This window comes from Bacillus sp. FSL R7-0672 (genome assembly GCF_038601465.1).
In the GTDB taxonomy this organism is placed as follows: domain Bacteria; phylum Bacillota; class Bacilli; order Bacillales; family Bacillaceae; genus Bacillus; species Bacillus pumilus.
The window spans coordinates 3,050,149-3,107,819 of record NZ_CP152010.1 but is presented as its reverse complement, the minus strand read 5'-3'; the positions used below and the strand labels follow the sequence as shown (position 1 = coordinate 3,107,819).

Genomic DNA, 57,671 nt, shown 5'->3' with positions numbered 1-57,671 from the left:
GATGCTGGTGATCCGGTAGAATTAGCGCAGATATATGATGAGGAAGGGGCGGATGAACTCGTCTTTCTTGATATTTCTGCCTCTCATGAAGGCCGGAAAACGATGGTAGATGTGGTCAAACAAGTGGCGTCCACTCTTGCCATCCCTTTTACGGTAGGCGGGGGAATTAACCACCTTGAAGACATGAAGCGCATATTAAGAGCGGGTGCAGACAAAGTATCTGTGAATACAGCGGCAGTTTTAAGGCCAGAACTCATTTCAGAAGGTGCCGATTTTTTTGGTTCCCAGTGCATCGTCGTCGCAATAGATGCAAAGTACGATGAAGAGAAAAAAGCGTACATGGTTTATACACACGGAGGGCGCCGTCAAACGGATATAGAGGTTAGCGATTGGGCAAAAGAAGCCGTGCTGAGGGGGGCAGGAGAGATCTTGCTGACAAGTATGGATGCCGACGGTGAGAAAAAGGGCTTTGATCATCGATTAACAAAGCTTGTGTCAGAAGCTGTCACCGTACCTGTCATTGCCTCGGGAGGTGCTGGCAATGCTCAGCATATGCTGGAGGCATTTACAAAAGGAGAAGCGGATGCAGCTTTAGCAGCTTCCATTTTTCATTATAAAGAGACTTCAATTCAAGAGGTAAAGACATACTTGAGAGAACACGGGGTGAAGGTCAGATGAAACAGGCAAACGAATTATCCTTTCATGAGGCAGGCCTGATACCTGCGATTGTACAGGATGCTCAAAGCAAGGAAGTATTGACATTGGCGTATATGAATCAAGAATCCTATGAAAAAACACTAGAGACAGGGGAAACATGGTTTTACAGCCGATCAAGAAACGAGCTTTGGCACAAAGGCGCCACATCTGGACATACTCAGCGAGTCACATCCATTCGATATGACTGTGACAAGGATGCTCTGCTTATTCTTGTCTCACCAAGTGGACCAGCGTGCCACACTGGCAGCTATAGCTGCTTTTCGGAAGAAGGCGTGAAGCGTCAAACGGAAGAGCAGGATCGTTTTGCCATTTTAAATGAACTTGAACAGGTGATTGCGAAACGTCAGGCAGAAATGCCAAAAGGCGCTTATACAACCTATCTATTTGAAAAAGGGGTCGATAAAATCCTGAAAAAGGTAGGGGAAGAAGCGTCAGAGGTCATCATTGCCGCAAAAAACCGGGATCAAGAAGAATTGAAATGGGAAACAGCCGATCTTCTGTATCACCTGCTTGTGTTATTACGTGAACAGCAATTGCCGCTTGATGATGTATTAAAAGTATTAAAAAAACGTCATCAAGGCGAGTAAAAAGCCGGGGGCACCTCTGGCTTTTTACTTTTGAGTGAAAAACAAATCCTTCCTTTTCTTTTGTTCTATGTGACGACTCTTGAAGTATGTTATACTACACACGGTACACTGTTCGAAATGGAGGGTATCAGTGAGTAAATACACTTCTCAAAATAATCACACACAAGTCGTCCAGCTATTCCAAGATGGGCATTACTTTTTTCATAAAGGTCTAAAAGCTTATAGAGAAAGAAATCTATCTAAAGCGAGTAAGCTAATACAGCGGGCTATCGTACTTGAGCCTGAAAATGTAGAAATGCTGTCACAGCTTGCTATTATTTATACTGAAATGGGTCATTTCCAACAATCAAATGAACTGCTTGATTTCATCCTTGAACATATTGATGAAAATATGTCTGAGTGTCACTATTTTAAAGCCAATAATTATGCGAATCTAGGACTCTTTCAAGAGGCATATAAGTCAGCGACTGCCTATGCTTCATTAGAAGAGAACGGGGAATTTGCAGATGAAAATGATGACCTTCTCGACTTGCTCGATATGAGTGACGAAGAGGACGAAGATTTTCCTTACGATCAGGATGACCTGATTGTGAAGCAGGATCAAGCAAATCACTTGCTGGAAAGCGGCAGGCTTGATGAAGCCATTGAGATGCTGGAACAGATGATTGTTGAGTATCCAGAATTTTGGTCAGCGTACAATAATCTCGCATTGGCCTATTTTTATTCTGGTCGAATCCATCAGGCGAAAGAAATGCTGAACCGGGTTTTAGATGAAAATCCGGGTAATCTGCATGCCCTTTGCAACCAGCTTGTCTTCTATCATTATGAAAAAGAAGAAGAAAAGGTCAATACGTTAGCAAAGCAATTAACGCACGTGTATCCAATATTAAGTGAACAGCGTTATAAGCTTGGCGCAACATTTGCCCTAGTTGGAGAATTTGAATGGGCCTTTAAATGGCTTTATTCTTTGTACAAAACAGGCTTTCAGGGAGATAGTACATTTTTATACTGGCTCGCAAGCGCAGCTTATTATACAGGTCACAAAACGCTTGCACAGACGGTTTGGGATAAGATGGTCGAAGAAGATATCGATGCAGATGAAATTAAGCCGTGGCAGGATAAACCTGAGGAGACTGAGCCAATGGTCTCCATTGAGGAGCGGCTGACGGCGTACTATGTAAGCAAACAAAAAGGGGAACGTGACGTTCTTCAATCTGTCCTTGATGCACGCGCAGCGAAAACCGCTTTTGAACAGCAATTCATTGAACTGCTCTTATACGAAGATGAAATGGAAGAACGGTCTTTTTCAGAAGATGCGGTTTTTGCAAAACAGGCGGCATCCAGCTTGGAAGAAGCTGTTCAGCCTGACAGCCATATGCCTTATTTTTGGTTATTCCATATTATTCAGCAGGCACGTGCTTCTGGCGTAGATAAGAAAAATGCGCCTGCGTGGGCAGCAGCATCTTATTATTTATGGATGCAGGAGCAAGAAGAATCTATTAGCAAAAAAGAGATTGCAGCCTCTTTTCAAATCAGTGTTCAAACACTGTCTAAATATGAACAAGTCATTTGTACATTAATTGATTGAATAGGTAAATAGATTTAGAAGATTGCAGCATGGCCGAAAAGGTCATGCTTTTTTCTTGGATAAAAAGGTGGGATTTGCAAGGATTTGGCGAAGTATGACAATCACGACATGTTTTTGAAACATAAATGTAATAAAAATATTAGCTCATTTTGTCGATGTCTCATGTATAATGAAAATCGTGGATTAAAACAAAGACATATATTTAGATATTTTACTATACATAATGAAACACCTAGTGATAGAAACAATCTGGTCAACATCTGACTGATCAATCAGGAAGAAAGACATAGATAGCACAGATTGGTCGCAGAGAATTTGCTGCTTTCTCATGTCGCTTGGAAATTGTCAAAGGAGGAACTATTCGTGAAAAAGTTTATTACTTTCGGTTTAGCTTCGGTCATCGGAGCGAGCAGTTTATTTATCCCATTTACTCATGAAGCAAACGCACAGAACTTTGAACAAAAGAAACAAGAGCTGGACAGCAAGCAATCTGAGGTCAACAAAAACCTTCAAAAGAAAAAAGATGAGCTTTCAAAGCTTGAAGCAAAACAAGAGGCACTTGCACTAAAGCTAAAAGAAATTGACGAGAAAGCTTTAAAAACAAGTGATCAAATCGAAGAAAAACAAAAAGAAAATGAACAAACGAAAAAAGAAATCAATGCACTCAAAAAAGACATTGCTGATACTGAAAAACGTATTGAAGATCGAAACAAATTCTTGAAAAAGCGTGTACGTGCGCTTCAAGAAAGCGGCGGTTCTACGAAATACATAGATGTATTACTAGGAGCGAAAAGCTTTAGCGATTTCATCAGCCGTGCAGGTGCAGTATCTACACTCATCAACGCAGACAGCGAAATCATTAAAGAGCAAGAAAAAGACAAAGCTGAGCTTCAAAAGTCTGAAAACGAATTAAACACAAAGCTTGAAGATGTTCAAAAGACACTTACAAAGCTTGAAACACTTCAAACAGACTTGAATAAACAGCTTGATGAAAAAGACAAGCTATTCAAGCAAGTGAAAAAGCAAAAGGGAAGTGCTTCTTCTCAAATCAGCGAGTTAAACAGTGAGGCTAACAGCATTGCATCTGAAAAAGACGCAACAATCGCTGCTCAAAAACAAGCTGAAAAAGAAGCAAGAGAAGCAGCTCAAAAAGCTAAAGAAGAAAAAGTACAAAGACAACAGCAGCGTCAAGCTAGTGTTCAAGCAGAAGACAACAGCTCAACGAACGACAGCAGCCCGTCTTCAAATAACAGTAACAGTGGATCTTCAAATAACAACGATAATAACAACAACAGCAGTTCACCAAGCAAGAAGCCATCTACTGGCGGTGGATCACCTGTCAGCAGTAACGTAGGCGGAATCGAAGGTGCGATCAGCACAGGTTCTACCATTGTTGGACAATCTCCATATAAATGGGCTGGCGGCAGATCTCAAGCTGATATTGACGCACGTCGTTTTGACTGTTCTTCATTCGTTCGCTGGGCATTTGCATCAGCAGGCATCAACCTTGGACCAGTTGGCGGTACAACAACAGATACGCTTGTAGGTAAAGGAAGAGCTGTAAGTGCATCTGACATGAAACGCGGAGACCTTGTGTTCTTTGATACGTATAAAGTAAATGGACACGTTGGTATTTACTTAGGAAATGGTACATTCTTGAACGATAACAGCTCTCGCGGTGTTTCAGTCGACTCTATGAGCAATGTTTACTGGAAAAAAGCATTCAATGGTGTTGTAAGAAGAGTCGTTGAATAAATCATTACTTACTATATAACCGTAAACAGGCTTCCTTAAACAGCAGTTTAAGGAAGCTTTTTCTTTTTTTGAAGATATGAGCAAATGATTCGCTTATTATCCACAGATTTAATAGGATATGGGTAAGGAATAAAACTAAGAGTGGGATGGATGCTTTCTGTCATGAATGGAAGCATCACCCAAGGGCATTCTAATAAGAAATGCTAGCAGTAATTGAAGAGGGAGTGACAGTTGTGTCAGAAGAAAAAATCTACGATACGATCATCATTGGAGCGGGACCTGCCGGAATGACAGCCGCTGTTTATACATCACGTGGAAATCTTTCAACATTGATGATTGAAAGAGGGATTCCAGGCGGTCAAATGGCTAATACGGAAGATGTCGAGAACTATCCTGGCTTTGAAAGCATTTTAGGGCCAGAACTTTCAAATAAAATGTTTGACCATGCGAAGAAATTCGGTGCTGAGTATGCATATGGCGATATCAAAGAAATCGTAGACGGTGAAGAGTACAAAATCGTCAAAGCCGGTTCGAAAGAATACAAAGGACGCTCTGTCATTATTGCAGCAGGTGCGGAATACAAAAAAATCGGTGCACCAGGTGAAAAAGAACTTGGCGGCCGAGGCGTCTCTTACTGTGCAGTATGTGACGGTGCTTTCTTTAAAAACAAAGAGCTCGTCGTCATTGGTGGAGGAGACTCTGCGGTAGAAGAGGGTGTGTACCTCACACGCTTTGCGTCAAAAGTAACGATCGTTCATAGACGCGATAAGCTTCGTGCACAAAGCATTTTACAAGCACGTGCTTTTGATAATGAAAAAATCGACTTCATGTGGAACAAAACCGTTAAACAAATTAATGAAGAAAACGGTAAAGTCGGCAGTGTGACTTTGATTGATACGGTGACTGGTGAAGAAGAAGACTTTAAAACAGATGGCGCCTTTATCTATATCGGAATGCTGCCACTGTCTAAACCATTTGAAAATCTCGGCATTACAAATAAAGAAGGCTACATCGAAACAAACGAAAGAATGGAAACGAGAGTGGAAGGCATTTTCGCCGCTGGTGACATTCGTGAAAAAACACTCCGTCAAATTGTGACAGCAACAGGTGACGGAAGTATTGCCGCACAAAGCGCACAGCATTATGTAGAAGAGCTTGCTGAAAAGCTCAAAGCAACGAAATAAAAGGCTGTCGTAAATCCTTAATATAGCGTCATGGGCTTTTAACTGGAATGTAACACGGGTGAAACAATTTTCCGTTATGATAAAACTAGTAATTGACCCCCTTTTATAAGGAATACATGTTTGGCACGGATGAGAATCCGTGTCCTTTTTTTTGCTTAAAATCAGAAATTCATGAGATGTTCACAAATGACGCATGGAGAACCATTAGTTGCTGTAAAATAAAGAGTAGAAAAATTGCCCGCCACTTCTTTCAGACGAAATTCGGTCTGATTTCGGTGAAGAAGGGGCATGTTCATTGTGGGAGTCAGGATGAACCTGTATAATAAGTTAAAGACATAAAAGAGTAGGTGACAGCTGATGCAACGAGTAACCAATTGTGTGCTGCATCACGAAGATCAAGTTCTCTTGCTGCAAAAGCCAAGACGGGGCTGGTGGGTAGCGCCGGGCGGAAAAATGGAAAGCGGAGAATCGGTCAAGGATTCAGTCGTTCGAGAGTATAGAGAAGAAACAGGAATTTATATTTTAAATCCACAGTTAAAAGGTGTTTTTACCTTTATCATAAAAGAAGGCGATCAAATCGTTCAAGAGTGGATGATGTTCACCTTTATGGCAGATTCATTTACTGGAAAAAACGTGACAGAGTCAGAGGAAGGCATTTTAAAGTGGCATGAAGTAAAGGATGTGCCGCATTTACCGATGGCACCAGGAGATTCCCATATTCTTGATTTCATGCTAAAGGGAAAAGGACTTCTTCACGGTACTTTTACGTATACACCTGATTTTGAATTGATTGCTTATCGGTTAGACCCTCAAGGAGACTAATACATGAACCGTTTTTATAAAGAAGGAGAGGAAGCAGGCATGAATACGCACAAACAAGGAGATATTCAGCTTGTGATTATTACAGGAATGTCAGGTGCGGGGAAAACCGTTGCCATTCAAAGCTTTGAAGATTTAGGTTACTTCTGTGTAGATAACTTGCCGCCATCACTTTTACCAAAGTTCCTAGAACTCATGAAGGATTCGAATTCGAAGATGAGCAAGGTCGCCCTTGTGATGGATTTACGCGGACGAGAATTCTTTGACAGCTTAGTTGCAGCCTTAGATGAAATGAGTGATCTTGGCTGGATCACACCAAGAATATTATTTCTAGATGCAAACGATAAGGTGCTTGTCTCAAGATACAAAGAAACGAGACGTTCGCATCCTCTTGCGACAACAGGTTTGCCGCTCGAAGGAATCGCAATGGAACGCGATCTGTTAGAAGAGTTAAAAGGCCGGGCTCAAATGATTTTTGATACATCGGATTTAAAACCAAAACAGCTTCGAGAAAAAATTGTCGCGCACTTTGCCACGACCCAAGGGCAGGTGTTTACAGTGAATGTGATGTCCTTCGGTTTTAAATACGGTCTGCCGATTGATGCTGATCTTGTATTTGATGTGAGATTTCTGCCGAATCCTTACTATATTGAGAGCATGCGTCCACAGACTGGAAACGATGAAGAAGTGCGTTCCTATGTAATGAAATGGAGCGAGACACAAAAATTCACAGAGAAATTAATTGACCTTCTCAGCTTTATGCTTCCGTCCTATAAACGAGAAGGAAAAAGCCAGCTTGTGATCGCTATTGGCTGTACAGGCGGACAGCACCGATCAGTGACGCTAGCGAACTACTTATCGGAGTATTTTAAAAATGACTACTACACTCATGTCACTCACCGGGACATTGAAAAGAGAAGCAGAAAATAGATGACGACACTTCCAAAGGTGGTCATTCTTGGCGGGGGCACTGGCTTATCTGTTTTGCTCAGAGGGCTAAAAACAAAGCCAGTGGATATTACCGCTATTGTAACGGTTGCTGATGACGGAGGCAGCTCAGGCAGACTGCGGCATGATTTGAATATTCCGCCTCCAGGCGATATTCGAAATGTCCTTGCAGCTCTCTCTGATGTTGAACCACTTGTAGAAGACTTATTTCAGCACCGTTTTAACAAAGGGAATGACTTAACAGGCCACTCACTTGGCAACCTCATTCTTGCGGCCATGACAAATATAACCGGTGATTTTTTTCATGCCGTCACAGAAATGAGCAAGGTCTTAAATGTAAGAGGAAAAGTCTTACCAGCAGCGAATTCAAGTGTTGTTCTACATGCTGAATTAGAAAATGGGCAAGTGGTAACAGGAGAATCAAAAATCCCAACCTACGGTGAGCGAATTAAACGCGTGTTCCTCACACCCAATACGATTGAGCCGCTCCCAGAATCGATTCAAGTCATTCGTGAAGCCGATTTGATCGTCATTGGACCTGGCAGCTTATATACAAGTATCTTGCCAAACTTACTTGTACCGCATATTGGTGAAGAAGTGATTCGTTCGAAGGCGAAAAAAGTGTATATTTGCAATGTCATGACGCAGCCAGGGGAAACGCTTTCCTACAGTGCAGCTGATCATGTGCAGGCATTAAACGATCATATGGATCGTCCATTTATTGATACCATTTTTGTGAACAATAAAGAAATTCCAGAAGAGATCAAAGCAAAATATGCAGAAGAACAGGCACAGCCTGTACAGTTCGACACAGATGTACTCAAGGCAATGGGACTGGAAGTCATCCCTGGGGAAATCATTACATACGACCAGCATGTGATTCGTCACGACACGCTGAAAGTAGCCGCGCTGCTTGTCGACCTGTTGCATAAGAAAAAATAGGAATGGGGGTGGCAAGGATGTCATTTGCATCCGAAACAAAAAAAGAGCTGACTAATCTGGACGTGAAGGACTGCTGCACAAAAGCAGAGCTTTCTGCCCTCATCCGTATGAACGGTTCATTATCTTTCTCTAATCGAAAATTAATTCTAGATATACAGACAGAGAACGCAGCCATCGCAAGACGGATTTATACGCTGCTAAAAAAGAAATATGATGTCACAGTCGAGCTGCTCGTTCGTAAGAAAATGAGATTAAAAAAGAATAATGTGTATATTGTCAGACTGGTAGAACGAGCGAAAACCATTTTAGAGGATTTGAAAATATTAGGTGAGCATTTTGTATTTGAGCGCAATATTTCAGAAGAGCTTGTAAAGAAAAGGTGCTGTAAGCGCTCCTATATGAGAGGTGCTTTTTTAGCAGGCGGTTCTGTGAATAATCCAGAAACGTCTTCCTATCACCTTGAGATTTTTTCACTATATAAAGAACACAATGATGCCCTTTGTGAGCTGATGAACCAATTTCATCTCAACAGTAAAACACTTGAGCGTAAAAAAGGCTACATCACATATATGAAAGAAGCCGAAAAAATTACCGAATTTTTAAGTGTTGTAGGTGCGCATAATTCACTTCTTCGCTTCGAAGACGTTCGGATCGTCCGTGATATGCGGAATTCCGTGAACCGGCTCGTCAATTGTGAAACAGCAAACTTGAATAAAACGATTGGTGCATCGCTGCGTCAGGTCGAGAACATCCAATTCATTGATGAAAAAATTGGACTTGATGCTCTGCCAGATAAGCTGCGTGAAATTGCAAAACTGCGAGTCGACTATCAAGAGGTCACGCTAAAGGAACTGGGAGAAATGGTGGAAAGTGGCAAGATTAGCAAATCAGGCATTAATCACCGCTTAAGAAAGCTAGATCAAATTGCAGAACAATTACGAAACGGACAAGCTGTTACACTCAAATAGGAGAATGAAAAAGGGAGGCAGATCATATGGTGGAAAAAACGGTCACCATCCAGTTGAAAACAGGCTTGCAGGCACGTCCCGCTGCTTTGTTCGTACAGGAAGCGAATCGCTTTGGAGCTGAAATTTTTCTAGAGAAGGACGGAAAAAGAGTCAATGCGAAGAGCATTATGGGTCTCATGAGCCTTGCGATCAGCTCTGGGGTCACTGTTAAACTGATAGCAGATGGTGCGGATGAACAAGAAGCCATTGATGCGTTAACGGATTTTATCAATCAAGAAAACTGAGTCTCTTCACAGACTCAGTTTTTTTAGAAGGGAATGAACATGATGCAATCAGCATTTTTACAGAAGATCGGATACGAAGGCCAGTCCATCACCTTTGATGACCTGCCTGTATTATTAAAAAAGATGGCCTACACCTTTCCATTTGAAAATAGATCTGTGCTGAACAAACAATCCTATGCCTTGAATCAAGAAGGATTGAAAGAGCATCTTCTTGAAGGAGGCAGAGGAGGTCTTTGTTACGATCTCAATCCTCTTTTATATTATGTGTTAAAAGAGGCAGGATTCGCTGTACAGCTCGTTCAAGGGACCGTGTATAACAAGGAAGCGGGCATATGGGCAATTGATGGTACGCACGTAGCCATGACGTTGAATCATCACAACGAACGGTATCTTATTGATGCGGGTTTTGGTGTGAATTTACCTCTCCAGCCTGTACCCATTACTGAAGAATGGGTGGAAGGAGCGTCTATTCGGTTTCGAGTCAAAGAAGAAGAAACTGAAAAAGGTACGCATCTTCTTCAATTAGATAGAGGAGAAGGCGCTGAAATAGGCTATGCATTTACATTGGAAGAGGTGAGTGAGCCTACATTGGTCCAAATGAGAGAGGAGATTTATGAAAATGAAGCCTCTCCTTTTAACAAAAGACCGCTTGCTTCAAAGCTCACACCAACAGGACGTGTAATCGTCACCGAGGATCATGTCACTATACATGAACATGAAGAAGTGTCGAAAAAAACGCTGTCTCTGCCTTTTGAGGAATACGTGAAAACCCTGCTGCCATAAGTGGCATCAAAAAAACAGCCCTGCGTCAAATGGGGCTGTTTTTTGATTGATTATCGAATCCGTGTGAATGTCGCGTAATGGTCTGTTGTTTTGTAAATGAGCCAGTCACTTGAATACACGAGGCGGTCAGCATTGCGGAAGCCTGAGACGTAGTTGATATCTGCTTCACGCCATGTGCGGCCGCTTGCTGAAGGGAGACGTCCCTCCCGGTTAGAGAAAACATCTCCACCGATGCTTTTGCCTGGGGCAACCTCTGCTAGATTTCCCTTCGATGCCACCCATCCAAGAGCACTTGCTTGTGATTTTGTGATGTAGTTATCAGGCAGTCGTTTGTAGCGAATCAAATAATCTGCTACACCATCAAACGTATTAATGACGGCAAGGGTATGAACATCTGATGTCAGTTGAATAGAAGCTGTTTTATTTGTGGCGGTCGGTGTAAGTGGTGTTTCGGCATAGGCTTGCTGCGGAATAAAACCAGAAAACAGAATAGCAGCGATCAGAGCAAACATAGTAAAAACCGAACTGATTTTTTTCATCTTCATCCTCCTATTAAGGAAATCGGAAGCTGTCCTCTTGATGCTTGTCTACCTCATATTATAGCACCCGAATATGAAGGAAATGTAAAGAAACAGGATCTTTGCTAAAATGAGGCTTTTCTCCTGATATTCTTCTGATGAAATAAATAAAAAGACGCAGCTCTGAATCCTGCGTCTTTTCCGATTAAGATGAAGCAAGCTCCTTCACAATATCTACAGGGGCTTTGCCATCAATTCCATGAATCACATTATGAATGGCTCGTTTCAGCATAAGATCCCGTGTTGTTTCAGTAGCGGAACCGATGTGGGGAACAAGGGTGACATTGTTCATTTCTTTGAAAGGATGATTCTCCTGAAGCGGTTCCTGTTCAAACACATCAAGACCTGCGCCTTTGATCCATCCCTCTTGAAGCGCTTGAATGAGGCTTTTTTCGTCCACTGTTTTCCCGCGGGAGATGTTTACAAATAAAGCCGTTTGCTTCATTAACTTCAATTCTCGTTCGCCAATCATATGATACGTTTCATCGGTCAGCGGTGTAATCAACACAATGATATCAGCTTGCTTTAGTAGGTCATCAAGTGTGCAATATAAAGCGCCATATGCTGATTCAGCCTTTTCATTCCGGCTGCGGTTATGATACAGGACATTCATATCAAAACCATGTGCAGCTCGTTTGGTGACTTGCTCTCCGATTCGTCCCATGCCAATAATGCCAAGCGTTTGATGATGGACATCGATGCCAAAGATATCTTCTTCCTGTACAAATTTCGTCCATTTCCCCTCACGGATAAAACGATCAAGCTCGGCAATTCTTCGCGCAGAGGAAAGAATGAGTGAAAATGCAAGGTCAGCCACAGTATGATCGAGTGTATGAGGCGTGTGCGTTCCGATTATGCCTCTTTGCCTCATCACTTCTATATCGAAGTTGTCATAGCCAACAGAGTTATTGCTCACGACCTTGAGTTTTGGTGCGTGATCTAATAGCTCTTGATCGATTTTCGTCCCAGACGTTAAAAGACCATCAGCATGCTGCAATTTTTGAAACAAAATATCTTTTGGAATGGGGTCTTTGGATTGCCACACCTCGTATGTACAATGTTCCTTTAGTATTTCCTCAAATGAGGCAGGTAATGGTTTGGCGACAAAAATATGTGGTGTCACAGTCAACTCGCTCCTTTCACATGGTCATCTTGCTCCTTTTATTATAAAGCAACCATTTCGTCTGAACACGTTTGAAGGTTATCTGCTCAATATTTAATATACTAAAATAACGGAAAAGAGAGACATTTTCTTAGTGAAAAAGGTTATTTATATGCCATCTGATGCATTTATTACTTAGGTGGAAATCAGCTAATGGGAGATGTGACATATGAAGAAGCCGGTTTTTCTGAGAGATTATCTGACAAACTGGAAAATAGATCGAGATTTTTTGATAGAAAAATGATTATATTTGAAACATATTAAACGGGAAGGTCGTTTTCTACTAAACCATTTCATCGTCTTTTGGAGAGCAGAGAACGATAGATTGAAAGGAAGACCGCGTCCCCCTTGCGATGAAGCGTAAATGAGAGAAAATGATCACATTTCTTCTCATCGTTTTCTCATTTTTTTCTTTTTTTTCTATCATTTTTCATCTTTAAGCTTGAGAACACACGAAAGAAAAGGAGGACAGGCAGGAGCTTACGTGACTTATAAAAAGATTGGGAGTTGGCAAAATGGGATCAAAATTAGAACAGATTCTTCAGCACAATTCAAAATTCGTACAAGAGAGACATTATGAGCCTTACAAAGTGGGGAAATTTCCTGAAAAGAAACTCGTCATATTAACTTGTATGGATACACGTCTTTTGGAATTATTGCCGCAATCCATGGGGCTGCGCAACGGTGATGCGAAGATCATTAAAAATGCGGGCGCCATCGTAACACATCCTTTTGGCAGTGTGATGCGGAGTATTCTGCTAGCAATCTATGAACTAAAGGCAGAAGAGGTATGCATTGTAGGACATCATGAATGCGGAATGGCAGGTCTTGCGGCAGATCCTTTACTTGAAAAGGCGAAAGCGCGTGGCATTGAAGAGAAATGTTTGAGCATTGTGAAAAACTCAGGAGTTGATTTAAAGGGATGGCTGACAGGCTTTGATTCGGTTGAAGAGAGCGTGTCCCAAAGTGTGAAATTGGTCAAAGAGCATCCACTTATGCCAAGTGATGTGGCTGTTCATGGACTTGTCATTCATCCAGCAACGGGAAAGCTGGATGTCGTTGTGAAAGATAATCAGATTGACGCACAGTATATCTAAATCATCTACACATACTTGAAGGAGGCCAACACATACCATGCGTTTTTATGGAAGATTTGAAGGATATGATTCATCAAAATTTAGACGTGATTTAATCGCTGGGCTTGTCGTGGGCGTTGTGGCAATTCCTTTAGGCATGGCTTTTGCCATTGCATCTGGTGTCGGACCAGAATATGGATTATACACAGTCATCGTTGCCGGCATTTTGATTTCATTGTTTGGTGGTTCAAAGTATCAGATCGGTGGGCCGACTGGGGCGTTTGTTCCAATTTTATTTGGTATCGTCAGCCAATACGGTATCGAAAACTTACTCATTGCCGGTTTTATGGCAGGGTGTATGCTTGTATTATTCGGGATATTCAAACTAGGGAAGCTCATGAAATTTATTCCTCGTCCGGTTATCATCGGCTTTACTGCTGGCATTGCTGTCATTATTTTTTCAGGGCAAATTGCCAACTTCCTCGGATTAAAGGGTGTTGAAAAGCATGAAAGCTTTTTCCTCAATATGAGAGAAATTGTGGTCCATCTCGGTACCGCAAACAGTCTTGCCATCATCACAGCTATGATTGGGCTTATTGTGATTTTGGCGGCACAAAAATACATTCCCAAAATACCTGGTGCTCTATTAGGTCTATTGGCTTCAACGTTTCTAGCTGTTCTCTTTTTCCAAGGACAAGTTGAAACGATCGGCTCGGCATATGGGGAAATTCCTCGTCAGCTGCCAAGCTTTGCTTTTCCTGAATTAACGATTGAAAAAATGATCTACCTCCTCCCTCCAGCGATTGTCATTGCGCTTTTAGGCGGCGTGGAATCAATTTTATCGGCAATGGTCGCAGACAATATGAAAGGCTCAAAGCATGACAGCAATAAGGAGCTTGTTGGGCAAGGAATTGCCAATATGGCGGCACCGCTGTTCGGAGGAATTCCGGCGACTGGGGCGATTGCCCGTACGGCAACAAACATCAAAAATGGCGGAGCAAGCCCGATTTCTGGTGTTGTGCATGGCGTCGTCGTGCTGCTCATCTTAATGCTATTTGCGCCATATGCGTCGATGATTCCACTTGCTGCGATGGCACCGATTTTAATGTTTGTTGCTTGGAATATGAGTGAGAGAAAAGAGTTTATCAATATTGTAAAAGTGAAAAATGCGGATTCCCTTGTACTTGTTGTGACCTTCCTGCTGACGGTCATCGGTGATTTGATTATTGGAGTCACCGCAGGGCTCATTTTAGCCTTTATTGCTTTCATCAAAAAAATGAGCCAGACGACCAGCATTCATCCAAACGTTGCGGTTCCCCAGATGGAAACAGCAGCAGCTTTAGAAAAACAGACAGACCAGCAAGGCATTAGTATGTACGCCATTGAAGGGCCGCTGTTTTTCGGAACAACAGATTCACTCGAAAATTCGATTCTGGACCATGTTCAGACAAAGCCAAAAACGCTCATTCTGCTCATGAATAAAGTCAATTATATGGACACATCAGCAGAAGCGGTGCTGATGAATATCTCCAACCGGTTAAAGCATCATAATGGTAAGCTGATGATTGTCGGACTTCAATCACAGCCGAAAGAGCTTTTGCGTCGAACAGGTCTTTTCCATCATATTGGAAAACAGCATTTTTTTGAACGAACAGATGATATCTCACCACAGCAGCTATAAAGGTGGAAAAAAGCACGTGACGATGTGGTCACGTGCTTTTCAGTTCTGAAAAACGCTTTGTGAGTTTCTGTTGATGAGAGGAGAAGATCTCTTCTACTGTGACATCATAGAGATCGGCTAAAATAAGTAGATTCGCTAACACATCTCCCATTTCTTCAACGAGTTCTTTCTTCAACTCAGATGATTTTTGTTTTTGCTCGTCAGGCCGGTCACGTCCGATCTCGATGGCTCTAACAGCGCGAGCGAGTTCTCCTGTTTCTTCCATCAGGAACCCTAACCGGATAAACGGTCCGTATTCTGTCCAATTTCTCTTTTTGTAAAAATCCTTGATCCATTTCTCCATCTCATTTGTTTGCATTCTCTTTATACAGCTCCTTATATGGTGTGCACCTTTTGATTTTACACTATATATAGACGAAGCGGTTGTTTTTAAAAAAACAATTATAGTAGAATGAGTGGGTGAAGAAATCATAGAGAGAGATGGAGCTGTTTTGATGAAAACGATTTGTGTGTTTGCTGGTTCGAATCTAGGCGTGAAGGACGTCTACAAAGAAAAGGCTGTAGAGCTGGGGACTTATATGGCAGAGCATGACATCCGTCTTGTATACGGCGGTTCACGAATTGGATTGATGGGTGCCATTGCAGATGAGGTTTTAAGAAATGGCGGGCAAGTCATTGGAGTTATGCCTAAGGGGCTTTTTAGAGGAGAAGTTGTGCATCAAGAGCTGACAGAATTAATCGAGGTAACAGGAATGCATGAACGAAAAGCGAAAATGAGTGAGCTGGCTGATGGATTTATTGCGATGCCAGGCGGCTTTGGTACATATGAAGAATTATTTGAGGTGCTATGCTGGGCACAAATCGGCATTCACCAAAAGCCAATCGGCTTGTATCAAGTGAATGACTATTTCAATCCGCTCATTGACATGGTGAAGTTTAGTGTACAGGAAGGTTTCTCGAATGAATCACACCTCCAATTGTTACATGCCTCCAGCGAACCGGAGGAATTAATCACGCAGATGGCTTCTTATCAAACACCATCTCTTCAGCAGAAATGGACGGAGCTGTCTTAAAGCGTATTTCAACCACAAAAAACCGTCTGTTCGAGGAGCAGACGGTTTGTTTTGTCATATTATTTTTGTTCTTCTGCATTACGGGTCAAGACTTTGTCAATGAGTCCGTATTGAAGTGCTTCTTCCGCTGTTTTGAAGTTGTCACGATCTGTATCGCGCTCAATCACTTCGATTGGCTGACCAGTACGTTCAGCAAGTACTTGGTTCAGTTTATCGCGTAAAGAAAGGATTCGTTTTGCCGCAATTTCAATTTCTGTTGCTTGACCTTGGGCACCACCTAGTGGTTGGTGAATCATGACTTCACTGTTTGGAAGAGCATAACGCTTACCTTTTTCACCAGCAGCAAGCAGGAACGCACCCATAGATGCAGCCATACCAATACAAATGGTTGATACCTTTGGTTTAATAAATTGCATCGTATCGTAAATGGCCATACCAGCTGTGATTGAACCGCCAGGGCTGTTAATGTAGATAGAAATATCTTTTTCTGGATCTTCAGCTTCTAAGAAAAGCAGCTGTGACACGATGGAGTTGGCAACATTGTCATCGATCGCAGAACCAAGCATGATAATACGGTCTTTTAAAAGACGAGAATAAATGTCGTAAGCTCTTTCCCCACGATTTGTTTGCTCAATGACTGTAGGTATTAAATTCATAATGTTCCTCCTTCACCTTTTAGGTAAGTATGTAATTCAATGATACATTTTTGGTCAATAAAGGTCAAACAAAACGCAATCAAAAAATTCGACAGCCACATGTTATTTTTCCCAAAAATTATTTTTCTTAAACCATGGAAAAGGTTTAAAAAAATATGGTAAAACTTTGGCTATGCAGTGACCATGCTTCTCCTAGGATGGTTGACATTGTTCATTTGGCCATTTATTGATGGGATCATTTGTCTTGTCAAAACAGTGGATGAAGTAAATGAAAATATGGAACGAAAAATTATTGCATCTGTTAAAAGTGCATAAATCGACATGGCTGCATCTTTTCGGTGCAGGCTTCTTCTTTGAAGTCATCAGAATATCATTGCTTTCTTGCAGCATTTCCCTTATAATTTGATATGCTGACGTTCAAAAACATATCGTGCGCTCGTAGCTCAGTTGGATAGAGCGGTGGTTTCCGGTACCACGTCTGCCGGGGGTTCGAATCCCTCCGAGCGCGTACTTGGCCTTGTTCACGATTGATAAAGGTCCAATTTAAACCCTCTCCTTTGGAGAGGGTTTTTTCGTTTTACTATATGTATCATTCACTTTTAAAACTGTTCATTTAATGGTTGTCTAATTATGCTATAATTAATAATTATTCTCAATTAAAGGTGGTTTCGCAAGTGGAAAAAATGATATGGTTGATCAGTTTGATGGCATTATTGTTAGTGGCATGCGGGCAGAAAGAGAATAAAGAGCAAGCAGCAAGTACACGTACATATACAACTGAAACGGGTGAAAAGATCACCATTCCTGCCAAGCCAAAGCGAGTTGTTGTTTTAACGGCGCAGCTTGGAAGTTTCCAAAAGCTTGGTGTGACACCAGTTGGGATGACGGATGTTTATCCTAAATCATCCTTTTTAGATGAAACAGGTGTGAAGCGGGTGCCTATCGAAAATGTGGAGGCGATTGCAAAGCTGAAGCCTGATTTGATTATTGCTTATTCTCAAAATGCACAGGTTGAAAAATATAAAAAGATTGCCAAAACGATCACATTCACGACAAGTGAACACAGCTTCAAAGAGATGCATATTGAAATCGGAAAGATTCTTGGAAAAGAAGCGTTAGCAAAAAAACAAATAAAAGAAATGGATGAGCAGTTAAAGAAAGACGGAGAAGAAGTCAAAGCAAAAATAGGTGATGACAAGACGTTCTCCATTATGGATGTCCAGCCAAAGCAAGTATACTTATTTGGTACTGATTTTGGCCGCGGCGGGGAAGTTATCTATCAAGGCTATGGATTCAGCCTGCCTGCAAAAGTAGAAAAGGCACTTCCAAAGGAAGGCTATCTTGGTATTTCGTTAGAAGAGATGAACCAGTATACAGGTGACTATTTACTTGTCCCCACAAAGGATGGAAAAGAGCCAAACCTAGATATCACGGGCAGCGGTGTATGGAAAAAGAATCGAGCGGTGAAGCAGGGACATGTTCTTTATTATTCAATCAATGAATTTATCTATGCAGATCCGATCTCAATTGAAAAACAGTCTGCTGCGTTTAAACAAATGCTGCTCAAAAAATAATAGAAAAAGGACAAAGCACTTAACTTGGGGCTTTGTCTTTTTTCTTCTAGTCATCTCTTAAAATACTGGTCATAAGACTCATTTCTTCCCTTTACAGGCGTATTTGTTGAGCCCGCTGGCTGTATATGATTAACATGGAAGAGAATTGACAATGAGGAGGGATTTCTTGTGGCGAAGATTTTATTGATTACATTTCCCGCTGAAGGGCATGTGAATCCTATGTTAGGGATCATCAAAGCATGGGCGGATCGTGGAGATGAAGTGCATGCGGTCACAACTGTACATTATGAGGAACGAATCAAACGCTTAGGCGCTCACGTACATAAACATCCAGACTATATTCGGACATTACACGTGGATGAAGGAAATCTCGATTCCATGCAGCCATTCTTTCATGCCATGTTGCAAACATCATTTGATATTTTAGAGGTGGTAGAAACACTTTCTCAGCAGCATTCATTTGATTTTGTCTATTTTGATATGTTTGGGGCAGGGGAGCTTGTTCGAGATTATTTACAAATTCCAGGAATCGGTTCAAACCCATCTTTTGTGCTGCAAGAGGCGCATTTTGATACACCGCTATACAGAAAGGATGAGAAAGCCGATCATCTGTTAGAAAGCATACAAGAGCGTTTTGGCGTTCAGCCAACGCGTTTGATGCAATTCATGAAAAATCGCGGAGAACTGAATATCGTGTATACAAGTGAATATTTTCAGCCGTCTGTCGATGCAGTGAACGACTCATTTGTTTTCATTGGACCGAGCTTTCTAAAAAGGGCAGATCAGCATGATTTCCCGCTGGAAGCACTTGAGCAAGAAAAAGTCGTCTTTATTTCGATGGGCACCGTTCTTGGGGATACAGAAGCATTTTTTAATATGTGTATTGATGCATTTGCCGACTTTGATGGAAAAGTGGTGCTCGCAACAGGTGAAAAAGTGGATCGGTCTCTCTTGAAAGAAGCACCTTCTCATTTTCTGATCGAGCCTTATGTGCCACAGCTTGAAGTACTTGAGCTGACAGATGTGTTTGTGACGCATGGCGGAATGAACAGTGTCAATGAAGGCATTCATTATCACGTTCCGATGGTTGTCATTCCGGTCGACAAAGATCAGCCGATGGTCGCACAAAGACTGACCGAGCTATCTGCTGCCCGTGCACTTGATAAAGACCAACTGACAGCAAAGCAGCTAAGAGAAACCGTGGAATCTGTTCTGGGAAGTAACACATACCGTGCTGGAATCGAAAAAATTGAAGAAAGCTTCCAAACAGCAGGCGGAACAGATAAAGCATTGCGGACGATTGATCAATGGATGCAGACGAAACAGACTCAATCATGAGTCTGTCAGCGTGTAGGCAAACCCTCGTATTTGGTGTCTGACGTGCATGAAAGTGGAATTGCTCTGCTTTGGTACCAGTCCTTCCAAGACTTCAAAGGTTTTCTATTACGCTGAAATGAATGGACTCACCTGTGCCATTTCAGCTTGACAAAAAATAACCAATCTTTTATTGTAAACGTAACAAACGACGGAAGGGTGACCCAATGCAATGAAGTACTAATCCTATGACCTGTAAGCAAAATGAAAAAACGAAGGCAGTGAGCAAACGATTGGTTTGCCATGTTTGCTGCGTTTTCATTTTTTAGCTTCGGAATAGGATGGTACAGCTTGGGAATCAAAGAATGAGGAGATTGATACGGGGATGTGTGTGTTCAAATAGGAACGGCACGTCATCCGAGATTGATCCGCTTATTTTTGTACACCATTTTGCCTCCTATTCTGAGAATGGGAGGCTTTTTCATGTCTCCTGATACGAAAGGAGTGGGTTGGATGTTAGTAAAAGCCAATCAGTTAAAGGTGTTTCGAAAAGATCGATTGTTATTTGATATTGAGGAACTTACCATCCATCAAAGTGACCGCATTGGACTTGTCGGGGCAAATGGCAGCGGGAAAACGACGTTATTGCATGTGCTCGCGGGACAAGAGACACCAGACAGTGGCACGTTTGCTGCCACAACGACCTGCACACTGCTTCCTCAGCTAAAACAAGCGGATGGCATACAGAGTGGTGGTGAGATGACCCAGGCTTATATTGAAAGCGCGTTAAACCGTCCTTCTGCCCTTTTATTAGCAGATGAACCAACGACTCATTTAGATACAGAGCACATTGAGTGGCTGGAAGAGAAGCTTCACAATTATCAAGGAGCCCTCATTGTCGTTTCACATGATCGTGCTTTTTTAGATGCGGTATGTACGGAGATTTGGGAGCTGGATCATGGACGGCTCAATCAATACAAAGGCAACTACACGCAATTTGCACATCAAAAAGAGCTGGCGCATCGTCAGCAGGTGGAAGCGTACGAAGCTTATACCCAAAAGAAAAAACAGTTAGAGCATGCGCTAGAAAAGAAAAAGAAAAAAGCCGACAAAGCTACAAAGCCATCCCAAAAGCTGAAATCCTCAGGGCCAAAAATTGCAAAGCCCTACTATGCAAATAAGCAAAAAAAGCTGCAAAAAACAGCCAAATCGATTGAAACAAGGATGGAGAAATTAGAAAAGGTTGAGAAAGTAAAAGACATTCAGCCCATTCAAATGACGCAGCATACAATGAAGGAAGTAGCGAGCCGTACCATTTTGCGAGTGAAAAATGTAGATGGCAAGGCGGGCGATCAATTGCTTTGGAAACAGGCGAATGTGGAAGTGAGAGGCGGGGACAAGGTCGCCATCATTGGCAATAATGGGAGCGGGAAAACGACATTTCTCCGAATGCTGGTAAATGGACATCTCGGAGTTTCTCGCTCAGAAGCTGTCAAGATCGGCTATTTTCGTCAAGATCTTTCAGGATTAAAGGTAGATGAATCGATTTTACAAAATGCGCTGAAAGAGGCAGTTCAAGATGAGACAGTGGTACGAACGGTTTTAGCGAGACTTGGATTTCGAGGAGATGACGTGCATAAACCTGTTGGGGTGTTAAGCGGTGGAGAACGGGTGAAGACTATGCTGGCGTCCCTGCTTGTCAGCGATGCCAATGTTCTCATGCTGGATGAACCGACGAACTTTCTAGATCTGGCGGCAGTTGAAGCGCTTGAAGGTCTATTGAAGGATTACCCGGGTACTGTTGTGTTCGTTTCCCATGATCGCAGACTGATTGAGAAGGTGGCGACTCGCATTTTCCATGTTCATGAAAAGCGTATTGAAGCATTTGATGGCACATATGAAGCGTATAAACAAAAAGGCGACAAACCAGCTGTGACCCAAAGAGAAGAGGAGCTTCTGTTAATTGATTTACAGCTGTCTGAAGTGCTCAGCCGGTTAAGTATTGAGCCGTCTCAGGAGCTGGAGGAGACATTTCAAGCATTATTGAAACAAAAGAAATCTTTGGAGTCATAAAGAAAACCCCTGTGTTTATTGCACAGGGGCTTGTTCATTTCGTTCTTTTTTTAATTGATCAAGCTCACTGACTGTGACGAGCTGATAGCCTTGTTTGGTGAGTTCATGAATGATCTTCACTGCTGCTTGAGCTGAGCTGTCATAAATATCGTGCATCAACACCGTTCTCCCATCTGCTGCATGTGAAAGAACGTGGTTTGTGATCTGCTGGCTGTTGCGAATTTTCCAATCCTCAGGATCAACATCCCATAAAGAGACCTTCATCCCAACTGCTTGATTGATGTCTTGATTTGTCCCACCATATGGCGGTCTAAAGTGCGTAGGTGTATACCCGCTCGCTTTCTCAATCAGCTTCTGAGTGTCCTTCACTTGTTTCACCGCCTCCTTTAAAGGCAGTCTTGTTAATAAAGGATGACTGTAAGAATGGTTTCCGATTTCATTCCCGCCTTTTAGAATATCGGCAAGCATATTAGGATAATACTGCACCCTGCTGCCTAATACGAAAAAGGTTGCATGTCCTTTATTTTCCTTCAGTGCTTCTAAAATTTTTGAAGTGGTCGCTGGATTCGGACCATCATCAAATGTGAGGGCGATGGCTTTTTTATTTGGATCAAACTTTGATTTTTGCGGCAGCTTGACGGCTTTTCTTTTCGGATTTGGTTCTTTCATTTCATTTTGATTTTTGGTTTTATTCATATATTCTGGTTTCATTATATCTTTCAGCAGCGTCTTTTTAATCGCAAGTGTTTGGGGACCAAGATCTTCGCCGGCTACTTGAGATGCTGGGAAATAAAATTCTACATATTTCTCTTTCAAGGCAAATTGACTGAAGTTTTGAGCAGTAGGGGCTGTTCCTTTCTGAAGGAGCGTCTGATCCTTAGATAAGGTTTTGTCCTTTTGAAGCTCCGAATATGTAATGTAGGATAATTTCTTCAAAAAGTTGGTTTTAGGTAGAAATAAATCTTTTGTGTCAAGAAAGGTTTTTTTCTGAAAATCATAGTTGATCGTGAGATGATTGGTGATCCCATTTTGCTGACCTGTATAGGTATAAGTCGTAAAGCGAATAGCAGCCGACTGCTTCGCATAATGCACCATATCATAATCAATATTCAGTTCAAAGCGTTTGTTTTCATCGACGTCCTTGGCTTCACTAAACGTCTTTTTGAAATGCTCTAAAGCTGAATTGGCGTAGCTTTGAATCTTGTCATCTAGCTCTTTTTGATGAAAAAGAGGATAGTTGACTGCATATCTCATAAATTTCCCGTCATTTACGAGAGTGACGATTTCGACGTTTTTATAGTTCGTATCCTGCTTTACATTTTTCTTCTCGGTACCACTTGCTTGTTGATTCTGAAAGAAAGCAACGACTCCAATGACGATCGCAAGTGCAAATAGGCCGATACTCCATTTTCCCTTTAATGACACAACGTTCAAATCTCCTCTCAAGACGGGTCATTCTTTATCAGTTTGACATCTGTTTGTAATATTTTTATAACATTTGACTTACTTTTGTCATTTTAGAGGATATTCAGGCGGAATGTCAACTATTTTCCTATTAAACTATGAGAAAAAATGATAGGTCATTTCAAACGAGCAAAGACTGTCATCTGCATACCTTCATTAATTAAAAAATAAGGTGTACATTGATTTTTGAGAGGCAGGCAGATATAATTTTGATGATTATGATTCTCATTTTCAAACAGACTTTTAATGAAGAAAAGGATGACACCGATTTTGCAGGATAAGCGAACACCTCAACAAAAACGATCATCATATATTCTGTTCTTTTTGATATTTTTTCTCGCCGTCCTTAGTTTGGCGGCTGCCATGTTTTTGGCTGTGTCATATGGTGCCAAAACATTGTCTCTGCAAACGGTTTGGACAGCTGTATTTGACTATCAGTCAGATGTCACAGAGCAGCAGATCATCCATGAATTAAGACTTCCTCGTGTTTTAGGAGCAGCTCTTGTTGGAGCGGCATTTGCCGTAGCGGGTGCGCTCATGCAGGGGATTACAAGAAACCCGCTGGCCGATGCGGGGATTTTAGGCATCAATGGCGGTGCGATGTTCGTGGTCGCTCTTTGTTTTGCTTTTTTCCCAGGAATCCCTTATTCGGCACTTATGTTGTTTTCCTTTATTGGTGCAGTGCTCAGTACGCTGCTGATCTTTGCGATTGGTGCGGCTGGTGGCGTTTTGACACCACTGCGCCTAACAGTAGCAGGAGCCGTTGTGGCTGCATTGCTTCATGCACTTAGCTCTGGAATCGCGATTTATTTTGACTTAAGTCAGGACCTTGCGTTTTGGTATGCAGGCGGAGTGGCAGGTGTGAAATGGCCGCAGCTGACAATTCTTGCCCCGGTCATTCTCGTAGTGATCGTATGGGCGATGCTATTAGGACGGTCACTGTCGCTACTGTCGCTTGGTGAAGATGTAGCGGCAAATTTAGGGGTGAAAACGCGACAAGTGCGAATACTAGGAATGGTAGCTGCTGTATTATTAGCAGGGGTTTCTGTATCAGCAGTCGGTTCCATTGGGTTTGTCGGTCTTGTCATCCCACATATCGCACGAAAGCTGGTTGGTGTAAACTATCGTTTCGTCATTCCGATGTCAGCGATATTAGGCGCGGTACTGCTTGTCTTTGCTGACCTTGCCAGCCGCACCGTTAATCCGCCGCGAGAGCTTGCCATTGGCGTGATGGTGGCACTTGTCGGTGTTCCTTTCTTCTTGTATATTGCCAGAAAAGAAGGGAGGAACCTGTCATGAGAGAGAAACAGCGGGCTCTTGTTGTGACAGTCGTTTTGCTTTGTTTGAGTGTGGCCGTTGTGCTGTATAGCTTAAATACCGGTACGCTGAAACTAAATCCTCTTGTAGTCGTCAAAACGTTATTCGGCTTTGGAGATTTTCAAAGTGAAACGGTGCTGTTTGACTATCGTCTGCCTCGAATCGTGGTAACGATGCTAGCTGGAATTGGTCTTGGTATTGCGGGAGGCATTTTGCAAAGTCTATCTCGTAACCCGCTGGCCGATCCAGGGATTATTGGACTGAATGCAGGCGCTGCATTTGGCTTAATCGTATTTGTGACGTATTTCCACGCACTAGAAGGCAATCCCTCTCTTCTTATTCCGCTCTTTACATTTGGCGGAGGGCTTCTTGCGGCAGCGGTCATCGTGCTTCTGGCGTATGACCGGCAGGAAGGGCTCGTTCCCATCCGGCTGATCCTAGTAGGAATTGCAGTTGCCGCGGGATTCAGTGCTTTGACGTTATTTTTGTCATTGAAGCTAGATGAAGATACATACACATTTGCTTCAAGATGGCTTGTCGGCAATGTCTGGGGGAGAGACTGGATTCATGTGTTAGCGCTTCTGCCTTGGATTGTATGCCTTGTACCGCTTACGCTGATGCAGTCAAGCACGCTCAATGCGTTGACATTAGGAGATGCTGTCGCCTCAAGTGTAGGTGTACGTGTTCAGCGTCAGCGTCTCCTTTTGCTGACCTTAGCTGTTGGTTTGGCGAGTGCAAGTGTTTCGATGACAGGCGGTATTGGTTTTATTGGACTTGTCGCTCCGCATTTGGCAAGGCGGCTTGTCGGCTCACTCCATCAATATTTTTTACCAGTTAGTGCGCTGATTGGCTTGTTGATTTTGGTCAGTGCCGATACAATTGGACGTTCCATCTTTGCCCCAAATGCCATACCAGCGGGTGTCGTTGTGGCTTTTATCGGCGCTCCTTATTTTCTCTATTTATTAGCAAAAACGAAATAAACAAGAAAGAGGAACTCATCATGAAAAAATTACTTGTGCTTGGTTTAACGCTCTGTTTTATCTTGCTTGCCGCTTGTGGTCAACAGGAAACAAAGAATACAACAACTCAAAATGATCATGGAACACCGAAAATTGCTTCCTTGTCTATTCATTTAACGAATGACTTATTAGCACTCGGTATCAAGCCAGCAGGCTCTGTTGTAGGAGGGGATTTAAAAGATTTCCTTCCACATGCGAAGAAGCAGCTGAGTGGTACGAAGAAGCTGGGCATCGCAGCCGATCCTGATATGGAGTCGCTGCTTGCATTACAACCAGATGTTATTTACGTTGATGAAGAACTAGCTGGACAAGATTTATCGAAATATAAGAAAATCGCCAAAACGGAAGTGTTTGATTTAAATAACGGCACTTGGCGTGATCATTTGAAAAAAATCGGCAAGCTCGTCAATAAAGAGAAAGAAGCCGATCAATATATTCAGGATTACAATCAAGAAGCAAAAGAAGTCAAATCGCTCATCAAACAAAAGATTGGAAACGGAAAAGTAATGGCGATCCGTGTGACGGCAAAGGAGCTTCGAGTATTTAGCATGAAGCGCCCAATGGGTCCAATTTTGTACGAGGATTTAGGCCTCACACCTGTCGATGGGGTGAAGAAACTGGACAGCAAACGGCCATTTGAAGTGATTTCTCAAGAGGTTCTTCCTGACTATGATGCAGATGCTATCTTTGTCGTCGTGAACCGTGATGATAAAGCGCAGCAGGCATTCAAGCAATTAGAAAAGACGCCGATTTGGAAGGGGCTAAAAGCCGTAAAGAACAGCCAAGTCTATCCGATTGCCGATCAGCCATGGCTCGATTACTCAGCACTAGGCAATAAAATGGCTTTGGATGAAGCGAAAGAGATGTTTTCTACATCAAAATAAGATGAAATCAGGCATCATTCCTTATATAGGCATGATGTCTCTTTTTTTGATCCGGTCTTCTATTCTTTCGGTTTTTGCATACATATGAGAGAGAACGAGCCGTACCGGCCGTGAAGGGGAAGAAAGGGAGGGGTTACAGTTGGAAGTTCAAAAAATGAGTGCAGGTACAATCGCAAGGCTTGTGCTGCTTTTGCTCGCACTTGTCAACAGTGCGCTAACCGCTGCGGGAAAAAGCCCAATTCCTATTGATGAAGAAGGTATTCAGCAATTCATCACGTTAGCCTTTCTTGGAATTACATCTCTCTGGGCCTATTGGAAAAACAATGATATAACGAAAAAAGCACGAACAAAAAAAGCAGAATAAGAGGAAAAAGAGCCTTTTTATGATAAAAGGCTCTTTTTCAGCGAAGCGTCAAACGCTTCTCCCCGCAATTTGACTCTTCCTGAAAGGCTTACGCCCGTCGTTCTCCCATGTTGGCGAGGAATGCTTTTACTTCCTCAATGCTTAAGCCGATAGCTTTCGCCTCACTCATCAGACGCTTCCACTCTGTTATATTCGAATCCGTCAACTTTCTATGAGTGACATGTAACGTCTTTTCTTCCTGCTTCTTTCGGTACGTTTGGAGCAGCTGATAGAGTTCTTCTTTTGGCATGCCGGATTGGACGGCATTGACGATATGCTCCCGCCATTCGTGTTCACCACTCTCAGAGTCATGAAACATCAACGTCTCTGCATCAAATAGCTCTTGTAAATCAATCTCTAGTGAAGAGGATACCTTTTTTAAAAACTGGACAGATGGATTTCTGTGGACACCACGCTCAATCTTACTCAAATACGATTTAGAAACATGGGCATCTTCAGCCAACTGCTGAATGGAGTATCCTTTCCTCTTTCGGTAAATGCGTATCACCTTTCCTATCATTCGATCATCCCTTCTCCCTGGCGAATCGTACTGCGACCTTTTCGTTCATTATAAGAAATAAATTGTTCTTTATAAAATTCAAAAACGTAAGAATTAGGAAGTAAACAAAAGAAAACGAACGATTTCGTTCTTTAAAAAGAACCATAAGACCTATTATGACATTTTTCTTTGCGGGTATTATCTTTTATAATCCAATCATTAACAAAAAGAAACCATATATAACCTTTTTATGATGAAATCGGGAGGTATCTATGAATGAGATTATAGGTTTTAAGCAGCTGTTTTCTGTCATTAAAGAGAAAATGGCCCTTCTGATCCTGATTGTCCTGATCGTAACGGGCATTTCAGCCTACTATCAGTTCTATGTCTCGACTCCTGTATATCAGGCAACCACTCAAATTCTTGTTCATAAACGCAGCAATGACGCACAAGCGAACTTAAACGATATTCAGATGAACCTTCAATATACACGTACCTTTCAAGTTTTATTAAAAAGTCCGATCGTCATTGAAAAAGTAAAAGAAACACTCAACCTTACAGAATCAGCTGAAGGATTAAAACACAAAATTGCCACAAGTACAGAAAATGAGTCTGAGGTCATCAATATTTCTGTACAAGATGAGGATCGCGCAAAGGCAGTTGCCATTGCGAATACTGCAACAGAGGTGTTGCAAGAAGAAATCAAAAAAACCATGAATATGGATCGCATTAATGTTTTGTCTGAAGCCAAGCTGTCCAATACGATTCTTATGAATTCAAGAAAATTCGTTCATATCGTACTGGCACTAGGCGCCTCTTTATTAGGGGGGGTAACACTCATTTTCTTAATGAACCTACTCGATGATACTGTAAAACGAACACATCAAATAAGAGAAGAGATCGGATTGCCGTCGCTCGGCAGCGTCTATCGGATGCAGACAGACAGGAGGGCAAAAAAAGACAAGCAGTCCGTCATAACGGGAGGACAGAACATTGATCTTTAAAAGAAAGAAAAGAGAAAAGAGAGATTTATCCTGTATTTCTGTATTAGATCCTCACTCTGTCATAGCAGAACAATTTCGTACGATCCGAACGAACATCGAATTCACATCAATCCAAACAAGGCTGAAATCCATATTGGTGACATCCTCCTTGCCGAAGGAAGGGAAATCATTTACGGCTGCAAATCTAGCAGCTGTTTTTGCACAGCAGAAAAAGCGGGTGCTGCTGATGGATGCTGATTTGCGAAATCCGGTTGTTCATGAATATTTTGACCTGAGTCATCACACGGGCTTGACCAATGTGCTATTAAATAATTGCAGCTTGGAGGAAGCTATTTTACCCACACCTATTGAACATTTAGAGCTGCTTCCGAGTGGAACCATTCCGCCGAATCCAGCTGAGCTGCTCTCCTCACCTGTCATGAAGCAACTTTTTTATGAAATTGAACAGCAATATGACATGGTGATTGTTGATTCTGCGCCGCTTCTGCCAGTAGCCGATGCAAAGATCCTGGCGAACCGGACAGATGGAAGCATTCTTGTTGTCTTAAGCGGCAAAACCAAGATAGCTGCGGTGAAGAAATCAAAAGAAGTGTTAGACGGGACAACAGGTAAACTGCTTGGGGCTATGCTAAATGGCAAGAAAGAGAAAAAGGGAAGGCTGTATATGTATTAACAAGATTGATAGGTGATGTCTCCTAATCTTTAACAATGGAGGCACTCGATCCTGCTGTGGGCATGACCAATGCCTTAGATGCTCGTCATCAATAGTGGGATGTGAGGACGGGTTTGATGCCCATTTTACGTAAGAATAGTGATGCTTTAAAAAGGGGGAGGAGCGTTGACTTACGCCCAAAGATTATCAATCATCGTGGCACTAGATTCATATCTCATCTTAGTGGCTGTCTTTTTTGGTTTTCAATTTGTCCAAGAAGCGGCGTTAACTGTTTATACATTTGAAATGCTCGTCATTTCTTCGCTCAGTCTACTCATTGGGCACCATTTGTTTTCGTATATTTTTCACGTGTACAAGCAAGTATGGGCTTATACAGGGGTAAGAGAGCTATTTTCTTTAATGAAGACCTTTGTATGTTCTTTTTTATTTTCAATGGCAATGCTGTACCTCTTCGTGCAGACATGGCCCTTCCGTTTTTTATTCATCGTATGGCTTTTTCACGTATTATTCATCGGCTCATCTCGAATGGCGTCCCGGCTATTTCATGATGGGGCAAAGCGGCTGCAGGTAGAAAAGGAGCGGGCATTAATCATTGGCGCCGGATCAGCTGGGACGATCATCGTTCGTCAGCTTCAGCAATCGAGTGATGTACATATTGAACCAGTCGCCTTCATAGATGATAACAAGACGAAGCATAAGCTTGAAATCATGGGACTGCCTGTTCTAGGGGGAAAAGAACAGATTCAAACAGCTGTTGTGATGATGGATATTCAAAAGATCATCATCGCCATTCCGTCCAAAAGCAGCCATACCTTAAAAGGGCTTTATAAAGAATGCGTAGCGACTGGGGTTAAAACGCAGATCATGCCGGAGATGGAGCAGATTTTAAAAGGAACCCATGCGCTGAATCAATTACGAGATGTACAGCCAGAGGATTTATTAGGTAGAGAACCGATTCAATTAGATTCAAGCCGTCTATCTGTCCATTTAAAGGGGAAAACCATCATGGTCACAGGGGCAGGCGGATCGATTGGATCAGAAATCTGTCGTCAAATTTGTGTGTTTGCTCCTCAAGCGATAGTGCTTGTGGGACATGGAGAATTTAGCATTCATTCTATTTTACTAGAGCTGAAAGAAATGTATGGGGATACCATCAGTCTCTATCCGCAAATTGCGGATATCCAAGATAAACAGAAAATGAGTGAAATCGTTGGTCAGTTTCAGCCGGATATGATTTATCATGCTGCGGCACATAAGCACGTCCCGCTCATGGAGATCAGTCCAAAAGAAGCAGTGAAAAACAATATTATCGGGACAAAAAATGTCGCAGAAGCTGCACATGAGCATGGCATTGAAACATTCGTCCTCATTTCCTCTGACAAAGCGGTCAATCCTGCCAATGTGATGGGCGCCACAAAGCGATTTGCTGAAATGCTGATCATGCAAATGGGGGCAAGCAGTGACACAAAATTTGTCGCGGTTCGGTTTGGAAATGTACTCGGAAGCAGGGGAAGCGTCATTCCAATTTTTAAGAAACAGATTGAACAAGGCGGGCCGGTCACGGTCACACACCCAGCCATGACAAGATATTTTATGACCATTCCAGAGGCATCGAGACTTGTTATTCAGGCGGGTGCCTTGGCGGAAGGAAGACAGATTTTCGTATTAGATATGGGAGAGCCAGTGAAAATTGTTGACCTCGCAGAAAACCTCATTCACCTCTCAGGTTACACCACAGACCAGATTCCGATTACGTTCACAGGCATTCGTCCTGGGGAGAAAATGTATGAGGAACTACTCAACCAACATGAAAAAGCACAGGAACAAATTTTCCCGAAAATTCATATCGGCCATGCGCTGGACGGGGACCCATATGTGCTGAACCGCTTTATCCATGAATTTGACATGATGAGTGAAGAGCAAATGAGAGAAGCATTGTTTGTTGCCATCGAATCGGATGATTTGTTGTCTGAACAGATGAAAAGAGAGGGGGAAGCGCTTGCTGATGAAGAAAAAAGTCTTGTTTTGCGCAACGGTTGATTATCATTTTAAGGCATTTCACCTTCCGTATTTCCGGTGGTTTCAGGAACAAGGATGGGAAGTGCATACAGCGGCAAATGGTCAGCTGGAGCTTCCCTATGTGGATCAAGCGCACTCGATTCCGATTCAGCGATCTCCTTTTCATGTGCACAACCGGTTTGCGTATGTGGAGCTGAAGAAGCTGTTAGCGAAAGAGCACTACGACTTCATCCATTGCCACACACCAATGGGAAGTGTGATTGGCAGACTTGCAGCCAAAAGCGCGCGCAAAAAAGGGACGAAGGTTCTTTACACAGCACATGGCTTTCACTTTTGGCAAGGAGCGCCGCTTCAAAACTGGCTGCTCTATTATCCGATTGAGCGGTGGCTCGCCCGCCATACAGACGCTCTGATCACCATTAATGGAGAGGATTTTAAAAGAGCAGATCGTCTATCAAAAGAGCGGACATCTGTTTATTATGTTCCTGGTATGGGTGTGGATATGAAACGATTTGCACCAGTTAATGAAAAAGAGAAGCAGCGTCTTCGTACAGTCCATGGCTTTTCGTCAGAAGATTTTATTGTGCTGTGCGCTGGCGAATTAAATGCGAATAAAAACCAAGGAATGCTCATCAAAGCATGTGCCCAGCTATATAGGAAAATACCAAATGTGAAGATCGTGTTTGCCGGGGAAGGGGCAAGGAGGCCGATGTATGAAAAGCTGGTTCACGAACTCCATCTTGAAAAGCATGTCCACTTTGCTGGTTTTTACAAACAAATTGAGGAATGGATGCATTTGAGTGATGTATGTGTGTCGACTAGTTTAAGAGAAGGGCTCGGCATGAATCTGCTTGAAGCGATGTCTGCGGAAAAGCCGGTCATTGCAACAGAGAATAGAGGGCACTGTGAGCTGATCAGACATGGCGTGAATGGTTTTTTAGTCAAACCGCATGATGTGAATGATTTGGCTGAATATTTGCACCAGCTTTATCACAAAAGAGATCAGCTGCCCCTCATGGGAAAAGCGGGGCGCTCCTTAGCCCATGCATTTGCACAGGAGCAGACGGTGAGTGCTATGGAAGAAATTTATACAACTTACATGGATCAAGCAGAGAAGGTGATGTGAGCATGCATAAGCCAAAGGTGTCTATCATCATGGGCGTCTACAATTGCCAAGACACAGTAGAAGAAAGTATTGAATCCATTCTTCATCAAACATATGACAACTGGGAGCTCATCATATGTGATGACGCATCAACAGACGGCACCTATGAAAAAGTGCTGTCCTATATAAAACGAGAACCTGAAAGAATTCGCCTTATCCGCAATGAGCATAATCAAAGACTCGCTGCCAGTCTGAATCGCTGTCTAGCTGAAGCGAGGGGAGACTTGATTGCAAGGCAGGATGGCGACGATATATCAGTACCTGATCGTTTAGAAAAACAGGTGCATTTCCTTGAATCACATCCTGAATATGATGTGGTCGGGACGGCGATGACCGTGTTTGATGAATCGGGTACAAAAGGTGTACGTACACTGATTTCAGAGCCTGATCGAAAAGTGCTGGCAAGAGGGACGCCTTTTTGTCATGGAACCATTATGATGAGGGCGGCTGCGTACAAGGCTTTAAATGGATATCGCTCTGTGAAAACAACGAGACGGATGGAAGATATTGATCTGTGGATCCGTTTTTTTGCTGCGGGGAGAAAAGGCTTTAATTTACAAGAGCCGTTATACCTTGTGAGAGAGGATGAAGCGGCTTTTCAGCGTCGTAAGTTTCAATATTCGATAGATAATGCTTGGCTCGTTTTAAAAGCATGCTGGTTATTAAAATTGCCGCCGGTTCATTATTTGTTTGCGCTAAAGCCGGTGGTCCGTGCCTGTTTATCACCGAAGATCATGAAATTTTATCACCAGCGGAAGCTGGAGGCGTCTTTGTTGAAAAGGAGGCCGATTCGGGATGAGTGAGCCAAAGCGTGTACTTCATATTGTGGGCGGGATGAACCGCGGCGGAGCTGAAACGATGATCATGAACATCTATCGTGCACTCGATAGAAATGTCCTCCAATTTGACTTCATTACCCACCGGAAGGAGGTCTGTGATTATGATGAGGAAATTCAGAGGCTCGGAGGACGTATCTTTTATGTCCCGAGTATTGGGGCTTCCTCTCCTTTGGCATTTGTTAGAACTTTGACAAAGACGATCAAACGAACAGGACCGTATCAAGCAGTGCATGCTCATACAGATTTTCAAACAGGCTTCTCTGCCCTTGCTGCGAAATTGGCGGGTGTGAAGGTGCGGATTTGTCATTCGCATAATACAGCTTGGAAACAGTCGCCAAATTGGGTAGACCATATGATGCTCAAAGGGTTTCGCCGGCTGATTTTTGCATTTTCTACAAAGCTTGTTGCATGCGGTGAGGATGCCGGCTCCTTTTTATTTGGGCAGAAAAAAATGAAGAATGGACAGGTTGAGGTGCTGCCGAATGGGATTGATTTATCCCTTTTCTTTCAGCCTGATCCAGAAGAAAAGGTGAAGATCAAAAAGCAGCTGGGTCTTCAGGAAAAGAGTATGGTGATAGGTCATATTGGCCGTTTTCATGAACAAAAAAATCACGTTTTTTTTATGGAACTGGCACAGACCTTAAAGAAGCAGGGGGTCTCATTTCAGCTCGTCCTTGTAGGGGATGGACCGCTGAGGCAGGTGGTTGAATCATATGCGGAGAAGGCCGGTTTGTTAGACAACATTGTCTTTACAGGCGTCGTATCGGACGTTCCAGAATATATGAAAGCATTTGATGTTTTTGTCATGCCTTCCTTGTTTGAAGGCCTTCCGCTTGTTTTAGTGGAAGCACAGGCATCTGGATTGCCTTGTGTGATTTCAGATCATATTACAGAGGAAGTAGATTTAGGCTGCGGTCTTGTGAAAAGAATGTCGCTGCGGGATTCCGCGCATGAATGGATGAAGGCGGTGCTTGAAGCGTATCATGCAGAGCCTCCTCTTCAAGAGACCATTACGTACCAGCTTGAACAAAGAGGATTTGATGTCAAACAGAACATCACACGTGTGATGAATGGATATGGACTGTAAGGAAGGAATGGCAGATGGCGGTATATTTGGTGAACATGATCATGGTCTATTTATGGTCGAGCTTTGCCGCATTTTACGGCAGGCGTGATGATACCATTCAAAGCGGATGGCGGCCTAACAAGATTCTCGTGTTATTTCCGTTTTTGTTTCTTTGTATTGTCGCTGGTATTCGGTACAAAGTAGGAACCGATTTTGTCACATATGGACAGATGTATGAGTTCTCCATCAATTATGAAAAGCCTTGGCACATATTCGGATTTGGTGTGGACAAGGCGGCCACTGACCCAGGATTTACATTTATTTTATGGATGCTCAATCAACTGTCCCATGATCCGCAAATCATGTATATCTCGGTTGGGGCGATCACTTATTTTTTTATCATCAAGACGCTCATTCAATATGGCCGTCCCTTTGAGCTGAGTATGCTGCTTTTTCTCGGCACCTTTCATTATTACGCTTCGTTTAATGGCATGCGTCAGTATATGGTGGCGGCGGTTCTTTTTTACGCCATCCGTCTTGTGATCAATGGTCAGTGGAAATTGTATTTTCCGCTTGTCCTCGTATGTTCATTGTTTCATTCATCGGCTCTTATCATGATTCCTGTGTATTTTATCGTGAGAACAAAATCGTGGTCATGGATGATGCTGGTCTTATGCATGATTTTCTTAGGGTTAACCGCTCTTTATGACCGATTTGTTTCCGTGTTTGTCGTGATGCTGCAAGGCAGTTCGTATGGGCATTACGAGGAATGGCTCACAACGAATACAAATGGAATGAATGTGACAAAAATCGGTGTATTGATTTTGCCGCTTTTGCTTGCTTTTCTTTATCGAAAACGGCTTCGTGAGCTGACGCCTGAGAGTGATTACGTTGTGAATTTTTGTTTGCTCGGTTTCTTGTTTGGGATCCTTGCCACAAAGGATGTCATTTATGCAAGATTTCACATTTATTTTGGCTTGTATCAGCTTATTTTACTGCCGTATTTCACACGCATTTTTGATCAGCGGTCTAATGTCTTTATCTATGTAGGGATTGCTGTTTGTTATATTCTGTACAGCATCATGCTGATGCCGTTCGATTCATCTGTGTTACCGTACAGGACGATATTTACAAAGTAGATTTTGAGAAAGGTGGGGCATGTTGTAATGCCAGCTATCAGTCTATTGGTCGCAGTCTACAATACGAGTCAGTATGTGGAGCAATGCCTTCAATCAATTGCAGATCAAAGTTTTTCAAATATAGAGGTCATTCTCGTAAATGATGGATCTACAGATCATAGCGGAGAATATCTTGAAGCATTTGCTTCGCAAGATCAGCGGTTTCGGGTCATTCATCAAACCAATCAAGGGTTAGGCGCTGTGAGGAACCGGGGCATCGAAGAAGCAAAGGGCACGTATATTGCCTTTGTTGATTCAGATGATATTCTAGCGCCTCATTACTGCGAAGCCTTGTATGAAAAAGCTGAAATGACCGGCGCAGATCTAGTTGTCAGTGAGTACTGGATTCAATTTGAACAGTCAAAGCGAACCATACCAACGACGTTGTTAGCCGAGCGGTCGGCCGAAAAAACGAGTTTAATTGAAGCGTTATTGCATGGAGACATTACGGGGTTCTCATGGAATAAGCTGTATCGACGTGCCTTTATCGAAGAACATCACATTCGATTTCCGCTGCGGGGGGAACTTGAGAACATAGAAGATCAATATGTGACGCTGCGCTGTTTTTCTTTATCACGCGGCATTGCCTTTGTTCATGAACCTCTTTATTACTACCGGGTTCATCTGTCTTCTATTGTGCAGCGATATCAGAAGCAGTATTTTCATCATGGACTAACCTTTTATCATGCGCAGCGCTTGTTTTTGACAGAATATGATGACATCTCTCTGTATGAAAAGGCACTTGATTTTTTTATTGTCAATCATACCCTTCATTGTATGCTCAACGAATGGAAGAGCCAAAATGCACTCTCTCTTCGGGAAAAGCTTGATCACATGCGGGAAATGGTGACACACGAGGCTTTTCAGCATGCTGTCAAACAAGTGGAACCATCGAAGCTCACCGCTCGAAAGCGAATGATTTTATTCCTTGCGAAGTGCCGGCTGGTTTATCCGCTGTCTGCCGCCGCTTCTAGCTATCAAAAATGGATCGAATATCAAACAAGGAAATAGGGGTGATGAGATTGACATTGCAGCAATTGAAGGCGCACGCCGCAGAGTGGCTGCTCTTAAAGGTTAAATATCCGCTTGAATATCGACTGAGCCGCCAAAGCCTGCCAGAGCGGAGTCATCAGAAGAAAATCATTCTCACGCTGCTGCCAGGACATGATAATTTAGGGGATCATGCGATTGCCTATGCGAGTTATTGTTTTTTAAAAGAGTACTTTCCCGCCTACGACATCATGGAAGTGGACATGAAGGAGATCTATCGCCTCGCCCGTCCGTTAAAGCGTATGCGGCACCCAGAAGATATCGTCTGTATCATCGGTGGGGGCAATATGGGGGACTTATACCGTTATGAAGAATGGACGAGACAATTTATCATGAAAACCTTCAAGTCCTATCCGGTGATTCAATTGCCGGCCACTGCCCATTTTACAGAAACAAAGAGAGGAAAAAGAGAGGAACGCCGCGCCATTCAAACATACAAACATCATCCAAGGCTGCTTCTCATGGCAAGAGATCAAACAACCTACACTTGGATGAAGCAGCACTTCCCTGATCAAGATGTGTGGAAACAGCCTGATATGGTGCTGACATTAGATGAATCAAACAAGGAACAAAAACGTGAAGGGGTTTTACTTTGTTTGCGAGAGGATAAGGAAGCGTATCTCACTGAAAAGGAGCGGCGGCAGCTAAAGCAGCATATTCAAGAGACATTTGATCAAGTCGGTTTGATCACAACGACAATTGGCAAACGAGTGGATCGAACGACTCGCTTAGATGAATTATCTGCTTTATGGAAAGAGTTAAGTAAGGCACAGGTCGTCGTGACAGACCGGCTTCACGGCATGATTTTTTGTGCGATTACGCAAACACCGTGTGTTGTCCTCAGGTCGTTTGATCATAAGGTGATGGAAGGGTATGAATGGGTGGCTCATCTTCCGTTTTTGACGCTATTAAAAGAACCGAATGAGGCGTCTGTGAAAGAGGCGATTCATCAGCTGATGAAAACGAGCAGACAAAAGGGAGAGGAAGCTGGATGAAGGCTTTTACACGCTGCGTGAAATCAAAATGAATCGAGCGTTTCTTTACAATGCCAGTGCAAACATCATGACGTTTGTCTTGATGATGCTTATGTCTGTTTGTTTAACACCGTATATCGTTCATACACTTGGAGTCGAAGCATTCGGCTTAATCCATCTGACGCAAAATATGATCAACTATTTATCGGTTATTACGGCGTCATTAAGTGCTGTGGTGGTGCGCTTTTTTTCTGTGGCGGCTCATAAAGGAGAAATGGAGAAGGCGCAGCGCTATCTCTCATCTTATTTCGTCAGTTCCATTTTTTTATCGATTAGCCTTTTTTTGTTTTGTCTGTTCATGTCCCGCCAGCTGGTAGAGTGGCTTCATGTGCCTGATGATCTCGCCAAGGACACACAGACCGCCTTTATATTAGGAGGTCTTTTATTTATGCTCAATTTTGTCATGTCCGGCATTGGGGCTGCGCCGTTTTATGCGAATAAGTTATATGTATCAAGTATTGGTCAGACCATTCAAATGTTTTTGAGGGCACTGATGATTGTGCTGCTGTTTACATGGATGGCACCCGCCATCTGGCATATTCCACTTGCGGCTGTGATAGGAAGCTTGGGGGCTATGGGAATTGGTATCTATTATTTTAAAAAACTCATCCCTTGGTTTTCGTTTAAGTGGCGGCACGTTTCACTATCTTCTAGTCTCACACTTGTTCGATCAGGGGTCTGGCATTCTTTTGAGCAAATGGGGATTTTGCTATTTTTACAGATTGATTTATTGATGACGAATCTGCTCATTGGAGCGGAAGCGACGGGACAGTATGCGGCGATATTACAATTTCCATTATTATTACGCACACTCGCAGGGACATTGGCGGTTGTATTTGCCCCAACGATTACGAAATTTTACTCGAATCAAGATGAAGAAGGTCTCATTCAATATGCAGCCAGTGCCATTAAGTGGAGCGGATTATTTGTCGCGTTTCCGGCCGCTCTGCTAGGAGGACTTGCCGGTCCGCTCATGCTTTTATGGCTTGGACCTGCCTTTGAAGAGCTGAAATGGCTTCTTATGATTCATGCTGCTTATTTATGCTTGACCTTGATGTTTTTACCGCTGACATATGTGCCGACCGCTTTTAATCGATTGAAGGTTCCAGCGGTGGTCACGCTCATATTAGGTGTATCCAATGTACTTTTTGCCTATGGATTGACTCATACGCTTCAGCTTGGTTTATACGGCATTGCATCAGCGGGAGCGATTGTTTTATTGATCAAAAATATTGTGTTTCTGCCATTTTATACGGCCCGCATCACGAATCAGAAACGCACCATCTTTTACAAACATACGATGGTTCCACTTGCAGGAGCGCTCATGATTTGGGGCGTCTGTGCAGGAATTCAAGCGATTTATGACGTGACGTCCTGGTGGGAGCTGTTTTGTATTGGCGGTCTATGTTTCTTTCTTTATATGGGCTACTTGTATCAATTTGCAGGAACAAAACGAGAGCGGCAGCAGCTGGTGCATAAGGTAAAACAAGCTGTTTCCCGCTAGTGAGAAAAGGAGATTTCATGATGAAAAGAATGTTAGATGTGATGGTGGCATTGACGCTGCTCATCGCAGGCAGTCTTCTTTTTCTTCTGCTTTATGGATTGATTCGGTGGAAAATTGGGAGGCCTGTGTTGTTTCGGCAGAAGCGGCCTGGTCTGTATGGTCGGCCATTTATGCTATATAAATTTCGGACGATGACCGATGAGCGTGACGAGCACGGGGTGCTCCTGCCAGATCATCTTCGATTAACAAAAACCGGCGCCTTGATTCGCAAGCTCAGTCTTGATGAATTGCCGCAGCTAGTCAATGTCCTAAAAGGAGAGCTCAGTCTCGTTGGACCAAGGCCGCTTCTGATGGAATATCTACCGATGTATACAGAGGAGCAAGCAAGGCGCCATCTTGTCAAGCCTGGCATTACTGGATGGGCACAGGTGAATGGAAGGAACACGATCTCCTGGGAGGAGAAATTCTCCTATGACCTCTGGTACGTCGAGCATCAATCATTTTGGCTTGATATGAAAATTTTATGGATGACCTTGCTGAAAGTCATCAAAACAGAGGGGGTGCAGCAGCCGCATCATGCCACAGCTGAAAAATTCAAAGGAACCGATATGTAAAGAGCAACCGATTGGTTTAATTGGTGCTGGTGGGCATAGCAAAGTCATTCAAGAAATGATTGCTGCCCATCCCGATTACTCATTATGTGCCGTATTAGATGATCAATTTGAAGAGACTACGACTCAAAGCAGTATCTTGTATGGACCGATCTCCGTGAGTCAACAGCTGAGAGAGACAATGCCACATATGAAATGGCTGATTGCGATCGGACAAAATGAGAGCAGACAGTTAGTAAAGGAACGCCTCTCCTTTGAAAACACGGCATTTTCCACACTCATCCATCCACAGGCGGTCGTAAGTCCATCAGCGGTCATTGGAAGAGGAGCTGTCGTAATGGCAAGGGCAGTAGTTCAAGCAGATGCAGTAATCGGTGAACATGCGATTATCAACACAGGATCTATCGTAGAGCATGACTGTATACTCGAATCATTTGTCCATCTGTCACCGGGAGCAGTGTTAACTGGCTGTGTGTCTGTACGAATGGGAACCCATATTGGGGCAGGTGCTGTTGTGATACCCGGGACATCAATCGGAAGCTGGACAATCATTGGCGCAGGAGCCGCAGTAACAAGAGATATACACGATCAGAAAGTCGCTGTAGGCATTCCTGCAATAGAAATCAAAGATCGGAGAGAGGGTGGGAAATGATGCAAGAAAGAAAACGGATTTACTTATCACCACCGCATATGAGCGGAAAAGAGTATTTGAAAATAGAGGAAGCTTTCAAGAGTAATTGGATTGCACCGCTTGGACCTCTTGTGAATGAATTTGAGCAGGCAGTCGCGCGCTATGCAGGAGTGAATGCAGGAGCGGCTTTATCTTCTGGAACAGCAGCAATTCACCTCGCATTAAAGCTTATTGGCGTTGAAAAAGGGGACATTGTCTTTTGTTCCACCCTCACATTTGTGGCAACTGCAAATCCGATTTTATATGAACAAGCCACGCCCGTTTTTATTGATTCTGAAAGGGATACATGGAATATGTGCCCGCTTGCTTTAGAGAAAGCCTTTGTGGAATCAAAACGACTTGGAAAAAGACCCCGTGCAGTCATTGTCGTGCATTTATATGGACAAAGCGCAAAAATGGACGAGATCCTGGCGTTGTGTGAAGCATATGATGTGCCAGTCATTGAGGATGCGGCTGAATCGTTAGGTGCTCTATATAAAGGAAAAAAAAGCGGCTCAATGGGCAGGTTCGGCATTTATTCGTTTAATGGCAATAAAATCATTACAACATCAGGCGGCGGAATGCTTGTGAGTAATGATGAAGCTGCGATCGAACGCTGCCGCTTTCTCGCTTCACAGGCAAGAGAGCGCGCGATGCATTATGAGCATCAAGAAATAGGATACAACTATCGCATGAGCAACCTGCTAGCAGGCGTCGGGATTGCTCAGATGGAAATATTGGACGAGCGTGTTGAACAAAAGCGCCGCATTTTCAAGCGGTATCAGGATGCGTTATCTAAAGTAGAGGGTCTTTATTTCATGTCTGAATATCAAGACACCAAGTCCAACCGCTGGCTGACGACATTGACCATTGATCGCGATAAAAGAACCTCTCCAGTGGACATCATTGCTGCACTAGAAGAAGAACAGATTGAAGCAAGGCGTGTATGGAAGCCGCTGCACCAACAGCCGCTCTTTCGTGATTGTCCCTTTTATTCAGCGGCGAAAGGCACTCCCGTATCTGAATTGTTATTTGAAACAGGGCTTTGTCTCCCCTCTGGAACAAGTATGACAGACGCTGAACAGGATCGTATCATTGACACACTTCGTCATGCCCTGCGAGAAAAAACCTTCACCTCTTCACAGGCTGCTCACTCGTAAGCAGCCTGCCTCTCTTTTTATCAAATTCATCAATTTGTGGAATAAATAGGTTTATTTATTGTCAATTCGTTTTAAATATGATATTGACAACGGGGTCCTTCCTCCTTAAAATGAAAATGATTATCAGCATCAATTAGGAGGAACATCTTATGTTTATTAGGAGTCAATTTTTTCCGAAAATTAAAATAAATACAGTCATCCCTTTCCTGCTTATCTTTTTATTAGTAGGCTGTTCTCAAGCAAACAATGGGGCAGATGGAAACAAGGATCATCCTGACATGATCACGATGGCTTGGCCGAGAGATATTGGCGAAATGAATCCGCACGTATACAACCCATCACAATTGTTCGCGCAATCAATGATTTATGAGCCATTGGTCAGCTATCAAAAGAATGGAAAGCTAAAACCTGAATTAGCGAAATCATGGGATGTGTCAAAGGATGGCAAGGTGTACACGTTCCATCTAAGAGACAAAGTGACATTTTCAGATGGATCTGAGTTTAATGCAAACATTGTGAAAAAGAACTTTGATTCCATCTTAAAAAACAAGGATATACATAGCTGGTTAGGTGTGATAAAAAAGATCAAAAAGACAGAAGCAGTAGACAAGAAAACGTTTAAACTCACATTAACAGAGCCATATTATCCAACTGTTCAAGAATTAGCCGTTGTCCGCCCGGTTCGTTTCTTAGGCGAAGCAGGCTTCCCTAAAAACGGTGATACGTCAAAAGGAATTGAAAAACCAGTGGGGACAGGCCCTTGGGTATTAAAAACATATCAAAAAGATGACTATGCCATTTTCGAACGAAATGATCATTATTGGGGAGAAAAACCAAAGGTCAAAGAAATCAAAGTCAAGGTCATCCCAGATGCGGAAACGAGAGTCATGGCATTTGAAAAAGGTGATGTAGACATCCTTTACGGAGAAGGAACCATTAGCCTGGATGCCTACAAACAGTTAGAGGCGAGCGGTAAGTATGAAACAAAAATGTCAGAGCCTGTAGCAACGAGACAGCTTGTCATGAACACAAAAGTCGATCAGCTGTCAGATGAGAAAGTGCGACATGCCCTTCAATATGCGATCAATAAGAAATCAATGGTAGAAGGTGTCACCTCTGGCTTAGAGGATGAAGCAGATCACATATTGCCGACCAACATGCCTTACACATCTGATATTAAGGTGAAGTCGTTCCAATATGATGTAGACAAAGCGAAAGCATTGCTGGATGAAGCAGGCTGGACACTACCAAAAGGAAAAACCGTTCGTGAAAAAGATGGAAAAACGCTTGAATTTAGTATGATGTATGATTCAGCAGAATCGATTCAAAAAGCGATGGCTGAGACGCTTCAAGCAGAATGGGGTGCCATTGGCGTTGGTGTCAAACTTGAAGGTGTGGAACTGGCAACACAGGTGCAGCGCTTTAAAGCTAATAAGTTTGATATGAACTTCTTTAGCAACTACGGAGCGCCATATGATCCGCATACATTTATGAACGTCGTCTCATCAGATGGTTTTGGATTCAAAGAAGCCATCTCAGCCTATCCAAATAAGGACAAGCTGATCAAAGAAATGAGCGAAATTCCATCAACAACCAATGAAAACAAACGAAAAGCACTTTATTCGTCTGTCTTATCTTCATTACAGGATCAAGGGGCAATTGTGCCAATCTCTTATTTTAAAAAGACAGCCGTTTATCAAAAAAATGTGAAGGACTTTGAGTTCCCAGCAAATCGCGACGAACATCCATTCACAGGTATTAAGCTGAAGTAATAGAAGGAAGGTTAGGAAATGGGCCGCTATATCGTCAAACGCATGCTATCAATCATCCCTGTATTTTTATTAGCCACTCTTTTCACGACTGGTATGATTCACCTTTCGCCAGTTGACCCGGCTGAGGCATATTTAGCAGCGGCTCATATCCAGCCAACGGATGAAATATTAGCGCAAAAACGAAGTGAATTTGGTTTAGACCAACCGTTTTATATGCAGTATCTTCACACCATTGAAAAAGTCATTCATCTTGATTTTGGCAAGTCATATATGTCCAACCAGCCTGTGCTCAATGAGGTGATCTATAGAATACCAGCGACGATTCAATTGGCGCTGACTAGTCTACTGATTGCAATTTGTGTCAGCATTCCACTCGGCTTTTTCAGCGGCATGAGGAAAAATGGCATCGTTGATCATGTGAGCCGGCTCATTTCTTTCTTAGGAGCATCTATCCCTACGTTTGTCTTGGGGTATTTGCTCATCTTCTTTTTTTCAGTGAAGCTCGATCTTCTACCGGTAGAAGGGGTGGGAACATGGGAGCATCTCATCCTGCCGTCGGTCACACTGGCCGTCCCTTTAATTGCGATGTATACAAGGCTATTACGATCAAGTGTGAGTGAGGCGCTTCAAGAGCCGTTTGTTCAATATGCGAGAATCAGAGGATTAAAGGAACGGTCGATCATGTTCAAGCATGTATTGAGAATCGCGATATCGCCAATGCTGACAGGGCTTGGGGTGAATCTTGGCAAGCTGCTGACAGGAACCATTATCGTAGAGGCAGTTTTTTCATGGCCAGGGTTTGGGCGTTTCTTTATTGAAGCGATCTTTAACCGGGATCTGCCGGTCATTCAATTCTATGTCCTCATGGCAGCATGTATCTTTATCTTGAGCAGCTTGATTGTGGACTTACTTCAGCTGATCATTGACCCCCGTATTTCCAGAAAGGAAGGCCGCCAGACATGATGACAAAAGGAAAAAATCTCTTCTCTCATCAAAAGCTGATCTCGATCTGCGTGGTGCTCCTTGGTCTATTGCTGATTGTGACAATATGTGCGCCGTGGATCGCTCCACATGATCCGGCGGCTGTCAATCTAGCGATGAAGCTAAAGGGGTCTTCGTGGGAGTATCCTCTTGGGACAGATCAATTAGGCCGATGCAATTTATCTCGAATTTTATATGGTGCACGTGTTTCACTAGGCTGTGCGTTATTAATCTTTCTCTCTTCTTTATTGATTGGGTTAATCGTTGGTTTGTTGTCAGGTTACAAAGGTGGCTGGATCGATCACGTCTTAATGAGAATCTGCGACGGGATCATGGCATTCCCGAACCTAGTGCTGATCCTCGGATTAGTCGGCATCTTCGGTCCTGGACTTTCTCAAGTAGTGCTTGCCTTGATGCTTGTGCAGTGGGTATACTATGCTCGCGTCTTCCGAGGGATGGTGCTAAGTTTAAAAGAACAGAACTTTATTGCTGCTGCGAAAATTAGCGGAACATCCCACTGGAACATCATGAGAAAGCATATGATTCCAAATGTCCTGCCGCCACTCGCGGTCATTGGCACACTCGAAATGGGCTGGGCAATTATGGACATTTCAGCGATGTCCTTTCTCGGATTAGGCGTTCAGCCTCCTATGCCTGAATGGGGAGCGATGATCCATGAAGGGAAATCGTATATTCAAACGAATCCTCAGTTGATGCTGTATCCAGGTCTTGTCATCATGGCTGTCGTCGTCCTCTTTAATTTACTAGGAGAAGCCCTTTCAGAGAAATATGGTATCAAACGCCGTGTGTAAAGGAATGATCAATGTGCAAGAGTCCATTTTACAAATAGAGAACCTGCATGTGCAGACGAAAACGCCTCATGGGACAACCTCTCTTATTCAGGACGTATCGTTTGAAGTAGGGCGAGGTCAAATCGTTGGATTAATAGGTGAGAGCGGCTGCGGGAAAACGGTGACAAGTATGTCGATCTTACATATGCTTGACCGGAAAACAACGGATGTTACTGGTAGCATCACATTACAAGGACGAGAATTGATCGGTATGAGTGAAAGGGCTATGCGCTCTATTCGGGGCAAAGACATCTCATATATTATGCAAAATCCAATGAACAGCTTTACGCCAGTATGGACGATCGGTCATCAGCTGATTGAAACCATCCGCCGGCATACCACTGTCAGTAAAAGGCAGGCAAAAGCGAAGGCAATGGATGCGTTAGCGCAGATGAATCTGCCGCAGCCAGATAAGCTGTTAAACAAGTATCCTTTTGAACTAAGCGGCGGCATGCTGCAGCGTGTCATGATTGCCATGGCTGCCTGTATGCACCCGCCTCTCCTCATAGCAGATGAACCAACAACTGCTTTAGATGTACACACACAGAAGCTGGTGCTTGAGCATCTGAACCAAATTCGTCATGAGTATGGAACCGCCATTTTGCTCATTACTCACGACCTTGGCGTCATTGCAGAAATGGCAGATCAGGTTGTTGTCATGAGACAGGGAGAAATGGTTGAAAAAGCAGAAGTGCTTGAGCTTTTTGAAAACCCCAAGCATGATTATACAAAGAAACTATTAGCAGCTCGTCCATCCATCCCAGCTGTTTGCCCGATTTGAGGTGAGAAGGCCCTTGCATTTATTAGAAGTGAAAGCAGTTAGTCATTCATACAACAGCCGGTCGTTTCTGATGAGAAAAAAAGGCGCAGACCAAGTCTTAAACGGCGTCAATTTAATCATTGAAGAAGGCACGTGCGTCGGATTGCTGGGGCAAAGCGGCGCAGGGAAAAGCACGCTAGGCCGTATCATACTTGGTCTAGAGAAGCCAAAAGCCGGTCAGGTTCTTTTTGAAGGGCAGGATATTTATTGTGCAGATCAAAGAACACGCAAACATTATCGCCGGCATGTGCAAGCGGTGTTTCAAGATTCGTACTCGGCGGTGAATCCAAGGTGGACAGTCGAACAAATTTTATCCGAACCGCTTGAAAACTATGAAACCATGAGCCGAAAAGAACGCAAAATCGTGCTGATCCATTGGCTGGAAAGAGTCGGGCTCAGCGAAAAGGACTTGTCTAAATATCCGCATCAATTCAGCGGTGGCCAGCTGCAAAGGATCAACATTGCAAGAGCCTTATTGCTGCAGCCAAAGCTCGTCGTACTGGATGAATCCGTCAGCAGCTTAGACATGGTCACACAGGGTGTCATTTTAGATTTATTAGTAGAATTAAAGAAGGAACTAGGTGTCGCTTACTTATTTATTACACATGATATGACGGCAGCCTATCACTTAAGTGATCAATTGGCGATATTAGATCAAGGTGAACTTGTTGCTCAATTTCGATCAAAGGATGATTTCTTTTCATCTGAAGAGATAGCGGTGCAAAAGATGAGAGATGCAATGCTCGCAGACCATCCTTTGTCCCGAACAATTGGCAGACCGGTTCGATAAATCTTCATTACATCAATGCCTCTTTTAGAAGAGGCTCAGCGTGTAGACAAACCCTCGCATTCGTTGTCAGGTCTGCGCGCTGGTGCTCACGAATGTTCAATTCGCTCCGCGCCAGTGCTCGCCCTTCCTAGACTTCAAAGGTTTTCTATCACGCTGAAAAGAAGACAAAGTGCTAAAATAAAAATCATTTTAGCACTTTGTCAACAATCTAAGCCTCTTTTAGAAGAGGCTATTTTTCATGAAAGGCAGGTGGCATCGTGAACCATCGAGCGTATTTAGCTTTAGCCATTCCTTTAACCATCTCAACGATGACCACTCCATTACTTGGAGCTGTTGATACAGCAGTTGTCGGTCAGCTTGCCAACCCCGCGTATATTGGAGGCGTCGCGGTTGGCAGTCTCATTTTCAGTACACTCTATTGGCTCTTTGGTTTTTTGCGGGTGAGTACATCTGCTTTTGCCGCTCAGGCAAACGGGGCGCAGAGTGAAGAGCAGGGCGTACTTGCTTTTCTAAGACCCTTTTTAATCGCCATCATTGTCGGCCTTTGTTTTATTGCCCTACAATGGCCCATTATTCAATCTGCTTTTCTCGTGATCTCTCCGGCTGCGGATGTACGGCAATTTGCAGCAGATTATTTTCATATTCGGATTTGGGGTGCGCCGTTTACCTTAATGAATTATGTGATATTAGGCTGGCTGATGGGAATGGCAAAAATGAAAGAAGCCCTCTCTTTACAAATCTTGATCAATGTCATGAATATGGTCCTTGCCCTCCTGCTTGTTCATGTGTTTTCGTTTGCAGTCAAAGGGGTGGCGGCCGCGACATTGATATCTGAATTAACCGCCTTTGTATTAGGCGCATGGATCATCATGAAACATTCAAAAAACGGGTTCCAGATGCCGTCTATTAAGAAAATCATGGATACACAGGCAGTTCAGAAAATGTTTCATGTGAATAAAGACTTGTTTATTCGGACGATTTGTCTGCTTGTCGTGATTAACATGTTTACAGCAAAAGGTGCTTCTTTTGGAACAGAGATGCTGGCGGCCAATGCCATCTTATTTCAAATTCACTACATCATGGCTTATTTGTTCGATGGTTTTGCCAATGCATCCAGCATCCTTGTGGGGAGATCAGTTGGGGCAAATGATCGCACCCTTTATGAGAGAACTTTAACCCTTTCGAGGCAGTGGGCACTTGTCATGGCATGCCTAATTGCGTCGGTTTATTTTCTCTTAAAAGAGCCGATCTTGGGCTTGTTTACAAATCTTCCCCGTCTTTTAGATGTGACATTAGGCTATGCAGACTGGCTCGTTCTCTATCCGTTTGCCGCTTGTTTCGGTTTGGTCATATACGGTGTATTTACAGGTGCGACAGAAATTGCCCCTGTCAGAAATTCAATGCTGTTTGCGATGATCTTGTTTATCGTTGTTCAAGCAGCGGTTACGCCTATTTGGCATAATCACGGATTATGGTTTGCCTTTATCATCTATACTACCGGACGGTCTGGCTTTTTGATGATGTACAAATCAAGGCTGGATCAGAAGCTTTTCGCAAATGAAAAACACCCTTTGCCATCATGACAAAGGGTGTTCATGTTCATTCGCTTTCTTTTTTCACCTTTTGATACGCCTCATCAAGGTGCTGAATTCGCTTCAAAACCACAGCATTTTTGGTCAGCTGATCTTGTACAAGCGTTGACACCACTGAGCGGTAATAGGCATTCATGGCATGAATCTTGTCTTCATTTTGATTCATGGCGATGTGTTGTTTCAAGTTGTCAACAAAGTATGGAACGGAAAAAAGTTCAGACATGGGAATCACTCCTATTTCGTATATACGGTCCGTCAATCTTCATGTAAAATGATGAGAGGGAGGGGAGACAATGAGCCTTAATCTGCAACAAGAACAAGTATTAAAGCAGGTGCTCACACAAGAACTCAGGCAGGCCATTACATTGCTCCAGCTGAATAGCACTGAGCTTGGCGAGTATCTTGACCAGTTAGCGCTTGAGAACCCTCTGATTGAGCGGAAAGACACGGACAGCTATCAACCAGTTTATCATAAAAAATCTCAAGACCGAATGACAGAGCCGTATCGAACGCATCAAAAAGAAAGCCTGCAAATGTATTTAAAGAAACAAGCCATTGATTTGAATTTAAGTGAAAAGAATCAAAGGATCTTTCATTTTATGATCGAGTCCATTGATTCCAATGGCTATTTAAATGAACCAGTTGACGAGATGGCAGCAGTCTTAAAGGTGTCAGCTGAAGAAGTTGAAGCCGTCCTTCATCAGCTTCAATCGCTAGAGCCTGCCGGTATTGGCGCAAGATCTTTACAAGAAGGCATCCTGCTTCAGCTGAGAAGAAAAAAGGAGCGCTGGTATGAAGCTGAGCTGATCATCGATGAGCACTTCTTTCTCTTTGCAAGAAAGGCATGGAAGGAAATCGCGGCGAAAACAGGTATTTCCATGAAAACACTTCAAGCGGTACAAGATGAGGTGTCGCAGCTTGAACCAAGACCAGGCATCCATTTCTCATACGAAGAAGACCATGTGTATATAGAGCCGGATGTGACGATTACTGTCGTGCAAGACCACATCGCATTTGAGCTGAATCAGCGCGCTTTCCCAGACGTTGAAATGAATGAAGGATACTTCGCTATGATTCAAGACCGAAAGCGGCATGAAGCATATGTGTATCTAAAGGAAAAAGAGCAACAGTACAATTGGCTTCTCCAAGCGCTGAAGCAAAGAAAACAAACGATGACCCATGTCGTTCGTGAGATTATCTTACACCAGACAGATTTTTTCCTTACAGGGAAACATAAAATGAAACCGCTTACGATGAAGCGTATCGCAGATATATTGCAAGTGCATGAGTCAACAGTCAGCCGAACGGTGAAAGGGAAAATGGTGCAAACCCCTTATGGCCTCATGGAAATGAAGCAATTTTTCCAAGCAAAGCTAGAAGGACCCTCACTGGAAGAGGCGTCCAGCTACACAGTCAAGACGTACATCGCAGAGCTGATCCAAACGGAAAATAAGAAAAAACCGTATTCAGATCAGCAAATGATGACGCAGCTTCAGCAAACCTTTGGCATTCGAGTCTCACGCCGAACCATTGCGAAATATCGTGAACAAATGAATCTTCCATCATCTACACTGCGGAAGCGCTATGATTAAAAAGAAGTACTTGCCAGAAACATGGCAGGTGCTTCTTTTTTGTTGAAAGGGAGGCACATAGAAGATTTTTTGAAAATTAAATCGGGGAGACGTGTGAACGGAAATTTTGGGGTAAAGTATAAGATAGGGCATGAGCCGAAAAGGATAGACAACAGTGATGAGGTGAGACCAATTGAAATATAAACAAATCAAAACCAAAAAAATATATGAAGAAATTGCGGATGCATTAATCGAATCCATTCGCACTGGTGAGCTTCTTCCGGGAGAAAAATTAGATTCGGTTCAAGCGCTCTCAGAAAACTTTCAAGTCAGCCGTTCCGCTGTGAGAGAGGCGCTGTCTGCTCTCAAAGCGATCGGATTAATAGAGATGAAGCAAGGGGAGGGCACATATGTGAAGCAGTTCGATCCTGAACAGCTCGCATTTTCTTTATCTCCTGCATTTTTAATGAAGCAGCATGATGTCAGGCAGCTCCTTGAAGTGAGAACCATTATTGAAACAGGTGCTGTCAAAAAGGCGGCGCTGCTTCGGACGGACGATGACCTTCATCAGCTGCGTGATGCACTTGAACAAATGAAGCTGGCAGAAGCCCATGAAGAAATTGGTGAAGAGGCAGATCTCACCTTCCATCTCGCCTTAGCCAAAGCCTCGAAGAATGATGTATTAAAGGTGTTAATGAATCAGGTCTCATCCTTGTTAGTAGAAACGATGCGGGAAACGAGAAAAGTCGTGTTATTCTCAACGAAAGCCTCCATTCGGAAGCTTTACGAAGAACATGAACAAATTTACAAAGCCATCGTTGCAAGGCAGCCAGAAGAAGCAGAGAAAGCGATGCTTACGCATTTGAAAAATGTAGAAAATCTGCTCGGTGATGTGCTGCAAAAACCAGCAGAACAAACAGATACACAATAAGCTGTGCCGAAATGATGGCACAGCTCTATTATTGACGAGAAATATGTAGCTTTTTCATTCGATATTGCAGACTTTGCCTGCTCATGCCCAATAACTTTGCAGTCTGTGAAATATTATCGTCCATTTTTTCTAAGTAATGGACGATGTATTGTTTTTCGAATCGTTCCATTTGGGTTTGGAAATCAGTCGTCTGTTCTGGGCTTGTATACACAAAGGTGTCAGCAGCTGCGGTTTGCTGCAAAGAATTTGTTTGCAATTGCGCCTTAGGACGGTCTTCCCCGTGTTTAAATCTAAAATGATAGGGAAGGTGATGCATGCTTAAGTCGTCTTCATCCATCATCATATTCATCCCCGCCTCAATCACATGCTCAAGTTCTCTTACATTGCCTGGCCAATGATACGCCTTAAAAAGGGCAAGTACCTCTTCATCAGCCGCCTTCACCTTCATTTGAAACAGCTCATTATATTTTTGAATAAAATGATTCACAAACGTAGGAATGTCCTCTTTTCGTTCAGAAAGCGGCGGAATAAATAAGGTGACAATACCGAGACGATAAAATAAATCCTTGCGCATACGTCCACCTGCGATTGCATCCACAGGGTCCTCATTCATATTGGCAATCACTCTTACATCAACAGCAATTTCCTTTGTGCTTCCTAGCCTTCTCACACGTTTCTCCTGTAAGACGCGCAGTAGTTTTGCTTGAAGATGAGGATTTAATGAGTTGATCTCATCTAAAAGCAAGGTTCCTCCTTGCGCCTGCTCAAATAAGCCAGGCTGATCAGCTGCTCCCGTAAAAGCCCCTTTTTGTGTACCAAAGAGCAGGCTTTCAATCAAATTATCAGGCAGTGCCGCACAATTTTGGGTAATAAATGGTCCGGATGACCGGCTGCTGCCGTTATGAATGCTTTGAGCAAACAGCTCTTTCCCAGTCCCAGTTTCGCCAACAATGAGCACATAGGAAGAGGTGCGTGTCGCTCGTTTCGCATGCTCAATCACCTCTAAAAAGGCAGGGCTTTGTCCAATAATAGAATCGAAGGTAAAGCGAGTGCTTCCTTTTTTCTTCATATTGTGATGAATCAGCCGTTCTAGCTTCGTCACATCATTCGAAATTTCAACTGCCCCTTGAATGAGACCGTCTCGAACGAGCGGGTATGTATGGTTAATCGTTGTGATTTCTTTTCCGTTGTAATTATGATACGTCTGCTTGGCATGTACGGTTTGTTTCCCGGTACGCAGCGCTTGGACAAGTGTACTGTGCATCTCATCTTGAAAGGCGAAGAAATCGAGTACATTTTTATGGAGAACATCTGAGCGTTTCAATGATTCAATTTCCATCATTTTTTTATTATAAACAACAGTATTGCCATTCTCGTCAATGGCGTGAACCCCGACATCAATTAAATCGAGCATTTGTTTATATAAATCAATCTCATTTTCAAGCTTTGCGGTATGCATATCTTTTTTCACTTGCGCCACCTCCTGACGTTACCTCTATTTTACATGAAAAATTTTGCAGTTTCCTCTAAAAAATTTTGCGCATGCAAAGATATTTTGCGTAATGAATGAGGTAAACCCTTATGATCAAGCGGTCAGAAAGTTGGCACGATCCTTGCATAACATATGGATGAAGATGAACCCAATTGAAAAAAGCTACCTTACAGAAGGAGGAATAGATGATGACACAGACAAATGAATTGATTCAACAAACAGAACAATATGGAGCGGCAAACTATCATCCGTTGCCAATTGTAATTTCAGAGGCTGAGGGAGTGTGGGTGACAGACCCTGAAGGCAATCGATATATGGATATGCTGAGTGCGTATTCCGCAGTGAACCAAGGACATCGCCATCCCCGCATTATTGAAGCGCTCAAAAAACAGGCAGATCGCGTGACACTCACGTCGAGAGCCTTTCATAATGATCAGCTTGGTCCTTGGTATGAAAAAATTTGCAAACTGACGAATAAAGACATGGCACTGCCAATGAATACAGGTGCTGAAGCTGTAGAAACCGCTGTAAAAGCAGCGAGACGCTGGGGCTATGATGTGAAAGGAATCGAAGAGAATCGTGCAGAAATCATTGCGTGTGTTGGCAATTTCCATGGGAGAACGATGACGGCTGTGTCTCTTTCCTCAGAAGCAGAATACCAAAGAGGTTTCGGCCCAATGCTTCCTGGAATTAAGTTGATTCCTTACGGAGATATAGAAGCGTTACGTGAAGCTATCACACCACAGACAGCGGCTTTCCTCATTGAACCGATTCAAGGTGAAGCGGGTATTGTCATGCCGCCAGAAGGCTTCTTGAAAGATGCCAAAACGCTTTGTGAGCAAGAAAATGTGCTGTTCATTGCGGATGAAATTCAAGTGGGGTTAGCACGAACAGGTAAGATGTTTGCGTGTGATTGGGAAGACATTGAGCCAGATATGCTGATTCTTGGGAAAGCTTTAGGCGGCGGAGTATTCCCAATCTCGTGTGTTGTAGCAAACCGTGATATTTTAGGCGTATTTAACCCTGGTTCTCATGGATCTACCTTTGGAGGAAATCCTCTTGCGTGTGCGGTGTCGCTTGCTGCACTGGATGTTTTAATCGACGAAAAGCTTGCAGCCCGCTCTATGGAGCTTGGTGAATACTTCAAAGACAAATTGGCACGCATTCAAAGTCCTGTGATTAAAGAAGTGCGCGGCCGCGGACTATTTATAGGCATGGAGCTGACAGAGGCAGCTAGACCTTATTGTGAAAAACTGAAGCAAGCAGGTTTGTTATGTAAGGAAACTCATGAAACAGTCATCCGTTTTGCACCACCGCTGACTATTTCAAAAGAAGATTTAGACTGGGCGATTGGTCATATTGAAGCACTGTTTCAAGCTTAAATGGCAAAGGGGGAGGAAGCTTCACTTTCTCCCTTTCTTTTTCAACGAACAGCGAATTTTGTCAAAGGATGCTGAATAGAAGAGGGAAAGTGGGGAAGTGGATTTGATGCAAGAACAGCATAATGAACTAGAGCGTTCCATGAAAAGCAGACATCTTTTTATGATTGCCTTAGGCGGCGTCATCGGTACGGGCCTTTTCCTTGGATCAGGATTGATTATCCATCAGGCAGGGCCGGGGGGAGCCATTCTATCGTTTATCATTGGCGGACTGTTAATGTATTTGGTCATGCTGTGTCTTGGAGAATTAGCAGTGGCGATGCCAACAGCCGGTTCCTTTCAGGAATATGCAACCAAATATATAGGCCCGTCCACAGGCTTTATGATTGGTTGGCTGTACTGGTTTAGCTGGGCGTGTACGATTGGTCTGGAGTTTACATCAGCAGGCATATTGCTCCAAAGGTGGTTTCCAGATATCCCGGTTTGGCTCTGGTGTCTAGCATTTAGCGTGATATTATTTGCCGTGAATGCCATCTCTGCTCGCAGCTTCGCTGAAACGGAGTTTTGGTTTTCAGCTATCAAGGTTGCGGCCATCCTATTGTTTATTATCATCGGAATTGGCGCAATTTTCGGAATGATTCATTTGAAAGGCGGAGAACCAGCCCCTTTATTTCGTCATTTGACGGATCATGGCGGACTATTTCCTAATGGTGTTTTTGCTATTTTATTAACCATGGTCACGGTCAATTTCTCCTTCCAAGGAACAGAACTTGTAGGGATCGCAGCAGGTGAGAGTGAAAGCCCTGAAAAAACATTGCCTCGATCAATACGGAATATTATTTGGAGAACGATGGTCTTTTTCGTTTTATCAATTGCGGTTCTGGCAGCACTTCTTCCATGGCAGACAGCAGGCGCTGTCGACAGTCCGTTTGTGGTCGTGCTGGACAAGGTCGGCATCCCATATGCCGCAGATATCATGAATTTTATTATCATCACCGCTGTCTTATCTGTAGCAAACTCTGGATTATATGCGTCATCACGTATGCTCTGGTCGCTTTCAAAGGACGGGAAAGGACCTGCTTTTACGAAAAAGCTGTCCAAGCGTAAAATCCCGATCAATGCATTATTGGTGACAATGGGTGTATCCGCTCTATCTCTGCTCACAAGTGTTGTGGCACCAAAAACGGTGTATGTGTGGCTTATTTCGATTTCTGGAATGGTTCTTGTTGTGGTGTGGATGTCCATTTGTTTGTCTCAATATTTCTTTAGAAAACAATTCATAAAAGATGGTGGAGATGTAAAGGATCTCGTCTTCCGTACACCGCTCTATCCATTTGTCCCACTAGCAGGCTTCATCGCATTTGGCATCGTGCTCATCAGCCTATTCTTTATTGAGGATCAGCGGATTGGCCTTTATTGCGGCGTTCCGTTCATGGCAGCCTGCTACATCATTTATTATCTCAAAATCAAACCGAAGGAAGAGGCAAAGCGTTTTGCCGAAGAGGAAGGAATCCCAAAAACATAAAAGACGACTATATCAAAAAAATGTGCATGCGGACCTCTTACGCATGCACACTTTCATTGATGAATTCATTCAATATAGAAAAAAATAAAATATTTTGAAAAGAAATATCATAGCAAGAACCTTGATGACAAGCAGGCTATCGGTGAAAATGTGTCTATTTTTTGTCTAAATGTGTTTGTAATAGTTGAAAATGCAAGATGATCCTGTTAAAATAATTAAAGAAAGCAGGGATTGATTTTTTTTGGCTGTGGCGGGACGTTTTTTGTCACAGTGGGACGTTTTTAGTCCAACGTGAAAAGAAAGGGTCGTTAGCCATGAATCGTTTATTGGAAGCTCAAAAAAAATTATTGCCAGATCTTCTCATCGTTATGCAAAAACGCTACGACATTTTGCAGTACATCAGATTAGCTGAACCAATCGGCCGCAGAAGTCTTGCGACGAGTCTTGGTCTCAGTGAGCGCATCTTACGTGCTGAAGTTCAGTTTTTAAAAGAACAAAATCTGCTGGATGTCAAAACGAGCGGCATGATGCTGACGAGTGAAGGCCACGCTTTGCTTGAAATGCTTGAAGGAATGATGAAAGACGTTTTAGGTTTAACCTTTTTGGAAAATACATTAAAGAGGAAGTTAGGCCTAGAAGAAGTCGTGATCGTTTCTGGTGACAGTGACGAATCCCCGTGGGTGAAGCAAGAAATGGGAAGAGCTGCTGTCCAATGTATGAAAAAAAGGTTTACTGGAAATAATATCGTCGCCGTCACTGGCGGAACGACGATGGAAGCCGTTGCCGAAATGATGACCCCTGATGCCAAAAACAGAGACATGATGTTTGTCCCTGCGAGAGGCGGTCTTGGGGAGAATGTAAAAAATCAGGCAAACACCATTTGTGCCCACATGGCTGAAAAAGCTTCCGGTACTTACAAACTGCTGTTTGTTCCAGGACAGCTGTCAGAAGGTGCTTACTCTTCCATTATTGAAGAGCCGTCAGTCAAAGAAGTGCTTCAAACGATCAAATCATCCACGATGCTCATTCATGGAATCGGTGAAGCAAAAACAATGGCGATGAGACGAAACACACCAGCTGAAGATTTAAAAAAGATTGATGAGCATGACGCAGTGACAGAGGCCTTTGGCTATTACTTTAATCGTGATGGTGAGGTCGTCCACAAAGTGCACTCCGTCGGCATGCAGCTAGATGATTTAGAAAGCATTCCACACATCATTGCTGTTGCAGGTGGATCATCAAAGGCAGGGGCCATTGAAGCTTATTTCAAAAAACCCCGCCGAACGGTTCTCGTCACAGACGAAGGAGCCGCAAAAGAGTTATTAAGGGAGTCAATTGATCCCTCAATATAAACATTGTGACCTATAAAAGGAGGAAACATCATGGCAGTAAAAGTCGGTATTAACGGATTTGGACGTATTGGACGTAACGTATTTCGTGCAGCATTAAACAATCCTGAAGTTGAGGTAGTAGCGGTTAACGATCTAACAGACGCTAACATGCTTGCACACCTTTTACAATATGACTCTGTTCACGGAAAACTAGATGCAGAAGTTTCTGTAGACGGTACAAACTTAGTAGTGAACGGTAAAACAATCGAAGTATCAGCTGAGCGTGATCCTGCGAAATTAAGCTGGGGTAAACAAGGCGTAGAAATCGTTGTTGAATCTACTGGATTCTTCACAAAACGTGCAGACGCTGCAAAACACTTAGAAGCTGGCGCTAAAAAAGTCATCATCTCTGCTCCTGCTAACGAAGAAGATATCACAATCGTTATGGGTGTAAACGAAGACAAATACGATGCAGCTAGCCACGATGTCATCTCTAATGCATCTTGTACAACAAACTGCTTAGCTCCATTTGCAAAAGTACTTAACGATAAATTTGGTATCAAACGCGGTATGATGACAACAGTTCACTCATACACAAATGACCAACAAATTCTTGATCTTCCGCACAAAGACTACCGTCGTGCTCGTGCAGCTGCGGAAAACATCATCCCAACTTCTACAGGTGCTGCGAAAGCTGTTTCACTTGTATTGCCTGAACTTAAAGGTAAATTAAACGGTGGCGCTATGCGTGTTCCAACACCTAACGTATCTTTAGTTGACCTTGTGGCTGAATTAAACCAAGATGTAACTGTTGAAGATGTAAATGCAGCACTTAAAGAAGCAGCTGAAGGAGAACTTAATGGAATCCTTGGCTACAGCGAAGAGCCATTAGTATCTAGTGACTACAATGGTAATGCAAACTCTTCAACAATCGATGCTCTTTCTACAATGGTCATGGAAGGCAGCATGGTGAAAGTCATTTCTTGGTACGATAACGAGAGTGGATATTCTCACCGCGTTGTTGACCTTGCAGCTTACATTGCAAAACAAGGTCTTTAATTTCTCACACTGAAGGAACTCACTTGGTTCTTTCCTAGAGACACGATATAATGAAGACGGACAAGGGAAGGGGAAGCATCCCTTTCCCTTTTTCTCTGTTTTTATCCGTTCTGCACGATTTCTCGTTTTGATGAGGGCAAAATGGGAAAAGGATAAAGAGAGACTTGTCCAATGTGTAAGGAAACCAGAATAAAGGAGGATCTCCTGACGAGCATGAATAAGAAATCAGTAAAAGACATTGACGTAAAAGGTAAAG

General features: G+C 43.1%; 54 protein-coding genes, 1 tRNA gene and 1 pseudogene (2 of these 56 only partly in view). 48 read left to right on the top strand and 8 right to left on the bottom strand.

The annotated features are described in order from the left end of the window. The 11 genes from hisF to MKY18_RS15825 all read left to right on the top strand — a co-directional run. A protein-coding gene (gene hisF, locus MKY18_RS15875; RefSeq protein ID WP_044139386.1) for an imidazole glycerol phosphate synthase subunit HisF crosses the window boundary here: on the top strand, positions 1-678 show its 3' portion. 81 nt of this gene lie to the left of the window's left edge; the window shows 678 of its 759 coding nt (coding positions 82-759); its start codon lies beyond the left edge, outside the window; the stop codon is at positions 676-678. Beyond that, positions 675-1,304, top strand: coding sequence for a bifunctional phosphoribosyl-AMP cyclohydrolase/phosphoribosyl-ATP diphosphatase HisIE (hisIE, locus tag MKY18_RS15870; protein ID WP_342497574.1), 630 nt, complete (start codon positions 675-677; stop codon positions 1,302-1,304). Before hisF ends, hisIE begins: the two co-directional genes overlap by 4 nt. 130 nt (positions 1,305-1,434) lie before the next feature. Continuing rightward, positions 1,435-2,892 (top strand): tetratricopeptide repeat protein, encoded by a 1,458-nt coding sequence (locus MKY18_RS15865; protein WP_106066195.1) that lies wholly within the window; start codon positions 1,435-1,437, stop codon positions 2,890-2,892. Between the two features lie 363 nt (positions 2,893-3,255). Then, the gene (locus MKY18_RS15860) at positions 3,256-4,647 is read left to right on the top strand and encodes a C40 family peptidase (protein WP_065097973.1); all 1,392 of its coding nucleotides are present in this window, start codon (positions 3,256-3,258) and stop codon (positions 4,645-4,647) included. Between the two features lie 233 nt (positions 4,648-4,880). Beyond that, positions 4,881-5,831 carry a thioredoxin-disulfide reductase gene (gene trxB, locus MKY18_RS15855; RefSeq protein WP_034620189.1) on the top strand — a complete coding sequence of 317 codons (951 nt, stop codon included), beginning with the start codon at positions 4,881-4,883 and terminating at the stop codon, positions 5,829-5,831. A 357-nt stretch (positions 5,832-6,188) separates the two neighbouring features. After that, positions 6,189-6,653, top strand: coding sequence for an 8-oxo-dGTP diphosphatase (locus MKY18_RS15850; RefSeq protein WP_003213484.1), 465 nt, complete (start codon positions 6,189-6,191; stop codon positions 6,651-6,653). Between the two features lie 39 nt (positions 6,654-6,692). Beyond that, entirely contained in the window at positions 6,693-7,580 is an 888-nt protein-coding gene (gene rapZ / locus MKY18_RS15845; protein ID WP_044139397.1) for an RNase adapter RapZ, read from the top strand. Next, positions 7,581-8,540 carry a YvcK family protein gene (locus MKY18_RS15840; RefSeq protein WP_126740918.1) on the top strand — a complete coding sequence of 320 codons (960 nt, stop codon included), beginning with the start codon at positions 7,581-7,583 and terminating at the stop codon, positions 8,538-8,540. A gap of 17 nt (positions 8,541-8,557) precedes the next feature. Beyond that, positions 8,558-9,508 carry a DNA-binding protein WhiA gene (gene whiA / locus MKY18_RS15835; RefSeq protein ID WP_044139391.1) on the top strand — a complete coding sequence of 317 codons (951 nt, stop codon included), beginning with the start codon at positions 8,558-8,560 and terminating at the stop codon, positions 9,506-9,508. 26 nt (positions 9,509-9,534) lie between these two features. Then, on the top strand, positions 9,535-9,792 hold the full coding sequence (locus MKY18_RS15830; protein WP_044139392.1) for an HPr family phosphocarrier protein: 258 nt from the start codon (positions 9,535-9,537) through the stop codon (positions 9,790-9,792). Between the two features lie 39 nt (positions 9,793-9,831). Then, complete coding sequence (locus MKY18_RS15825) at positions 9,832-10,575, top strand: arylamine N-acetyltransferase (RefSeq protein WP_283923963.1); 744 nt, start codon at positions 9,832-9,834, stop codon at positions 10,573-10,575. 50 nt (positions 10,576-10,625) lie between these two features. Here the strand turns inward: MKY18_RS15825 and MKY18_RS15820 are convergent. After that, positions 10,626-10,964: pseudogene (locus tag MKY18_RS15820) on the bottom strand (ribonuclease); the annotation flags it as partial. 334 nt (positions 10,965-11,298) lie between these two features. Next, positions 11,299-12,276: a D-glycerate dehydrogenase gene (locus MKY18_RS15815; protein WP_342497573.1), complete on the bottom strand. Its 978-nt coding sequence runs from the start codon at positions 12,274-12,276 to the stop codon at positions 11,299-11,301. Between the two features lie 554 nt (positions 12,277-12,830). On the opposite strand from MKY18_RS15815, the gene MKY18_RS15810 reads away from it, so the two are divergent. Both MKY18_RS15810 and MKY18_RS15805 read left to right on the top strand, forming a co-directional pair. Further along, complete coding sequence (locus tag MKY18_RS15810; RefSeq protein ID WP_342497572.1) at positions 12,831-13,412, top strand: carbonic anhydrase; 582 nt, start codon at positions 12,831-12,833, stop codon at positions 13,410-13,412. A gap of 37 nt (positions 13,413-13,449) precedes the next feature. Beyond that, positions 13,450-15,072 carry a SulP family inorganic anion transporter gene (locus MKY18_RS15805; RefSeq protein ID WP_342497571.1) on the top strand — a complete coding sequence of 541 codons (1,623 nt, stop codon included), beginning with the start codon at positions 13,450-13,452 and terminating at the stop codon, positions 15,070-15,072. A 28-nt stretch (positions 15,073-15,100) separates the two neighbouring features. On the opposite strand, the gene MKY18_RS15800 is transcribed toward MKY18_RS15805, so the two are convergent. Continuing rightward, positions 15,101-15,430, bottom strand: a complete 330-nt coding sequence (locus tag MKY18_RS15800) for a MazG-like family protein (protein WP_003213115.1) — start codon at positions 15,428-15,430, stop codon at positions 15,101-15,103. A 136-nt stretch (positions 15,431-15,566) separates the two neighbouring features. On the opposite strand from MKY18_RS15800, the gene MKY18_RS15795 reads away from it, so the two are divergent. Next, the gene (locus MKY18_RS15795) at positions 15,567-16,145 is read left to right on the top strand and encodes a TIGR00730 family Rossman fold protein (RefSeq protein ID WP_342497570.1); all 579 of its coding nucleotides are present in this window, start codon (positions 15,567-15,569) and stop codon (positions 16,143-16,145) included. 59 nt (positions 16,146-16,204) lie between these two features. Here MKY18_RS15795 and clpP read toward each other — a convergent pair whose 3' ends face one another. Continuing rightward, complete coding sequence (gene clpP, locus MKY18_RS15790) at positions 16,205-16,801, bottom strand: ATP-dependent Clp endopeptidase proteolytic subunit ClpP (RefSeq protein ID WP_003212962.1); 597 nt, start codon at positions 16,799-16,801, stop codon at positions 16,205-16,207. A gap of 432 nt (positions 16,802-17,233) precedes the next feature. Here clpP and MKY18_RS15785 point away from each other — a divergent pair. The 4 genes from MKY18_RS15785 to abc-f all read left to right on the top strand — a co-directional run bounded on the left by MKY18_RS15785 (position 17,234) and on the right by abc-f (position 21,762). Then, positions 17,234-17,309 (top strand) — tRNA-Arg (locus MKY18_RS15785). A 175-nt stretch (positions 17,310-17,484) separates the two neighbouring features. Continuing rightward, positions 17,485-18,375 (top strand): ABC transporter substrate-binding protein, encoded by an 891-nt coding sequence (locus MKY18_RS15780; protein WP_342497835.1) that lies wholly within the window; start codon positions 17,485-17,487, stop codon positions 18,373-18,375. Between the two features lie 168 nt (positions 18,376-18,543). Further along, entirely contained in the window at positions 18,544-19,713 is a 1,170-nt protein-coding gene (locus MKY18_RS15775; protein WP_106029358.1) for a macrolide family glycosyltransferase, read from the top strand. 489 nt (positions 19,714-20,202) lie between these two features. Continuing rightward, positions 20,203-21,762 carry an ABC-F type ribosomal protection protein gene (gene abc-f, locus MKY18_RS15770; protein WP_268483140.1) on the top strand — a complete coding sequence of 520 codons (1,560 nt, stop codon included), beginning with the start codon at positions 20,203-20,205 and terminating at the stop codon, positions 21,760-21,762. 15 nt (positions 21,763-21,777) lie between these two features. On the opposite strand, the gene MKY18_RS15765 is transcribed toward abc-f, so the two are convergent. Further along, entirely contained in the window at positions 21,778-23,187 is a 1,410-nt protein-coding gene (locus tag MKY18_RS15765; RefSeq protein WP_342497569.1) for a polysaccharide deacetylase family protein, read from the bottom strand. A gap of 285 nt (positions 23,188-23,472) precedes the next feature. Between MKY18_RS15765 and MKY18_RS15760 the strand changes: the two genes are divergently transcribed. From MKY18_RS15760 to MKY18_RS15745, 4 genes are all read left to right on the top strand, one after another. After that, entirely contained in the window at positions 23,473-24,525 is a 1,053-nt protein-coding gene (locus MKY18_RS15760) for an iron ABC transporter permease (RefSeq protein ID WP_080772918.1), read from the top strand. Continuing rightward, positions 24,522-25,523, top strand: coding sequence for an iron ABC transporter permease (locus MKY18_RS15755; protein WP_106067307.1), 1,002 nt, complete (start codon positions 24,522-24,524; stop codon positions 25,521-25,523). The genes MKY18_RS15760 and MKY18_RS15755 overlap by 4 nt, the downstream gene beginning before the upstream one ends. A 17-nt stretch (positions 25,524-25,540) precedes the next feature. Beyond that, entirely contained in the window at positions 25,541-26,446 is a 906-nt protein-coding gene (locus MKY18_RS15750; protein ID WP_185847307.1) for an iron-hydroxamate ABC transporter substrate-binding protein, read from the top strand. Positions 26,447-26,585: 139 nt separating this feature from the next. Continuing rightward, entirely contained in the window at positions 26,586-26,810 is a 225-nt protein-coding gene (locus MKY18_RS15745; protein ID WP_106067305.1) for a phage holin, read from the top strand. 88 nt (positions 26,811-26,898) lie between these two features. Here MKY18_RS15745 and MKY18_RS15740 read toward each other — a convergent pair whose 3' ends face one another. Further along, positions 26,899-27,369, bottom strand: coding sequence for a helix-turn-helix domain-containing protein (locus MKY18_RS15740; protein ID WP_106067304.1), 471 nt, complete (start codon positions 27,367-27,369; stop codon positions 26,899-26,901). Positions 27,370-27,620: 251 nt separating this feature from the next. On the opposite strand from MKY18_RS15740, the gene MKY18_RS15735 reads away from it, so the two are divergent. The 19 genes from MKY18_RS15735 to MKY18_RS15645 all read left to right on the top strand — a co-directional run bounded on the left by MKY18_RS15735 (position 27,621) and on the right by MKY18_RS15645 (position 48,118). Beyond that, entirely contained in the window at positions 27,621-28,352 is a 732-nt protein-coding gene (locus tag MKY18_RS15735) for a Wzz/FepE/Etk N-terminal domain-containing protein (RefSeq protein ID WP_065097983.1), read from the top strand. Beyond that, positions 28,342-29,025, top strand: a complete 684-nt coding sequence (locus MKY18_RS15730) for a CpsD/CapB family tyrosine-protein kinase (protein ID WP_065097984.1) — start codon at positions 28,342-28,344, stop codon at positions 29,023-29,025. Before MKY18_RS15735 ends, MKY18_RS15730 begins: the two co-directional genes overlap by 11 nt. A 165-nt stretch (positions 29,026-29,190) precedes the next feature. Then, on the top strand, positions 29,191-31,065 hold the full coding sequence (locus tag MKY18_RS15725; protein ID WP_106067303.1) for a nucleoside-diphosphate sugar epimerase/dehydratase: 1,875 nt from the start codon (positions 29,191-29,193) through the stop codon (positions 31,063-31,065). Next, a complete protein-coding gene (locus MKY18_RS15720) occupies positions 31,031-32,170 on the top strand; it encodes a glycosyltransferase family 4 protein (RefSeq protein ID WP_065098088.1) in 1,140 nt (379 codons plus the stop codon). Before MKY18_RS15725 ends, MKY18_RS15720 begins: the two co-directional genes overlap by 35 nt. A 2-nt stretch (positions 32,171-32,172) precedes the next feature. Continuing rightward, on the top strand, positions 32,173-33,012 hold the full coding sequence (locus tag MKY18_RS15715) for a glycosyltransferase (RefSeq protein ID WP_268453903.1): 840 nt from the start codon (positions 32,173-32,175) through the stop codon (positions 33,010-33,012). Then, positions 33,005-34,135, top strand: a complete 1,131-nt coding sequence (locus MKY18_RS15710) for a glycosyltransferase family 1 protein (RefSeq protein ID WP_065097987.1) — start codon at positions 33,005-33,007, stop codon at positions 34,133-34,135. The genes MKY18_RS15715 and MKY18_RS15710 overlap by 8 nt, the downstream gene beginning before the upstream one ends. Before the next feature lie 14 nt (positions 34,136-34,149). Continuing rightward, the gene (locus MKY18_RS15705; RefSeq protein WP_113768101.1) at positions 34,150-35,253 is read left to right on the top strand and encodes an EpsG family protein; all 1,104 of its coding nucleotides are present in this window, start codon (positions 34,150-34,152) and stop codon (positions 35,251-35,253) included. Between the two features lie 27 nt (positions 35,254-35,280). Further along, complete coding sequence (locus tag MKY18_RS15700) at positions 35,281-36,303, top strand: glycosyltransferase (protein WP_065097989.1); 1,023 nt, start codon at positions 35,281-35,283, stop codon at positions 36,301-36,303. 5 nt (positions 36,304-36,308) lie between these two features. Then, on the top strand, positions 36,309-37,337 hold the full coding sequence (locus MKY18_RS15695) for a polysaccharide pyruvyl transferase family protein (protein WP_065097990.1): 1,029 nt from the start codon (positions 36,309-36,311) through the stop codon (positions 37,335-37,337). Positions 37,338-37,365: 28 nt separating this feature from the next. Then, positions 37,366-38,880: an MATE family efflux transporter gene (locus MKY18_RS15690; RefSeq protein WP_065097991.1), complete on the top strand. Its 1,515-nt coding sequence runs from the start codon at positions 37,366-37,368 to the stop codon at positions 38,878-38,880. Positions 38,881-38,900: 20 nt separating this feature from the next. Then, on the top strand, positions 38,901-39,494 hold the full coding sequence (locus tag MKY18_RS15685; protein ID WP_081277146.1) for a sugar transferase: 594 nt from the start codon (positions 38,901-38,903) through the stop codon (positions 39,492-39,494). Then, positions 39,457-40,143: an acetyltransferase gene (locus MKY18_RS15680; protein WP_065097993.1), complete on the top strand. Its 687-nt coding sequence runs from the start codon at positions 39,457-39,459 to the stop codon at positions 40,141-40,143. Before MKY18_RS15685 ends, MKY18_RS15680 begins: the two co-directional genes overlap by 38 nt. Then, a complete protein-coding gene (locus MKY18_RS15675) occupies positions 40,143-41,321 on the top strand; it encodes an aminotransferase class I/II-fold pyridoxal phosphate-dependent enzyme (protein ID WP_065098089.1) in 1,179 nt (392 codons plus the stop codon). Before MKY18_RS15680 ends, MKY18_RS15675 begins: the two co-directional genes overlap by 1 nt. A gap of 149 nt (positions 41,322-41,470) precedes the next feature. After that, the gene (gene nikA, locus MKY18_RS15670) at positions 41,471-43,093 is read left to right on the top strand and encodes a nickel ABC transporter substrate-binding protein (RefSeq protein WP_065097994.1); all 1,623 of its coding nucleotides are present in this window, start codon (positions 41,471-41,473) and stop codon (positions 43,091-43,093) included. 18 nt (positions 43,094-43,111) lie between these two features. After that, entirely contained in the window at positions 43,112-44,056 is a 945-nt protein-coding gene (nikB, locus tag MKY18_RS15665; protein WP_044138987.1) for a nickel ABC transporter permease subunit NikB, read from the top strand. Beyond that, positions 44,053-44,886 carry a nickel ABC transporter permease subunit NikC gene (gene nikC / locus MKY18_RS15660; protein WP_044138986.1) on the top strand — a complete coding sequence of 278 codons (834 nt, stop codon included), beginning with the start codon at positions 44,053-44,055 and terminating at the stop codon, positions 44,884-44,886. The genes nikB and nikC overlap by 4 nt, the downstream gene beginning before the upstream one ends. A 4-nt stretch (positions 44,887-44,890) precedes the next feature. Further along, positions 44,891-45,706: an ABC transporter ATP-binding protein gene (locus MKY18_RS15655; protein ID WP_181462029.1), complete on the top strand. Its 816-nt coding sequence runs from the start codon at positions 44,891-44,893 to the stop codon at positions 45,704-45,706. 13 nt (positions 45,707-45,719) lie between these two features. Continuing rightward, entirely contained in the window at positions 45,720-46,535 is an 816-nt protein-coding gene (locus MKY18_RS15650; protein WP_106067301.1) for an ATP-binding cassette domain-containing protein, read from the top strand. Positions 46,536-46,792: 257 nt separating this feature from the next. Continuing rightward, a complete protein-coding gene (locus MKY18_RS15645; protein ID WP_106067299.1) occupies positions 46,793-48,118 on the top strand; it encodes an MATE family efflux transporter in 1,326 nt (441 codons plus the stop codon). Between the two features lie 16 nt (positions 48,119-48,134). Here MKY18_RS15645 and yvfG read toward each other — a convergent pair whose 3' ends face one another. Further along, the gene (gene yvfG / locus MKY18_RS15640) at positions 48,135-48,350 is read right to left on the bottom strand and encodes a protein YvfG (RefSeq protein ID WP_003213121.1); all 216 of its coding nucleotides are present in this window, start codon (positions 48,348-48,350) and stop codon (positions 48,135-48,137) included. A gap of 70 nt (positions 48,351-48,420) precedes the next feature. Here yvfG and rpoN point away from each other — a divergent pair, with 70 nt between their 5' ends. Next, positions 48,421-49,719 carry an RNA polymerase factor sigma-54 gene (gene rpoN / locus MKY18_RS15635; protein ID WP_106067298.1) on the top strand — a complete coding sequence of 433 codons (1,299 nt, stop codon included), beginning with the start codon at positions 48,421-48,423 and terminating at the stop codon, positions 49,717-49,719. Between the two features lie 172 nt (positions 49,720-49,891). Then, entirely contained in the window at positions 49,892-50,629 is a 738-nt protein-coding gene (locus MKY18_RS15630; protein ID WP_106067297.1) for a FadR/GntR family transcriptional regulator, read from the top strand. Positions 50,630-50,657: 28 nt separating this feature from the next. On the opposite strand, the gene MKY18_RS15625 is transcribed toward MKY18_RS15630, so the two are convergent. Further along, positions 50,658-52,100, bottom strand: a complete 1,443-nt coding sequence (locus MKY18_RS15625) for a sigma 54-interacting transcriptional regulator (RefSeq protein WP_311771804.1) — start codon at positions 52,098-52,100, stop codon at positions 50,658-50,660. Positions 52,101-52,309: 209 nt separating this feature from the next. Here MKY18_RS15625 and MKY18_RS15620 point away from each other — a divergent pair, with 209 nt between their 5' ends. From MKY18_RS15620 to MKY18_RS15600, 5 genes are all read left to right on the top strand, one after another. Continuing rightward, complete coding sequence (locus tag MKY18_RS15620) at positions 52,310-53,503, top strand: ornithine--oxo-acid transaminase (protein ID WP_044138980.1); 1,194 nt, start codon at positions 52,310-52,312, stop codon at positions 53,501-53,503. Positions 53,504-53,609: 106 nt separating this feature from the next. Next, positions 53,610-55,025: an amino acid permease gene (locus MKY18_RS15615; RefSeq protein WP_065097999.1), complete on the top strand. Its 1,416-nt coding sequence runs from the start codon at positions 53,610-53,612 to the stop codon at positions 55,023-55,025. Between the two features lie 314 nt (positions 55,026-55,339). After that, positions 55,340-56,377 (top strand): sugar-binding transcriptional regulator, encoded by a 1,038-nt coding sequence (locus tag MKY18_RS15610; RefSeq protein ID WP_003212739.1) that lies wholly within the window; start codon positions 55,340-55,342, stop codon positions 56,375-56,377. A 30-nt stretch (positions 56,378-56,407) separates the two neighbouring features. Further along, positions 56,408-57,415, top strand: coding sequence for a type I glyceraldehyde-3-phosphate dehydrogenase (gene gap / locus MKY18_RS15605; protein WP_044138978.1), 1,008 nt, complete (start codon positions 56,408-56,410; stop codon positions 57,413-57,415). Between the two features lie 213 nt (positions 57,416-57,628). Next, positions 57,629-57,671 carry the start of a phosphoglycerate kinase gene (locus MKY18_RS15600; RefSeq protein WP_342497568.1) on the top strand. 1,142 nt of this gene lie beyond the right edge of the window, so the window shows 43 of its 1,185 coding nt (coding positions 1-43); the start codon lies at positions 57,629-57,631; the stop codon falls past the right edge of the window.

What these genes read in the sequence shown, in the direction of transcription:
- MKY18_RS15720 (WP_065098088.1), top strand. Translation starts at nt 31,031, where the DNA reads ATGAAGAAAAAAGTCTTGTTTTGCGCAACGGTTGATTATCATTTTAAG.
- gap (WP_044138978.1), top strand. Translation starts at nt 56,408, where the DNA reads ATGGCAGTAAAAGTCGGTATTAACGGATTTGGACGTATTGGACGTAAC.
- MKY18_RS15675 (WP_065098089.1), top strand. Translation starts at nt 40,143, where the DNA reads ATGCAAGAAAGAAAACGGATTTACTTATCACCACCGCATATGAGCGGA.
- MKY18_RS15735 (WP_065097983.1), top strand. Translation starts at nt 27,621, where the DNA reads ATGAATGAGATTATAGGTTTTAAGCAGCTGTTTTCTGTCATTAAAGAG.
- nikC (WP_044138986.1), top strand. Translation starts at nt 44,053, where the DNA reads ATGATGACAAAAGGAAAAAATCTCTTCTCTCATCAAAAGCTGATCTCG.
- clpP (WP_003212962.1), bottom strand. Translation starts at nt 16,801, where the DNA reads ATGAATTTAATACCTACAGTCATTGAGCAAACAAATCGTGGGGAAAGA.
- MKY18_RS15615 (WP_065097999.1), top strand. Translation starts at nt 53,610, where the DNA reads ATGCAAGAACAGCATAATGAACTAGAGCGTTCCATGAAAAGCAGACAT.
- MKY18_RS15760 (WP_080772918.1), top strand. Translation starts at nt 23,473, where the DNA reads ATGAAGAAAAGGATGACACCGATTTTGCAGGATAAGCGAACACCTCAA.
- MKY18_RS15700 (WP_065097989.1), top strand. Translation starts at nt 35,281, where the DNA reads ATGCCAGCTATCAGTCTATTGGTCGCAGTCTACAATACGAGTCAGTAT.
- yvfG (WP_003213121.1), bottom strand. Translation starts at nt 48,350, where the DNA reads ATGTCTGAACTTTTTTCCGTTCCATACTTTGTTGACAACTTGAAACAA.
- MKY18_RS15840 (WP_126740918.1), top strand. Translation starts at nt 7,581, where the DNA reads ATGACGACACTTCCAAAGGTGGTCATTCTTGGCGGGGGCACTGGCTTA.
- MKY18_RS15795 (WP_342497570.1), top strand. Translation starts at nt 15,567, where the DNA reads ATGAAAACGATTTGTGTGTTTGCTGGTTCGAATCTAGGCGTGAAGGAC.
- MKY18_RS15680 (WP_065097993.1), top strand. Translation starts at nt 39,457, where the DNA reads ATGCCACAGCTGAAAAATTCAAAGGAACCGATATGTAAAGAGCAACCG.
- MKY18_RS15620 (WP_044138980.1), top strand. Translation starts at nt 52,310, where the DNA reads ATGACACAGACAAATGAATTGATTCAACAAACAGAACAATATGGAGCG.
- MKY18_RS15780 (WP_342497835.1), top strand. Translation starts at nt 17,485, where the DNA reads ATGATATGGTTGATCAGTTTGATGGCATTATTGTTAGTGGCATGCGGG.
- MKY18_RS15710 (WP_065097987.1), top strand. Translation starts at nt 33,005, where the DNA reads ATGAGTGAGCCAAAGCGTGTACTTCATATTGTGGGCGGGATGAACCGC.
- MKY18_RS15705 (WP_113768101.1), top strand. Translation starts at nt 34,150, where the DNA reads ATGGCGGTATATTTGGTGAACATGATCATGGTCTATTTATGGTCGAGC.
- MKY18_RS15810 (WP_342497572.1), top strand. Translation starts at nt 12,831, where the DNA reads ATGGGATCAAAATTAGAACAGATTCTTCAGCACAATTCAAAATTCGTA.
- MKY18_RS15715 (WP_268453903.1), top strand. Translation starts at nt 32,173, where the DNA reads ATGCATAAGCCAAAGGTGTCTATCATCATGGGCGTCTACAATTGCCAA.
- MKY18_RS15830 (WP_044139392.1), top strand. Translation starts at nt 9,535, where the DNA reads ATGGTGGAAAAAACGGTCACCATCCAGTTGAAAACAGGCTTGCAGGCA.
- MKY18_RS15800 (WP_003213115.1), bottom strand. Translation starts at nt 15,430, where the DNA reads ATGCAAACAAATGAGATGGAGAAATGGATCAAGGATTTTTACAAAAAG.
- whiA (WP_044139391.1), top strand. Translation starts at nt 8,558, where the DNA reads ATGTCATTTGCATCCGAAACAAAAAAAGAGCTGACTAATCTGGACGTG.
- MKY18_RS15805 (WP_342497571.1), top strand. Translation starts at nt 13,450, where the DNA reads ATGCGTTTTTATGGAAGATTTGAAGGATATGATTCATCAAAATTTAGA.
- nikB (WP_044138987.1), top strand. Translation starts at nt 43,112, where the DNA reads ATGGGCCGCTATATCGTCAAACGCATGCTATCAATCATCCCTGTATTT.
- MKY18_RS15655 (WP_181462029.1), top strand. Translation starts at nt 44,891, where the DNA reads ATGATCAATGTGCAAGAGTCCATTTTACAAATAGAGAACCTGCATGTG.
- MKY18_RS15850 (WP_003213484.1), top strand. Translation starts at nt 6,189, where the DNA reads ATGCAACGAGTAACCAATTGTGTGCTGCATCACGAAGATCAAGTTCTC.
- rapZ (WP_044139397.1), top strand. Translation starts at nt 6,693, where the DNA reads ATGAATACGCACAAACAAGGAGATATTCAGCTTGTGATTATTACAGGA.
- nikA (WP_065097994.1), top strand. Translation starts at nt 41,471, where the DNA reads ATGTTTATTAGGAGTCAATTTTTTCCGAAAATTAAAATAAATACAGTC.
- rpoN (WP_106067298.1), top strand. Translation starts at nt 48,421, where the DNA reads ATGAGCCTTAATCTGCAACAAGAACAAGTATTAAAGCAGGTGCTCACA.
- MKY18_RS15695 (WP_065097990.1), top strand. Translation starts at nt 36,309, where the DNA reads ATGAGATTGACATTGCAGCAATTGAAGGCGCACGCCGCAGAGTGGCTG.
- MKY18_RS15740 (WP_106067304.1), bottom strand. Translation starts at nt 27,369, where the DNA reads ATGATAGGAAAGGTGATACGCATTTACCGAAAGAGGAAAGGATACTCC.
- MKY18_RS15610 (WP_003212739.1), top strand. Translation starts at nt 55,340, where the DNA reads ATGAATCGTTTATTGGAAGCTCAAAAAAAATTATTGCCAGATCTTCTC.
- hisIE (WP_342497574.1), top strand. Translation starts at nt 675, where the DNA reads ATGAAACAGGCAAACGAATTATCCTTTCATGAGGCAGGCCTGATACCT.
- MKY18_RS15690 (WP_065097991.1), top strand. Translation starts at nt 37,366, where the DNA reads ATGAATCGAGCGTTTCTTTACAATGCCAGTGCAAACATCATGACGTTT.
- MKY18_RS15685 (WP_081277146.1), top strand. Translation starts at nt 38,901, where the DNA reads ATGAAAAGAATGTTAGATGTGATGGTGGCATTGACGCTGCTCATCGCA.
- MKY18_RS15755 (WP_106067307.1), top strand. Translation starts at nt 24,522, where the DNA reads ATGAGAGAGAAACAGCGGGCTCTTGTTGTGACAGTCGTTTTGCTTTGT.
- MKY18_RS15825 (WP_283923963.1), top strand. Translation starts at nt 9,832, where the DNA reads ATGATGCAATCAGCATTTTTACAGAAGATCGGATACGAAGGCCAGTCC.
- abc-f (WP_268483140.1), top strand. Translation starts at nt 20,203, where the DNA reads ATGTTAGTAAAAGCCAATCAGTTAAAGGTGTTTCGAAAAGATCGATTG.